Here is a 57,671-nt window from a genome sequence, read left to right as displayed (position 1 = left end):
TGGTTTCTTTTTTGTTTTAATGAGCTCTCGAGATATTATCTTGAATATGTCTGATCCAATTTCAGTTTGTTCAATGATTGTATAAAGTGGTCCTTTTTTTTTAGGTCGAACATCGTATCCTTGATTTAGTAATCGACGACAAAAGTCGGTATGTCTATCAACAAGTCTATCTTTTAATATTAATTCGGGAAGTGAATCATAATCTTCACTTTTCATTGTGTCAAGAACTTCTTGGGATATTATTTCGATTGCGTGTGCACTTTTTCTCAAAATATTATTAAATTCTGAATGATCAAGTTGTGATATTGCTTTGATTTCAACAACGTGTTTTTTGATATTCATGATTTCAAACGCATGGCAAGATCTATCAATTGTGTTTTGTATTGTTTCAAGTTCTTTTGTTGCGTTATACGTTATGTTTGCTTTATCAAATCCTGCTTTGTAAATTGCAACGATTGCACGGCTTAACATTACTCCTGAATCAGAAAGATCTAAATTTATTTCAAGTTCTTTTGGGATCTTTGGTTTGCTTAATATTCTTAGTGACGATCCTTCTTCTTCTAGTTCTAATTCATCTCCTGCGGTAATGTGCTGTTTTTTTACCCATTTTGCGGGTAGGCTGATTGTGAGTGAACTTGGACCATGTTTTACAATTTTTCTCTTCATTTTGATATTTTCTCCAAATATAACCAAATAACCACTAATATGTATATTGGTGACATTAAATATATATAAAACTTTTGCTAGATTTAGTTTAAATTCCGAATTTATCAAAAATCATTCGGTGGGGCGGTACTATGAATAAAAAAGATCTTCAAATTTTGTGTCATTTAAGAAATGATGCGCGAATGCCATTAACTAAAATGAGTAAAAAAACGAGAATTCCAGTTTCAACAATTTTTGATCGTCTTAAAGTGAGTGAAAAAGAATTAATTACTAAACACACAAGTTTAATTGATTTTTCGCAGTTAGGTTATCATGCACGAGTAAACATTGCACTTAAAGTTGATAGGGAGCATAAAATTAGTGTTAAAGATTATTTGCTTGGCCATGAATCAACAAATTCAGTGTATAAAATAAATAATGGTTTTGATTTTATGGTTGAAGGAGTTTTCAAACATATTAATCATATGGAGCAGTTTATTGATGATCTAGAATCTAAGTTTAATATTGAGGAAAAAAAGTTTTTTTTCATAATTGAGGATTTAAAACGCGAGGCATTTATGAGCAATCCTAACTTGTTGCCTCAGTAATATTTTTTTTATTTCAGTTCTATTTGTTTATTGCCGGAATCTTTCCGCGATTTGAAACTTAATACTTAAATTAAGGTTTGGCAGTTTTCATAATTGATAGTTTATGAATTCAGTAGGAATAATTGGATTGGGGAATATTGGTGTTGCGCTTTCGTCAGTTATTATTGGTTCAGAATTAGTTGACAAACTCAAAATCTATTCTCGTAATTATGATGCAGTAAAAAGTTATTCGCTTGACTTGGACGATTTTTCTTCTACGCTGAAACCTGCAACAAACATTGTGGCCTGCAATTCGTTAGAAGAATTATTGGATGTTGATGTTACTGTTATTTGTGTTCGCGCAGATTTTAAAAATGGATCATCAAAAGATTCTCGCATTCAAGGTCTAAAATATAATTTAAATATGATAAAAAATATTGCTAAAGTTTTTAAAAAATATTCTGGAACTGTTTTAATGGTTACAAATCCAGTTGATTTGATGTGCAGGTATTTTTTTGAATCTTCAGGTTTGAATTCTAATCAGATTTATGGAATTGGATCCAATCTTGACACTCAAAGATATCAAACAGTACTTTCTTCAATTTATGGTGTGCCGATTGATCAAATAAGTGGTCAAGTTATTGGAGAGCATGGGGATTCTATGGTTTTGCTTTTTTCATCAACATTGGTTGAGGGAGGTCATAAAAATTATGATAAACTCAAAATAAAAAAAATAGTTTCTAAAAGATCATCTGTGATTTGCCAGGGTGCAGGCAGAACTAGGTATGGGCCGGCAGGAGTGACTCTTAGAACTCTCAAAAGATTGATGGGGATTTATGATGGGGTTGAACAAATTTCTACTTTTCATGAGGGAATTTATGTGGGGTTGCCAATTAGTTTTAGTAATTCAAGTTCCCAAGTTGTATTGCCTAACTTAAGCCAAGAAGAACAAAGTGCATTTGAAATTAGTTGTGCTAAGTTAAGAACTGTTTATGGTGATGTTGCTTGAATGCAAGTAAACAAACAGAAAATTTGTCTAACTTTTTATTTGAAGAAGCCCAAAATAAAATAAAAATTGCAACAAATTTTTTTTTCCCTAAAAGTAGTGTGCAAGTTAAAAGAAATATTGGCAGTGTAACAAATTATGTTTGTGAATTAATTGTTAATGAAACAGAATTATTTGGAAAATATAGTTTTTTGGGTATTTCACAAGCATCGTTATTAAATAATTTAACTTGTGATGAATTAAAAAACTTATTAGAATTACAAAATCAATATTTGGAAAATGGTAAAATTGGGTTATTACATGAGTTTAAAGCTCTTAAATTTTTTCAAAAAAATCTTCCCGCATATTTTTCTGAGCATGTCTTGTATAAAAATGGGGTTTTGTTGTCATCAAAGTTAAGTGGAACTAACTTGCAAGATTTATTTTTTGTAGATTCAATTGATATGGTGCAAGTTTTTAAAAATTTATTTTATGCGTTGCAAAGTATTCATTCTTTATCTCAAAATTATTTAGGGTATGTTTCTAAAACGTTTTCAATTGATACCTCAAGTTCAGATACCTTGGAAAAATTTAAATCAAATTTTTTTAACAAATCTAATTTGATTGCGCGCATTCAATCTTTTTCAATTCCCCCTGATGAAATAAGTTATTTTTTGGATGCTTATTCTAATATGGTGGAAGTGATGCGCCCGTTTATTTTAAAATTTAATAATCTGCCAAGAGATTGTATTATTTATGGGGATTACAAGCCTGAAAATATTATCATCTCATCTAATTTTAGTTCTGAAGATGAGTATAAGGTTGGACTGATCGATCCAGATCTTCATCTGGGGAGACAATCATTGGATATTGCTAGATTAATTAGTAGAACATCTTTTTTTTTTCTTTATTCTGGAGTGTCTGAAGATATAAAACGTAATGTTAGAGAGGGTTTGAATTCTTTTGTTAAATTATATAAATCTAAGTATTCAGTTAATGATGAAGAAATTATTTTAGTTGCGACAATGGATTTGATGAATATAATGAGTACTTATTTAAAATTAAAATCTTCTAAAAATTTTTCAAATAATGTAGTTCACAATTTTCAAAATAGATTTTTTATATTTGCTATTTTTAAAGAACTTTTTGATTTTAAAACTGGTACGCAAAAAGTTATAAATGTGGACAAATTCATAGATTTATTTTATTTTAACCTTGAATCTTCGTAATCTTTTCGAGGTTTTAATAATAACACTTAAATCTATATTTTATTAGTATTTTATTTGGTGATTAGAAATGAATGATTATTATTCGCGTCCATGGTTAGTAAGTCGTAAATACTCTGCGCAAGATACTGTTATCAATTTTGGTAATTTTAAATTGGGTGGTAAAAATCCTCCTGTAATAATTGCGGGACCTTGTGCTGTTGAGGGTAGACAGCAATTAATTGATACTGCAAAATCAGTTAAAGAAGCGGGTGCACACATTCTTAGGGCTGGCGCTTTTAAACCGCGAAGTCATCCATATTCTTTTCAAGGACTTGGTGCTGTTGGATTAGATTATCTTGCAGAGGCAGGAGAGTTAGTTAATATGCCTACTGAGTCAGAAGCAGTTGGTGAAACTTATTTGGAGTTAGTGGCTCAAAAATGTTCTATTATTCATATTGGGACTAGGAATGGCAAATCTTTCGAATTACTTAAAAAAGCAAGTTCTATTGCTCAACAGTATGGCAAGCCAATCCTTTTAAAAAGAGGGGAATCAGCAACAATTTGGGAGTTTTTAGGTGCTGCAGAATATATTGCGTCTCAAGGTTGTTTAGATATTATTCTTTGTTTGAGGGGAATTAGGACGTATGAAAATATTGACAATGGATTAAAAAGATATACTTCGGATATTGATTCAATTCCAATTTTAAAACAACTAACGCATCTTCCCATTATTTTTGATCCATCTCATGCGTCAGGTAATCGAAGTATTGTTCCTGCATTAAGTTATGCGGCTATTTTGGCCGGGGCGGATGGTTTGATGATTGAAACTCATTTAAATCCTGAAAATGCAATGAGTGATGCACCTCAACAAGTAACTCCTGAAACATTAGCAGAAATAATTAAAACTATTGATCAGTTAGTTGGGTGTGTGGGTAAGGGTACTTAAGTTAGAACTATCCAGAAAATTTACAACTTTTTTGGCTAAACCCTTATAAATTTCATTTTTATTATTTTATTTATATGATTACAAAAAAAGAAAGACTTCTTTTAAGTCAATTGAGAAATAATTCTCGATCTAGCCTCTCAAAAATTAGTAAAAATACGGGAATTCCAATCTCTACTTTGTGCGAGACATTGCAAAAGTTGGAAAATAAAATCATTTCAAAACATGTTTCGTTAATGGATTTTAAAGAAGTAGGTTTTGGGCTAAAACAATTATTTGTGTTAAATTCTTCAAATAAGAATAGTTTAAAAGATTTTTTATTAAGGCAATCTTGTGTGAATTCAGTTTGTTCTTTGACTGCAAATCATGATTTTTTTGTGGAGTGTTTGTTTAAAAATCTTAAAGAGGTCTCAATATTTAAAGAAAAATTGGATTTTTTAGATGCGACTATTGAAGAAGAAAATTTTATTTTAGAAGAATTAAAAAAAGAAGAATTTGGTTTATGATTGTGGTTCAAGAATTGCTCTATTTTTTTCATAAGTATCATTAGCAGTTAATATTTTTCCAAATCCGGGTTTTTTTTCGGGATCAATAAATGCCCATTCTTCGAGTGTGTCTAACCTGGTTTCATCAATTCCTCGAGCATATAATTTTCTCATGTGTTTTGGTTTTTGAACTCCGAACCTAAAATATTTTGTTGCTAAGGTTCCAGTTAGGCCTTCATCATGAAGTTTTTGAACAACACTCGGTTGACAACCTAGGCCTGCTTCTGAATATTGATCTATTATTTCAAGTGCAATTATTGGTGCTGGACATTGATTATAGAATGGTAAGAATCCTGTATCTATCCAATGCGTATCTAGGAGGGACAGAGTTGTTACTGCGGTTTCAGGAGTTGTGTTACTTAAAATATGTTGCATGAATGTTCGTTTATCGGGTTTTTTTTCACAATCCGTTCTGTGTTTTGATCTTCGTTTTTCTTTTGCATAAATTTTATTTACTAACGGAACAAATTCAGATCCGTGTGTTTTAATTATTTTCTCAATTTGTGGAACTTTTTTAAATCCGAAATTAAAATATAGTGAGATGTGTATTTCATCGTCTAAATTGCTATGTTCGTCTGCAGTAATTCCCATTCGAGATAATTTAAAAATATCTTCATCAGAATAATCTTGTCGTTTTAATTCAATATAGTGGGTAATATTTCCTCTGACTTGTTCTTTAATTTTTGGCCATTCTTTTGGATTTATGTTTCTTGTTTTGGGATAGTTTGCGATATGATCCATTACGTGATGTTGGGATATTTGCGCATCATCAAATATTCTCCATAATTCGTCAAATTGTTCAATTGTTGTTACTCCATGTCGTTTGGCATAGTCTAAAAAATAAACAGAAGGTCCATCCTGAATTGCAGTTCTTAGTTGGTCTGCAGTTGCATCAGGATATTCTTTTTTTAGTTGGGTAAGGTCGCTACAATTTAATGAAAAATTCCAAGTGTCATCTCTAGTTCTCATTGCTACTTTTAGTATGTCTTCAAGAGGTAGATCTAATTTGTCTTCTGCAAAATCTTGATTTGCATCAGGGCAAGGTTCTTGATAATCACATTCAGCAATATGTCTTAAACAAGTATCTAACTCACGAGGAGATCTTTTTTTTATATCTTCAACTTTAGCTTCGGCTATTGTTTGTTCAACAAATTCAGAAATATTATCTCTCAATGCATATGCGGTTAAACCTATTGCTGCAAGCATTGCAAAAATTGTTATTGTTGTTTGCTTTCGCATCGAGCCTTAAGTATTTTAATGTTTTAAAAAGTTAAGTAAATTAGAAACTATGTGTTTTAATGGTTAGTTTGGAATGTTTTATTTGGAGTAATTAAAATAAGAATGATTCAGATTATGATCTTGCAATATCAACTCCATAAAGACAAAGTCTGGCGTGATTTTGTTCCATAAACGATGTGCCTTTTTTTGTTGCGTGGTATGTTTCATCATCCGCTAAAGTAATATAGCCTGAATCTTTTAACCATCTAATTGCAAGACTAGCACCACTATTGGGATCAGATTTATCATCAGTAATTGCATATAATATTTGAGCTAAACCTTCTGGACCGCCATGAATTTTTTTCGCTAATCTTGGTAATTCATCAAATCTTTCTTGCATTTCTCTTGTGTTTTCATGACGTTTTTTTCCGCGAAAATAAGCATATGCTAAAACTTGATCAAAATGCTGTTGCATTGTTTGATATCTTTCAGGCCCTAGCAGAGCTAGATGTGCTTTAGTCGCTATGAAATCAGGAGTATTAGTGTTATCTGCTAATATTTGTTGAATTAATTCTGCCATTTAATTAGCTTAGTGTGTTTTTTATATGATGTTATATGTGAACTTTTTAGAACTAAATTGGTTGAAGCTAATTGTGTGCAGTTAATATTTTTAGGAAAAAAATTTAATAAAAATAAGAAAAAATATTTAAAAAATTTTTACCTTGTTCCTGCATAAAAAATTTCTTCTATGCTTACATCGCCAGGTTCATAATTTCCACTTCTAGGACTTGGTTTTTTCTCTGGTGGTTTTGGTTGAGGTTTGAATGTTGTTTGTGCAGTTTCATGCTCATTTTTTTGTTCTGTTTTTAAAACTTGCACGGGATTATTGTTGATTCTTGATAATTCTTCTCGCATCACTCTAATTTGTGAGTCTAATTGATCAATTCGATTTTGCATTGATTCAAGTCTTGTTGCGTGAGTATTTACCATTCCAACTGTTGTTTTTAGAATTAAACTATGTTCTTGATTTTGTGGGGGTGCACTTGGTGTTGGTTGGGGTTGAGAAAAACCTTGTTGGGTTGGAGTGGTAGTTTCAGGTGTTAAACTTCCAGGGGTTGAATTGGGAGTACTTGCAGGACTTACATTAATTGTTGTTTCGGATCGTAAGTCTTTTAGATCTCCGCCAGTTCCTTGAGCACTGATTTGTCGTTCAGCCATTGTTACTGCTTCACTCATACTTTTTGCCATTCCATGTCGCAAAAGATCTCGCGCCAAATCATTAATTTGTTTTACTTTATCAATATCCATTAAGATCACCTTTTTTTTGTTATAAATATGAAATCTGAATTAATGTGCTAAATAGTTTAACTTATATTAACTTATAATTCAAGTCTATCTAAGAATTTTGTATAATTTAATTAAATATAAACTTGTCGAAACTCCATATTGGGAGTAACTGATGTTTAATGATTAGTTTTTAAACGATTAATTGAAATTTAGCTAATTGGAGTGTTTTACGTTAATTAATTATGTGGTTATTTGTTAGTTTTTAAAGAATTAGATTGAGGTTAAGTGAATAATAGTCATTTAACTTTGTAAACTGAGCCGCGAACTCCTGTTGAAGATAATACAAATCGTCCTTTTGCTTCATCAACATAATTTACTCCTTTATCATATGCACGGTGCATGTTTAATTTTTTAATAATTCCTGGTATTCCTATGAGTGCGGTTTCATCGAGTAATGCATTTGCATTTAATTCTTTTCTATACCTGACGGAGAGTTCTACATTGTGTGCTGCAAATGATAGCGCACTATCAAATATGATTCCTCTAAATAATGGGTTAGTTACTAATCTTTCATAAAGCATAGGGGATACTTGTCCTCCAAAGCTACCAACAACTAATGCGAAAGGAACTTTTCGTCTATCAAAAAATTTGTAATCTGCAGAATAAAGATTATCTCCTGAGTATATTTTTATTTCTCCAGTTTGAAATGGTTTGTTAACAAAAGGACTTTTTCCAATTAATGTTCCATCCAATTTAGTTTCAATTGAGTCATCAACTTCTTTATCGATTGGGTCAACTTGTGTTAGATATATTTTGTCTCCTTTTTGTAAATATTCAATTTTTACTGGAAATCCTAATTCTGCTTCAACTTGTTTTGCAATTTTTTCTAATTTTGCAAGTTCTGTTTCTGTGTGTGGACTTCTACAACCATTAACAATTGAAGTTCCGTCTTTCCATTTTTTTTGCAAGATCCCGTTTCGTTTTCTACTTTTGTAAACTCCTTTAATTTCAGGAACTACTAAATTTTTTGGGTATCTTCCCTTGAATGTTTTTCGAACTAACTGCGCTTTTCCATCACGCATTTCAACATAGATTGAATTATTTCCTTGCGAAATTGCATCGCCTTGACCAACAGTACATTCAAGGAATGTTCTTTGTTCAAAATCTCCTTTTCTTGAAGAATAAATAAATCCTGATTTATCTGGTTGGATGTATTCGTTTGCGAGGGGAAAATATTTGACTCCTTGCGGTATCATTCCCCAATTTTGTTTGTATAAAAAATCAAATATGTTTAAAAATAATTGTCGTCCAGTTTCTGTTTGAAATATGGCCAGATCTGATTTTCTTTTTTCATCTGAACCATATTCGTGCACGGCATGTTCGTGAGTGGATTGAAGTAAACCTGATGGTCCTCCAAATTCATAAGTGGAATTACTTCTAAGAATAATATCCGCATCTTCTTTTGGAGTTGCAGAAACAATTGCGCCTGCAACAACCATTGCTGCGCGGGATAATTTTTCAGCCCAATTAAAGTCTGCAAGAAATTCCCCTCTTAAACTAACTTTATCCTGTAAATAAATATCAAAGAATGCAGTAATAAACGGCATAATTACATTAACTGGGATTGTGGTTACAACTTCAACATTTTCAAAAATGCCAGATTCATCTTTTTCAATTATTTTTTCGAGTAATTCAAGACCTACTCTTTTTGCACCTCTAGACATTACTGCGGGTTGTAATGGTTCTGCTAATAATTCGCTTGCAGCAGGATATCTTGTTTCAAATCCGTCTAGGTGTGCTTCAATTTTTTGTCGCACCATATCAAAATAAATTTTAAAATTTTCTTGACTTGCTTGGCCTGCCCAAGACCAAATTCTTTTTTTTCTTTCTTTCCAAGTTAACTCATCTAGCATTCCAGGCGTATAAATCTCTCCTTGAACAACTGATTGTAAAAATCCAAATTGATTATCCAGTAGATCTATAAGTCTATAGCCGATTTGTAGTTCTTGATTAAACAGTTTTCTTATTCTGTTAAAATCATCTTGAGTAAATACTTCTCCATCTGTTGGAGGGGTTAATTGTTTTTTAACAAGTGCTGCGCCTTGATCTTTTGCGTAATAATTTTTATAAAACCAATGTAGTGCATATCCGCATTGTTCAAACAAATCTTTATGTTCTTCATCTGTTTTATGAACTAGCATTTGATCATATCCAATGCGTGCAACAGTTGTTTCAAATAATGTGAAAAGTGATTTTAAAACTTCAAATCCTTCGGGTTCTTCTAAAAGTTTTTTATTATATGCAATTGAACTAAGTCTATAAGTTGTATCGCTTTGTAATTTTTTTGGTATGTCATCAAAGTCTTGGTTTCCACTAACATATGCGAGTGGTTTTCCTTGCGCATGTGCAAACACTCCAAAAAAAGTTGAGTTTCCCATATCTTGTGTGAAATCATGTTCGCCATATGCAACATCTTCAGGATAAAATGTTTCATCAATTTCTGCCATGAAGTATGCATATAATTCTGGATGGTTAACAACTCTTAATTCAATTGGGCCTACAGTTGGAACTAGTTTTGATAAGTCTTCTCGTAGTCTTTCAACTTCTTGATTAATATACTGTTCTAAGCTTTGTTTAGGCTGCGAGTCTGTCATATATTGTCCTCAATTCAGTTGTTTTTACGCAATATCCTGGTATGTCTTCTGATAATTGTGTTCTATTTCTAAATGCTTCAAGAAATCTAAACCTGTGTCGTGGTAAGTCTTTTCCTGATGGTTTAACTAAGCTTAAATGTACTGATTCTGCTTTTACTCCAGTTTTATTTCCAAAATAGGTCCTAAATGCTTTTGCAGTTTTGTTTACTGCAGTTACTGGAACAAAAACATGTTCTGAGTTTGAATTTTCTGCTGCACCCACAATTCCTTGCAAAAACAAATTTAAATAAATGTCTTTTGGTAGTGCTTTTAAATCAGCACCTCCTTCTGCAGAGTCAATTAGTAACACATCTTGTTGGTTACGAGTTTTACATCTTGCCATGATTGTTGCACCTATTGGATCTTCCCATACTGACCCGATTGTTCTTGGAACTAAGTGTTGTATTGCAATTGCGGAATCTGCATGATAATATAATGCATTTAGATTTTCTTTTTCTTGTTCTTTTGATAAGAATGCACAACAAGATAATCTGTTTCCATCAAATAAATCCATTAACGTATAAGGTTGCATTCGACACATTATTTCATCATGTGCATGTTTTCCTTCAAACATAGAATTAATTCGTCCAACCATTGATTCTAAAATTATTCTTTCTGTTTCATCTTCATCATCAATATAATCTTCTTTAATCAGGCCTAATATTGATTTTGCAGAAGCTTCTTTTTGAGCTGGTAAAGTTAGCGTTGATTGTAATACTGCTAAGTCTTTTTTAATTTCGTGAAAGAAATATGTTGCGGGAATTTCACATCTAAAAACGTGATGTCTTGCTTGTTCCATAAGGTTGCTATCATATGCATTATATGCTCGCATTAAATTTTCTCTTTTTCGACTAATTAGTCCATATACTAATAATTCTGTGGCATCAACTGGACTAACAGAACTTATGAGTCCTGACACATTTCGCATTCCAATTTCTAATCCTTGTTCAAATCCTGCAAGTCTATTTTGTTTTAATTGTTCTAACATTAAATATTTTTTTACTAAGTCTCTTGCTTCAGTAGTTCTTGCAGCAACAACTATTCTTGAAAATAATTGTTGTTCATACCCTGCTTGTGCCGCTTCTTCTTCATAAAATTTTTGAGCTTTTGCTTCTGCAGTTTCTTTCCAACTATCAAAATTTAAATTAGTTGGTTTTTGAAAAAATAATAATTTTTTTAAATTTTTAATTTTTGTTAAAAATTCTATTTTTTCTTCATTGCTAGAATCATGATTAATTACATGTTCTAAATCGCCTAGTGATTCTTCAAGTTTTGAGGTACAAAGTGCAGGCATGAGTTCGCTTGTTTTTCTAACATCAAGACCAAAATCAATTATTTCGGGAAGTGCGTTTCTATATTTGAAATGTTGACTGGATTGTGATGCTTGGTCGAGCCAATCTTTTGTGTCTTTTCCTTTTAATCCAACTGCTCGTGATACTGCGGTGTAAAATTGTTTTTTATTTTTAAAACTTATTCCTAATTCTTTTACTGTAGAATAATGACCTATTAATTGTTTGATTGTTTCAAAATCTTCTCCAGATTCAATTATTTTTATAACATCTGCTTCTGAACTAAATAAATTATATTTTCCAAATTCATGTTCAAATCCTGCTAATTTTTTTGGATGTTTTACTTTTTGAGTTTCTGCAACATATTGATCTAATTTTCTTTCAAGTCTAAATTCATCTTTGTCAGGTGCTGCTGCAAGTCCTTTAACTAATTTAATTAATAAATCGTATTGATCTTTTTTTGAATAAATTTTTCCAAGCAGTGCAGGTTTTTTACCATCATTTGTGTCTGTGAGATCTCGTAAAAATGCTGCTGCTAATCGTCCATTGCGATCCCCTTCATGAGCTAAATCTATTTGATTAATTTCAAATAATTCTTGATATAATTTTTCAGAATCAGTTTCTCCAATTTCAGAAACTATTAGTGGGTATTGTAAAAAAAAATTAATTGCTGCACTTTGTCGTCCATCTTTACGAGGATCATCTATGGGTACATCATTTTTGTGAAACTCAACAACTTGTTTTAAATTTCGCTCAAATAAATGTGAAAGTCCTGCTTCTTCATATGCACTCCATGCTTTAGTTGCATTATCAAGTCCAGCCATTTGCCATGCGATGTATGAACTAATGTGCGCTATTTTTGACATTGTTTGATAATATATTGTTGCAAGTTCTGGTTTGCCTATTTCTTCAAGTTTTTCCATCTCTCTTTTCAAACTTTGTGATGCAGATGAAGGCGCACTTCCAAATCCTTTAATTTTACTTACGAAATCAAACACTGCTTCAACTTGCGGTCTATAACCTTCTTCAACTAATGGATAACATTCTTGCGTTAAATCTGAAATGGCAACTCGTAAATGTAATGGTTCGATATCTAAATTATTGTAAAGAGTAGTTAATAATTGATCAAGAAATATTTCTTCTCCTTTTTCTTTTAAAAATTTGACTGAATAAAAATAAGTGGAAGCCCACCTTTTTTCAGGAGTTTCTCTATCTGCTTTAACGTAATCAGGTATGAACCATAAATAATGGCTATCATCTCGGGCTTGACATATTCTGCTCATTCGAGTTGATGTTTGAACTAACCTGGAATATTCTGAAAAAAATCCTGTTTCGTTAACCACGTCAAAAGATTCAATAATATTTTCACAGGTAGTATGTAAAGTTTTCAAAGTTTCTGCTTGAATTTTTTCAGATTGGTCGCAAGTATCAACATTAACTTCAACTAATTCCGTTATTGCTTGTCGAACTTCAGAATTATCATAAATTTTAATTGCTGCATTAATTGCACTAGTAAAATCGGTTGTTTCAGAATCTTTTTCGGGTGTTATTAAACCTTTTTCTCTAAATTCTGTTTCAAGTTTTCTAACTCGCATAATGAGTTCTTCTTCATGCTGTTGTTCGGCTGGAATGTTTTTTTGTGGATTTTTCATTTTTTTTGCAAGTTTTTTTTTTTGTGTTTAAACTGATATCAATTTTATTTACGCAACAGTGTGATACATTAAGCTTAATTCTTCGGTGGGTACGCAATATCCATTAATGGATTCAGATACTCTTATTCTATCTCTAAATGCTTCAAGAAATCGTGATTTAGAACCAGTTTCAACTTGACTTGGTTCTTGAACTAAACTTAAATGCATAAGTTCTGCCTTAACTCCTGTTCGTTTGCTAAAATAATTTCTAAATAATTTTGCCATATTATTTACTGCAGTTACTGGAACAAAAACATAGTCTGATTTTGAATCTTGTGCAGCACCTGTAATTCATTGTAAGAATAAATCTAAATATATGTCCTCGGGTAAACTTTGTAATAATTGTCCTCCTTCTGCGGAGTCTACCAGTAAAACACTATGTTGTTCAGGAGTTTTACATCTCGCAAGTATTGTGGCTCCAATTGGAGCGTCCCATTCTGATCCTAACGTTCGAGGAATTAAGTGTTGTATTGCAATTGCAGGTTCAGCATGATAATAAAGACTGTGAGGTTTTGATCCAGTGGTTTTTTCATCAATAAATCCACAACAACTTGTTCTGTGTCCGCCAAATAAATCTAGTAGGGTGTATGGTTGAGTTCTACAAAGAAGTTCGTCATAAGCTTGTGTTTGATCAAACATTGCTTCGATTCTTTGAACCATTGCTTTCAAACATTTTCCTGAAGTTTCATCTTCTCCTTCAATATAAAATTCTTTAATTTCATTCACTATTCGTTTTGCTGCTTCAATTTTTTGTTCAGTTATTTCTGGTGTTTCCGTATCTGCAGTTCTTAAAATAGTTCTTAGATCTTTTTTTATTTCGTGATATAATGCAGTTACTGGGGTGTCACACTTATGAACGTGATCTCGCGAACTTCGTAAAATGTAGCCATCATATAGTTCACTCGCTTGCAATATTTTATCTGATCGTCTACTTATGAGTCCATAAACCATAAGTTCTGTTGCATAAACTGGATCTACATTTTTTGTTAATCCTGAAACATTTCTTATTCCGAATTCTTGTCCTTGAGTAAATCCGTGTAATTGGAGGGTTCCATTTTTTTGTAGTGTTAATAGTTGGCGTGCAACGTTTCTTGCATCAGTTGAGGTTGCAGAATCAAGTAAATATGAAAACAATTGCTGGTCTGGAAGAACAACGCTTACTTCCTCTGCATAATAATCTTTTTCTGCTTGTTCTGCTCGACTTTTCCAGTTTTCAAAATCAAATGTATCAGGGGATAAGAAAAATAAATATTTTTGTTCAGGTCTAATTTTTTCTAAAAAAGCACGTTTTTCTTCAATAGGATTATCTGAATTAATTATGAATTCTAAATCACCAAGTGATCCTGTTAGGCTACGGGACTTTACTGTATGTGATGTTTCAGTTAGTTCTTTGACAAGTTCTAATGACTTTTTTAAATCTAAATCATGAGCTATAATTTGAGGTAATAACGAAATATAATCTTCTCTTTGACTTGACGTAGCAACACTTGAAAGAAAATCTTTTGTTGCGCGAATTCCACCAATTCCAATTTTTCTTGAAAGTGCAGCGTACCATTGTTTTTTATTTTTAAATGTTGCACCTAGCCCGCGAGCAACAGCATAATGACTTAGCATTTCTTTGATTACTTCAGGTCTTTCTCCCGAGTCAATAAATTCTTTTACATCAGTTGAATAATTAAATAATCCATAATTAGCAATTGTTCCAATAAAAGGCAATAATGTTTCGAGGTTTTGGAGTGTTTCAAGACTTTTTACTGCAGTAGATACTTTATGCATGATTCTATATTCGTCTTTTCCTTTTTCTTGAGCTATTCCTTTAACGCTTTCAACTATTGCTTTTAGTTTAGTTGGAGTTTTTTGTAGTTCTCTCCATTTGGCCCCCTCTTTTGAGAGTAAAATTTTCATTGCACTTTCAACTGCGCCACCAATATCTTTTGCACAAACTTGTGAATCAACATCGTGAATTTCTCTTAATATTGTAAATAGTTTTTCAGCATCTGCTTCTCCAATTTTTCCAACAATTTCTGGATATTCTTTAAAATACTCATAAGCAAATGAAGTTTTTCGTGCATATTTGTGTTCTGGAGGTAAATCATGTTCGTGAACTTCAGGAATTCTTTCTAAATTTTCTAAAAATTTAGGTTCAAGTCCACTTGCACAGTATTTTTCATAAATGTCATCTAAATCTGTTTGATCTCTTGCAGGAGCCCAAACCATGTGTGCACTAATTGGTGCAATTTTTGAAAGAACTTTTAAAAATTTTAATTGTAAATGTTCTCGTCCTTTAGGTTTTAATTTTTCATAAGCATAAGAAAAGCTTGTAAGTAAAGCATAAACCGGACTTCCATATGTTGTAATTTTTGAAGCAGTTTCAAAAACTAAATCAACTCCTTCTCTAAATTCTGAAGCTAAGGGATAACAAGAATCAACTGCGGCATGAATTCCTCCCCATAAATGTCCTGGTTCTCCATCAACATTATTAAGAATTGCTGCTCCTAATTGTTCTGCATATGTGTCTTCCCCCTTTTCTCGTAAGAATTTTAATGCGGCAAACGGAGTATATCGTTCAGACGAATCTATTATTCCAACTTCTGTATAATTTAATACTGCCCACCAATCGTGTGAATCTTTTCGTTCACGATCAAATGAGCTTGATCTTTTCGCAGTTGCAATTAATAATCGATAATCATCAAAACATCCTGAGTTATTAACTTCTTGTGCTGTTTGAATAAACTGTTTTGAAAGTGCGTTTGTATGTGCCCAAGTCATTAATCTTGTTTCTGATTGTATTTCGCAAGTCTCAATTTGGTATTCTAATAAATCTAAAATGCCTTCACGAACTATTTCGCTTTTATGTGAACTTATTGCAGATCTTAAATTAGTTCCAATTACTTGTGCATTTAATGCTTGATCAGTTTGATTTTCACAATCTTCATCTGAATCATCATTCGAATCGTCTGCCAAAGAAGTTGTTTTTTTTGCGAGCGTTAGTTCTTCTGCTTGGATTATTTCTTCTAGTGCAACTAATCGAGAACATAATTCTTCAGTTTTTTGAATTGTTGCTTGTGAAAAGTCCATTTTTTAAAATTATGATTTTTATTTTTCAACTTAGGAAATTTAATCTGGGGTTTGATGATTTGAACTAGAAATTACTGCGTGCAATTTTGGTTTTTTCAAAAATCTTTTTTCATAAAATACTGCATCAGATTCAAGCGTGGTGCCTTTAGCTTCTGCGTAGTATCCTCTAACAATGCCTCTTTCTTCAAAACCTAATGATTGATAGAACGCACGATTACGAGTTATGTTCATTGTATGAAGGGTAATTCTTGATGCGCCTTCAAACTGTACTTGTTGTTCTAATAATTCAATTAATGCGCTACCAAAACCCTGTCCGCGATATTTTGGATCGACTGCAATATTTGAAATATAAAAATTAGCTCGTGATCCTCTGCCGCGACTTTCATGATTTATGAATCCGACTGGAACATCCTCAACACAGATGTAAAATCCTGCGAAGTCTGGATAACTCATGACATCTAGCATTTCGTTAGTAGAAAATCTGTATTCTGGTTCAAAACTAGCTTCTTCAATTCGCATTAAATGGGTCAAATCATCATCTGTTTTTCTAACAAGTTTCAAAGAAACTGCTTTTCCTAATTGGACGCTTAATCGAGCTTCTTTTTCCTGTTTGAATGGTTCCGATGCACTTAAAACTGCGTCTAAGCCATAAGTCTGCCATAAAGCTAGAGAGCGTTTTTTTGCCATTATAAAATATTTACTTTTGAAGTCATTTATAAAAGTTTGCAATTTGTGTTCACTTCAAAGTGACAAAAAAAGATATTTTTATAAATTGGAGGTTATTTAGGTATAAAATGGATGCATTTGAAGCTAAAATCAAGAGATTGCATGACGTGTATTTTCCTGTCTGGAATAGTGGTAAAATAGGTAAAATGCCTGAAGGAAAAGAAAAAGATCGAAAAGTTCAGGTAATTTACTTGCAGGTGTTGTATGATTATTATCATGCAGTTGAACGTGATGGTTTTGAACATGATTCGAGATTTATATTGCATACAAATCCATTAAATTATTATTCTATGCCGTGGTGTGGTACTCCTTTGGAATGGAATGAAGCTAGTTTAGGTATTTCTCCGGGTGGTGTAAAAAGATTATTAACTAGTCTTGAACAAAGTTGTGCCGAAGGTGATGTAAAAACGCATTTACGAGATTTGGTAATTGCAATAGGAGTTGAAAGAAAAATGTATGAAGCATTAGAATAATTTTTCATCACAATATTTTTTTTATTTTATTTCCTGATTTTCTTTTTTTATTTTTTTTTAATGCATTCTTGTTATTAATTTTATTTTAAAACTTTTATTCATTCTCCCGCAAACTTTATAAATCAATTTTGATTCAACCACTAAAATAGAGGTGGTAATTATAGATTTTTCAACTTTTGTAAATTTCCTTGTCGCAATTGGTATTGGTGCATTGATTGGTATGCAGCGTGAAGTGGAACTTCAAAAAACTAAAAAAAAGGATTTTGCAGGTTTGAGAACTTTTATTTTTATGACTCTTTTAGGTGCAGTGTCAGGTTTTCTTGCGTCTAATTTATTCGAATCAAAAACAGTTATTCTAGTTATTTTTGGTTGTCTTGCAGTATTAATTGTCGCAGCATATATTGCAACAGTTATGCATTTTAAAGAAGAAGAGATAGGAATTACAACTGAAGTTACTGCCCTCATGTCATTTCTTTTAGGTTTGATGGCAATGTCTGGGTATACAACTTTTGCACTTATAACAACTATTGTTATTGTAGGATTTCTCACTCTAAAACGTCCATTACATGAGTTTGCAGGAAAGATTAGCAGCGACGAGATTTATGCAACATTAAAATTTGCAGTAATAACAATTTTAATTCTTCCCTTCTTACCAAACGTGAACTACACTCCTATGGATATTCCTCTTATTTCAAAAATTATTGAGTCAGCACCATTTTTATCAATTGAAATCGCAAGTCAACTTGATGTTTTTAATCCATTCAAAATTTGGTTGATGGTTGTATTCATTTCGGGAATTAGTTTTGTTGGTTATATTCTTATTAGAGCACTTGGTGCTGGTAAAGGTTTAGGTCTTACTGGATTTTTAGGCGGTCTTGTTTCAAGTACTGCAGTAACATCAAGCATGGCACTCGAAAGCAAAAAAAATTCAAAAATTGTCTCACCTTTTGTTTTGGCAGTTGTTGTTGCTTGTTCGACAATGTTTATTCGAGTTATGGTTGAAGTGTTGGTCGTAAATTCGGCCATGTTAAAATACACTGCAATTCCAATGACTGCCATGGGTCTTGCCGGATTTATTTCTGCATTTATTATTTGGAGAACAATTAGAAAAACTCATGTTAAAAAAATTGAGTTTGATAGTCCTTTCACATTAATTCCTGCATTAAAATTTGCAGTCTTTTTTGCGTTTGTTTTATTCATAGCAAAATTTGGATATATTATGTTTGGTGCCAAAGGAATTTATATTGCTGCACTTTTATCTGGGTTGGCAGATGTTGATGCAATTACTTTATCACTAGCAACTCTAGCTGGAACTGGGGATATTAGTATGCTGGTTGCAACAATGGCAATAACATTAGCAGCAATTACAAATACTATTGTTAAAGGCGGTATTGCTTATTTATTTGGCGGGAAAGAATTCAAAACTCAAATCATGACTGTATTTGGTATTATTCTTGGTTTAGGGCTCCTAAGTGCAATTCTTCTTTTCATTTAATTTTTTTTTAATTATTGAATTCTAACTTTTTTGTCTCAATTTATTCTATATTATAACCGCAATATTTATAAGCCGATATCGATTTTTTAGGGGTTAATCGGTTTATTTTAGTCTTTTGAGCTAAACATAAGCCAAATCTAAAATAAATCAAAATTGGAGTTTTTTTTAAAATGGCTGAAGAAAATAAAATTGCCGAAAGTGGTAAACAAGTAGCATTAGAATATACTGGAACACTAACAGATGGATCTGTATTTGACTCTTCTGAAGGAAAACAACCTTTAAAATTTGTTGTTGGAAAAGGTCAAGTAATTCCAGGTTTTGACAAAGCAGTTGAAGGAATGAAGCTAGATGAAGAAAAAACATTCACGCTTAAACCTGAAGATGCATATGGTAATGTGGATCCTAGATTAGTTCATGAATTTCCTACAGATAAATTACCTGCAGAACCAGCTCCTGAAGTTGGCATGATGCTTATGCTTCAAAGTCCTGATGGAAGACAAATCCCTGCACGTATTGCCGAGATTAAAGACAAATCTGTTATGATTGATCTAAATCCACCTCTTGCAGGAAAAGAACTAACTTTTAAAGTTAAAGTTGTAGAAATTAGTGAACCTGAAGAGTGCAAGGAAAGTGATTGTGGAAGCTGCGGTTGCGGCTGTTAATTAATTATTTAATTTTTTTTTTACTTCTTATTTTTTTTTTAGACGATTCTTACCTAATGGTTGTGCTATAAGTTTTATCTCCAACATACATGAGTCGTTTTAATTCTGTTCTTTCTGGATTTTCTTCTGCTCGAATTATTTTGCCAATAAAAAATGTGTGATCTCCTGTTGGAACTTCTTCAATGACTTCGCATTCAAGCCATGCAGCTGCATCTTTTATGCGACAACAATCAATTGTGCCACAGTCATCTTTTTCAATTACTAATTTAGAAAATTTATCCCCCTCAGATCCACTAATGCTTCCTGCGCCTTTTGCAATTTCTGATTGATCATAACTTAAAAAATTCACGCAAAAAGTTTTACTTGCGCTAATTAATTTGTGGGAAAAATGTATTTTAGAAACTGAGATCCCATATAATTTGTCTTGTCCGGATAGTCTACAATGTGATGCAATGGTCAACATGTTATCATGATTTGATTCTCGGGAGCTTACAACGATTACTTGTCTTGGATTTAGTTGTACCATTTTAATAATCTAAAAAAAAATTTAAAATAAAATTAAAATTTAACGTGATCAATTTCAACATAATCTTTTTTATGTCTTCTTTTGAGTCTTTTTTTCTTAACTCCACGTTCTTCGAATTCTCCGGTAATTCCAATTCCTAAAATCACAAAAATCGCATAGACTGCATAATTTAAATAATAAAAATTAAAGTTAAATGCAACTCGAATTATGTCTAGTAAAATTAATGGCGTTGTTGAAAAAACACATATTTTTAGAATTTCTAAATAAGTAATATCGAATTTTAAAACTCTGGATAAAATGAGTGCAAGTCCTGATGCAATTATGATAATTAATGCATATTTAATAACTAAATATCCATATCCTAAAATAAGAAGGGATGGCATTAATAAAACAGAAATAATAGTTAATAATTGACTTACAAATGATTTGTTATCTACAAGATTTTTGTATTCTCCTAATTTGATTTGTTTAACTTCATTTGAAAACGGAAATTTATAATTTTCTTTATACAAATAAGAACTTGTGATTAAGAATGTTTCACTAGTTAAATTTAATTCTTTTGCACGAGTATCAATTCTAAATAAATGTCTTCCTGCAATTTCTATATTTGCTTCTTCATTCATTTGATGTTCAATATTTAATGATAATTTATCAAATTTAGAAAATTCAGATTCTAATTGTCCAGTTAATGAAACAAATGTTGGAATTAAGAGTAAAACTAAAAGAACAAATCCTAAAAATAAATATGAGAAAAAATATTTTGTTGTTTCTTTATTTGAAGTATCTGATAATTCGTCATATTCTAACGGATTAAATGATTTTGCGATTGTTTTAAAAAAAGGTATTGTTTGTTTCATTATATCCACCCCATTTTTTTTGAAATTAAATACAGTACAATAATTGCTAAAATTATGAATCCTATAAGTGCAAACCAGTGACTTTTTTTGTTAGTTTTTAACTTTTCAGTTATTAGTTCAAATCCCTCACTAACAACTTTATCTCTTCCGGTTGTTTTTGCTATATATAATCTTTTATCTGCAATACTAATTAATTCTTTGTGATTATGTTCTGGATTAGTCGTATCTTCAGGATATGAACTTACACCTAAACTTACTTTGATTCTTACTCGATCATTATTCTTTGTTTTAATATTTTGAAATTCATATTCTTTTTCTTTTATTTTTTTATTTATTCTTTCAGCAACCATTACTGCATCTTTTTTGTGAGTACGTGGCAACAGTACAATAAATTCCTCTCCACCAACTCTGAAAAATAAATCTCCAGTACGTATTTGCTGTTTAACTTTTTCTGAAACTTCTCCAAGTACTAAGTCGCCTGTTTCGTGACCATAATTATCATTAAATAATTTAAAATGATCAATATCAAAACTAATTATGCTAAGAAAATAATTATGAGCGCCACTGCATTTTCGAGCTTCTTCTTTTATTTTTTCCATGAATGCTCGTTTGTTATGTGCTTTAGTTAATGTGTCCACATATGCTTGTTTGGCTTGAGTTACATGTTTTGCAATTTCATCTCCTAATTGTAATTGCTTTGAGTCTAAATTTCTTTGTGCTTTTTCAGTTAGTTTTTCTTTATTTTTTGCAAGAAAAAAAAGATATCTGGCTTTTTCTTGAGGATTAATAAGTCTTGTTAAATCTTTTTGTATATCTTCGCGAGTGATTAATTTTTCTTGAGCAAAGAGTTCATCTGCTCTTTGTTTTGCATTTTTTTTTATTGCTGCAAATTTATTTATCGGATCAATTATTTCTACTTCTTCTACTTTTTGTAATTCATCAATTTTTTCAATTAGTCGTCTTAGTTGGATTGTAAGTTCTGTTAAATTAAGTTCTTCAGTAGGACCTTTCTTAAAAAATGTTTTTATTGCTTCGATTACATGAATTGCATCATAAACAAATTTTTTTAATTCATCTCGAAAGTCAGGTATTTTCTCAATTATTTTTTTAAGGTGGTCTTCGGAATCAATGAAAATCTCTTCTGTTTTCATTATTCTTTTTATTTTTTTTAATGCCCAACCAAGTACTTGTTTGGTTCCACCACTAACTTGCGAATATTGTTCATGAATTTCTCTGATATCTTTTAATTGTAATGGTTTTGTTAACTTTATAACTTTCTCTTGTTTAAGTCGATCACTTTTGGATCGCTCTAAATGATTCACACTTTGAAGAACTAGTTTGAAGTCTTCAATAAAATGTTCTTCTATTTGTGGTAATAATTCTTGTATTTTTTTAGAATCGTGATGCTTGTGAGTTTTTAGATATGCTCCAGTAAGTACATATAATAGAGTAACTTTTTCTTTTAATTTAGTTAATGCGAGAACTCGTTCTGTAAAACTTGTAAGCATCTCTTCTTCGTCTGCACTAATTCTACTAAGAATTTCTAGTAATCGTTTTACTTCTTTTTCGTATGGGTTTGGTTCGAGATGCATATTTATATATTATTAAAATATTTTTATTTAAATATCTTTCTAGTTGTTGGTGTGTTTTTATTTTTTGTTTCTCTAATTTTTCTTTCGGTTATTGTTTTGTTAAATAATTCAGTTATTATTCTGTTCAATAATTAAGTATTAAAGAAGGGGGATTCAATAAATAAGTATTCAAGATTTATGTCTTTAAGGTGTATGTCTTCCGGGACCAATATCATATCCGCTAAAATTTTGTTTTGAGAAATTAATTATTCTACAAACGACACTAACAGTTTCAAAATCAACTGTTGCTCCATTCAATTTAACAGTAACATTTGGGATTTGTAAATATTTTTCTGCAGTCTCATAAACTGCGCCCGCTAGGTTTAATAAATCCACGCTAAACAATAAGCGCCCTTCATGTGCTGGACCGTTATAATTTGGAATTAGCATATCAAATATTTGATCATTTCTTTCTAGGTCAATTTGTTCGCGTAGTAATTCTGCTTCAACATCTTTTTCATCTTCTATGTGCGTTTCAACGCCAGTTGTATACATGGTAACACTGCGAATTCCTGCATAAAATGTTTGACTGCCATAACTTTCATGATCTAATGTGAGTTCTAAGCCTACTTTTCTAAATACGTAGTCTTGTTCAACTTGTTCTGTATCGATATCTAAGGTGATATTTACTGTTGTTACAAGGGCACTATTTGGATTTAACTCTCTTAAATGGTCTTCTAATAGAATTCTTGATTTAGGGTTTAATCCTTGGCTTGAATCATCAGTCATTATGATAAAATACTATGGTTTTTAATGTATTTAAACATTAGTATGGTCAATATTAGAAATAGTTAAAAATGGTTTTTAAATAAATGTCAATAAACGCTTAGATTTATTCAAGCGCATTATCCACCATTAAGCTTAGTTCTCTTAATTTGTCTTCAAGTAGGTCTTTTGCTTCATCTGCAATTTCAAATTCTTCTGCGTAGACTTCTACCCAGTCAATTAAATCTCTTATTGCATCTTGAACTTCTACAACTTTTAGTTCTTTTACCATTTTAACTCCAGTTATTTAATTTGGTCTTAATAAACCTTTGGAATTCAACAAAAAATATTGGCAAATACTTAATAACAAATAAATATCAACCAATTATTAACAAATAAACATTATGTCTTTTTCTTCTAAAACAATTTTTTTTACAGTAAACATATCAAGTATAATTTCTTTTATTTCTTCTATTTTTGGACTTTTTTTAAGTACTGTTAATGCAAATCTTTTTTTTCCAACACGTTTTATTTCTAAAAGTCCTTGGCGAGGATTATCGAAGTTTTGTATCGCGGTAATGCTAATCACAACATCGAATTCACAATCCTTAAATGGAAGTTTTTCAGCACTTCCTAAATCATATGTTCCATTTGTATCTTTTAACCGCGCAATTTCAAGTAATTTTTCGCTAGGATCAATTCCTATGAGTGAATCACATTTATTATTCCAATATCTTGTACTAATTCCACTTCCGCAGCCAACATCAAGTAATTTATCAGTTTTGCAAATATGTAAATCCTTTTCAATCATTTTGAGCTTTTGCATTTGCTCTTCTAAGTGTAGTTCTTCATATCCTGAAGCGATTCCATCATAATAGTTCATAGTCTTTGCCTCAAATATTTGGGTTTGTTTAAATCTTTTTTAATAATTTGATTAAAGCTTTTTAAATATTTTACTAAAACTTAATAAATAATCCTCAATTTTATCAAATTAAAATGGTGGAAGAACAAGTTGTTGAGAAAAAAGATGAAAAAATTATTCAATTAATTAAACAATTTACAAGTCATAATGCTGTTAAATTAGTTCAGAGAGGTAATGCTGCAATTCTTTGCGCATTGTATCTTGTTAAAAAAATTAATTCTAAACCATTTATTCTTATTCCTGATATGGGTGGGTGGATTTCATTCAAATCATATCCTCCGTTATTTAATTTTGAAGTTAGGTTAGTAAAAACCAATAGGGGAATTATTGATTTAATCGATTTAGAAAAAAAAGCAGAAGGTGGTGCGGCATTACTTATGACTAGTTTTGCAGGATATTTTGCAGAGCAACCATTAAAGTATATTGCTAATATTTGTAAAAAAAATAATTGTTTATTAATTGAAGATGCGAGTCCTGCTTTTGGAGATTCAGAACTTTGCAACGGTGAGGTTGCAGATATTATTGTTTGTTCTTTTGGAAAACACAAACCAGTTAACAATGGATATGGTGGTTTTATTTCTGTTAAAGATCAGTCTTTTTTTCAAAATTCTAGTGCTATTTTTTCTACAACAAATTTTAATCCCACATCTTATGATTCTTTGTTAAAAAAAATCAAATATGTTCCTGAAAGATTAAAAAAATTATATGCTTTACAAGAAAAAGTAAAATCCGAACTTGAGGGAAAAAAGTTCAAAGTTCTTCACAGAGATAAAAGGGGGTTAAATGTTGTTGTAAAACCAATGACTTCTGAAGACAAAGAAAAAATTATTGAGTATTGTAAAAAGAAAAAGTATGAATTTGTTCAATGTCCAAAATACATTCGTCTTGAAGAGGATGCGATTAGCATTGAATTAAAACGATTGGATATTTAATAAAGTAACAAAGTTTAACTACTGTTCTGTAAGTTTTGCGAATTCTTTTAGTATTATTTTTTCATTTATATTCTAACCAAAATCATTAAATACTATATTTATTTTCCATTTTAACATAATTAGTTTATTATGAATTATGATAAATTAGTTTATTGCAAATTATGATAATTTCCATATTTTAATTTAATTATTTAAATAGATCATAAAAAAATTTGAGGTGATTAACATCGTTACAATGCCAGAGTCTATGGATGAATTAATTTATTTTACTCAACGAAAAATTGGTGATAAAGGTTACGCTAAAGTGTGGGTTTATCGGGGGGCTTGCCCTGAATGTGGAAAGGGTCAAATGGGGAAACCTAAAGATCCTAAAACTGGAAGAGCAAAAATTCGGGCTAAAGAATATGTTTGTCCTGAATGCAAGCATATTGTAGAAAAAGTTGAGTATGAAGAAACATTAGAGGCAGAGTGTGCTTATACTTGTCCTGAATGTGGTAAAGAAGGCACAGGTGCTATTCCGTTTAAAAGAAAAACTTATCAAGGTATTTCGTCTTTATTATTTGTGTGCGAGCATTGTAGTTCAAAAATTCCCGTTACAAAAAAGATGAAAGAGAAGAAAAAATAATTTTTCTTTCATAAATTTTTTATAACCTTTTTTTATTTTGGTTTTTTTTGTTTTTTTTGCTTGTTTTTTATTTTATTTTTAGTTTTATAGGAAAATTTCTTTTTTTAACTTTTTTGTATTATTTTTATTATTAAATTTGTTATCTTCGCATTATTTATTCTCTTCGCATTATTTATTCTCTTTGCAGTATTTATTCTCTTCACATTGTTAGTATTTGAACCTTTTTTTACATATACTTCCTTAAGAAATATAATAATTTCATTTAAACCTTCAAACTGGATATGTTGCATTTATTAGCTATTTCGAGGTATATTTAAATGAATTCGGATGATGAATTGGGGAATGTTGGTGCTGTGAGTAGAAGAGACGCATTAGGATTGGGTTTGAGATTACTTGCAGGAGCGGTTTTAACATCATATGTTCCTGTTGCAACTGCAGCAGACAAACCAAAAATTGACATTCGTAAAGTTTCTTCAGAGTTTCACTCGCTTCTTTCAACTGCTAAAGAATTGCATGAGTCTGCATCTGATTTGGTTGAGGGGGCCAATAAAAATAAGGGTGAATTAGTTGGGTTAGAATCAAAACTTCAAGAATTAAATCAATGGAGAATTGAACAAATTTCTAAAATTCAAAGAGAGTTTGAAGGAAAACAAGAACACAGACTATTTGCTCGTGATGTTGTTAAATTTAGAGATCCTCCTGTTTTTGCTCATCGTGAGTTACCTCAATATGGTTGGCGACAAAGGCCAGTAACAACTTATGATAAAATAAAAGGAAAACCTGGTGAACAAGAATTAAGAAAATTAAAAATAAATTTTACTGCTAAAGATGATATAAGTTTAGCATTAGAAATTTTTGAAACTAAAGTTGGAACAAACCCTGCAAAGTATTTTTTTCTTGTTACAAAAAGTACTTATCAGATTTATCAAGTACTTGATGCAGGAACTGATTCACAAGAAGTTAGATTTATTGAAGATCAAAATTATGATGGTATTCATTTTGGTAATGGGACTGCGGATACGTTCTTTTTTGAGTATTTAATTGATGGTCGTTTTGGTAGGACAAAAGAAGTTACTACTTTTGTAAAACGGGGCGATCAAAGGAAGAGATATAGTCCAGGTAAACAAAAAACATTTGATGAACTTACCACCTCTGAAAACGTGAATAGTTTATTGTATGCTTGGATTCAAAATATTAAACCTGAAATTTTAGCTGATGTTTCGTCTACAAGAGCTGATGTTAGTCGTCTTGAAACTTTAGTTGAATCACAAATTGCAGAAATTGAATCTAAAAAACAAGAAGTTAGTCAAACTAAAACAAAATATGAACGTGAAATTGGTGCATTTAAAACTAAACTTTACGCAGGAGAATTATTTGGTCCATCTTTTGATGAATCGGTAAAAACAATTACTGACTTAATATCTAAGTCAGAACTTAGTGTTGCTGAATTTCAAGAATTAACTTCATCAGTTCATAATATTGATCAATATCGTGCAATTGTAAGATCTAAAAAAATTGAGTATACTGCTAAAGGAACTCGCAAGTATGATCAAGATGTGGCAATAGTTAATGGAAATCCATTAAGAACATATAACACTGGAAGTGGTGTGTGTGATGAACTTTCTGTTTTGTTTGCAGCATTTCTCGCAGGAGAAGCAAGGTATGATATTTATTTTACTGTGATGAAAGATGATCATAGTGCGCATCAAGTTTCCATTTATCAAGATAAAGAATCAAGATCTGGTGGGTGGGGTTTTCAAAGTAATTTGTATATATCAGAAGCTAGATTTAGAACTAAAGCTCAAGCAGTAAGGCAAGCAATTTTGCATGGCAATTACGATCCTGATAGTAGGCGCACTAGAATTAGTGTTGAGCGAAAGCCAGTTAAGGTGGGAACTGGCAAATGGTTTTATCGCGATAGTGATTCAAGAAGATTAACTGGAGTATAATTTTTTTATTTCTTATTTTATTTTCTTTATATTGTTTATTTTTTTTGATATTGTTTTTTTTGCTTGTTTTTTATTTTATTTTGTTGTTTCTAGTTAATTTTATATATTTGTATTCAACTCTTTTTTGTATGATTAAGGCAATAATATTTGATTTTGATGGAGTTATTATGGATACTCACTCATTTAATTTTAATGCAATTAAAGCTGTGTTTAACAAAAAAAATGCTAAATTTTCAGAAGAAATTTTTTCCAAATATTTTGTTGGTAGATCATTAAATGACGCACTTACTTTGCTATTAAATGATTTGGGCAGATCAAATGAGATTTCTGAATGGATTAAATTAAAAAAAGATCATGATAAATTTTTTGCACAAGAAATTATTGGATATGGTGAGACGTTAGATTTCATCCATAAAAATCATGATAAATTTAGATTTGCGATTGCTACTGGATGTAGATTCATTCATTTAGACCTAACTTTTAAAAAATATGGTTTAAAAGATTTTTTTGAAATCACTTTAACCTCTGAGGATATTTCTAAGGGCAAACCTGATCCTGAAATTTATTTAAGTGCGTTAAAAAAATTAAATGTTATGCCTGAAGAAGCAGTGGTGATTGAAGATTCGCCGGCAGGAATTAGTGCTGCATGTGCTGCAAATATTAAGTGCATTGCACTAACTCAAACTCATTTAGAAAGTGAACTTATGGATGCTGATTTAATAGTTCCAAATCTTTTAGATAAAAGAGTAATTGAATTTTTAAAAAAGAAGTAATAATTATTTGAATAAAATATTTTAATCAAATAAAATAAAAAATTTATATATTTTGATTTTCTTTATGTTCTGCGAGAGTTAGTTCGTCCCATTCTTGATTTGAACGATTTAGTTTTTACTGGTCGCTCTCTTTTTCTTATATTGTGTTGAATCGGTTTTATTTTAAGACTTGTTTTTTCTTGTGCAGTTAATTTTTTAATTGTAGGAAATCCGGGGTGTTTTGGCGGGGTTGCTCTTGGTTGTTCAGGTTTTGATTTACTTGGATGAAATGCAGTTTTAAATACAGAGTTCGCAGGTTGTGTGGGAAATCTTGCTGCATTAGTTATGTTATCTAAATAAGTTGGGGGCATGTTTGGAGTGATCTTTTTTAGTGGTTCAAGTTCGACAAATGAGCTAGCAGGAGCATAATCTGAGTCTAAGCTTGTAATAATTTGTGGGGGGAAAACAAATCTTATTGTAGGGTCTATTTTTGTTTGTTCTTTGGGTTTTGATTGTGTTTGGTGATATTTTTGAGCTGGTGCTATGTCTTGAATTTCTACTTTTGAACTATTTGTGCTTGTAAATCCTACTGCAGCAATTAGTGCAACTGCTGCAGCTCCAAGTAAGTACGCCCGTCTATTAGTTGGTTTTGATTCTAAGTGTGATGGGGTGTTTTGAGCGACTGGATATTTTTTATCTTCTGGATTGATATCTTGATTTAAATCAGATAGATTTGGTTCTGCTTGAGCAATTAATTCTAATGCAGGGGGTTTTTTAAGAACAATCGGTTTGGTATTTGGTTTAGAGTCTGATTGTTTTTTCGTATCAGATTGTTTCTTGGCAGCTAATTGTTTTTTGTCGTCTTGTTTTTTTTCAGAAGAATTATTTGGTTGATCTAATGGTATGCTGAAGTATTGAGTGAGTGCAAAGTAGTCTAGTTCTGCTAACTTGTTTTGATGTGCGTATTGTATTTCACTTTCCGTTGTTTGATTTGTTTGTTTTTCTTCAGCTTGAGTTGGGGTATCTATTGGTGCTGCGGAATATTCACTTTCTAAAAATTGATCTAAACAATCAAAAGCTTTTCTTGCACGTCTATTTTTTTTAAGATAGGCATTAGTTGAATCTAGTCTGTATTGTGTGATTCTATTTTTAATTTCAGAAATAGGATCAATTTCGTCATTTTCTAAAATGTATCGTCTAATATCATCTGCTCTGTTACCTATTCCTTCGCCTTCAAGAAGTTGGTCGATAGATTTATTTGTTACTGCAGTTCTTGCTCTAATTTCCCAATTGGCTCGTCCTATTGCTTGAAGATATGTTTTTCTTTTTTCTTTAGAAACTTTTGAATTGTTTGCTAATTTTTCGGATTTTAGTTCTTGGTATAATTCTTTTAGTTTGTTTCGAAGAGTAGTTAATGAATCTGAACTGTATAATAAACGTTCATCTCTTGATAATACTTTGTTTATATTTTGTATTTGATTATATGCATTTAACATTTTTCTATCTCCGTATAATTATTATTAGCACAGTTTTTTTGTTTTAAATTAGTTTTTTTTACAAAATTTACCTAGCTGAAGCTGTGCGTTAATTATTTTATTATCTCAACACTATTTTTTTTAGTTACAAACGAGAAGTGACAGTATCTAGTATTTAGGGATTATTTATAGGAATTATAGAATTATTCGATTTTTTGAGCTAAATTGGGGGTTGTATGCTAGAAAATTGGATATTTTTAACTAAAATAAAGTGGATCATCAGATCGAATTGTTATTTCTTTTTTCTTAAATTTTTTAGGATCTTTTGTTATTCTGCCTGTTTTTTTTTGAACTGCGTAGTCTTTTGATTGAACTCCTTTGTTAAATTTTTCTTGACTGAATTTTTCTATTTGTTTTTCTTGATCTTTTACATCTTCGCTTACATCTTCTATTTTGTTAAAAGAAAAAACTTTGTTAGAGTTCATGGTTCCGCAGTTTGAGCATATAAAAAAGAATCCAAATTTTCCTATTTTCAAATCTAAATATTCTCCACATAAGCATTTCATAAGATTTAATACTGCATTTTTATGTTTAAGACAAACAGGTATTCCTTCTTTGCTTGTGGTGATTGCTTGTTTGCCGCAGAATGGACATTCATCGACTTTGCTTTGTCCGTATTGTTTTCTCATATACATTTCAATTAGACTGTGAAAAGTTGTGATTTATAAGTGTTATTAAATATGTTGTAGTAGTTAAATTCCTGAATATAAATGTTTATAAATGCATATATTTCAATAATATTATTGAGTTAGATTTTTTATTTAAGGAGGGTGACGTTAATGCCAAAAGAAAAATATTCTCATACAAATTATTTTATGAATTCTCGATTACATGATGTTTTAGACCGGGGAGTGCAAACTCAGAGTCCATTAGATGTACTTACTCAAGATGAATGGCTTACAGTTATTCATCATTTAAATGCGCATGAAGTTGAAGGAGCGAGAACAAAGGGGTACTTGATGGAGTTGTTAGATGGAAATTCTGATAGGTTTTTTCTTTATCAAACTGCAGTTGATTACGTTAGTGAAAACAATGGAGGTCAATTAATTCCTGAATCTGAAAAAGCAATTTTTGGAAAAGCGTGTGAGTTAGTTGCGCGTGTTGATGATGAGTATAAATGGGCTCCAATAAATCAAGGTGATGAATTTGTTGGTTGGGATATCGTTCCTAAAGAATAAACTTTTCTTATTTTTTTCTTATTTTTTTTGTTTCTTTTTTTTTACATTCAATTTTCTGAGTTAATTATTGAAATTTTATAATTCATTCGCAGGCATTTTTTCAATCTCTTCAATTAACTGTTTACAGTTTATTATTGCCTGTTGGGCTATTTCAAAATCCATTTTTCTGCCATAATAAATTAAAGAATTTCGTTTACATCTGCAATCATCAAATAAACGAAACAAATCGGATCTGTTAATTACATCTCTTAAATAGAATCCTAAACAAATGTGATTGATTATTTTATATCCTTTTGAAGTTATTAACGCGTGGAGAATTTCAAGTACTGAAGAATAATATCCTTCAAAGATATAATTTGAATTATTTTCACTTAAAATTGTCTTACGTAAAAAATTAATTCTGCCTTTCGCTGTTTCTAATAAAGATTGAACCTTTTTAATATCGGGTGTTGTTTGAGTTGTGACATTGTTTTCTATGCAGTCTTCCCAATTAAGTTCTGAATTCGTTTTGATTACCTCTGAGATTTAACATAACTAACCAAGTCAAACAATCTAAAATACTTTTACAGGAAATAACCGTAAATTTTTCAGGTTTAATCAAAAAATTTATATAATCTTGATAATAAATATTATCAAATGATAATAAAAAGTATCAAAAATAGGATTAAGGAATATTTTTTTATGAATTCAACCATTAAATTGAGAGTTAGACAAATAGAACGTAAAGTGCAAGTTCCTATTCCTTCTGCAATAAGGTATTCAAAAGAATTAGAAAAAGAGGGGTTATTAAGAAAAAATATTGTGGGTGGTGTAACTTTTTATTCTGCTAATCGAGGATCTAAACTTTTTTTGTTAGAAAAAACTTTTTTTAATATTAAATCTCTGCATGAATCTGGGTTAATAACATATTTAATGAATGAGTTAAGTTATCCTTCGATTATTTTATTTGGATCTTATTCTAGGGGGGAAGACACTGAACGTAGCGATATAGATTTATACCTAGAAACACCGTCAAAAAAGAAACTATGCTTTAAAAAATTTGAAAAAAAGCTTCAAAGAGAAATACAAATATTTCAACATAAAAATATTCATCAAATAACTAATAACCATCTAGCTAATAATATAATCAATGGAATAACTTTGAATGGTTTTGTAGAAGTAGTTAAATAAAAACACATCACTTCAATTTCTTCAACACAATTATATTCCCGCGACCTTTTTTGATCTTTTGAATAATTCCTTTGTGTTCAAGTTCTGAGATCATTAAACTGACCTTTGCTTCGGATAGGGGTATTTCTTTTCTAAGTTCTTTTTGAGTCATTCGTTTATCATTTTTTTTCAAAATCTCGATTACTGATTCTAAATCTTCATCCATTTCATCTTCTTTTTTTATGGAGTCTAATGTGTCTATTGTGATTTCTGGTTGATCAGATTTTAGAAATTTTAAATAAATGTAAACAATAATGATTGCAAATATGAATATTCCTAACAAATATAAGAACCAAATACTAGGACCTGTGGGAACAACATCAATTGTTTGAGTATTATTTTCTTCAGGTTCAGTTATGATTGGATAATCAAGTAATTTGTCATCTTCACTAAAATCTGGGAATAAAAATAAGTCAAATAAGAATGTGCCTTCTTTTACAATTAATAATTTTTCTTCTGCAACATATTTAATTTGATTAGAGTCAATGTATTGTGCAGTTAAGGTATAATTGCCAGGTGCAAGATCAAATTCATATTGGCCTTGTTTTGATACAAATCTTTGTTCGGGGATTGTATCAACTTCTACTACTACATTATTAAGAGAATTAAGATTAACATCATATAAGCTGCCTTTCAAAACAGCCCCATCAACAGGTTCTATTGCTACAAATAATGAAAAGATAATTAGTACTAATAGTAGAATTTTACCCTCTTTTTTAATCATGATCTGTTAAGTAATATTTTTGAGATATTTATAACTATCGATTATTTCAAACAAGTTTTTTGATTAAAACGCATTTTTTTATCTAAAAACCTAGTATTTCTGCTTAGATGTTTGAAAAAGAGCATCTTCAAGCTTCATAAAGTTTTAGTGAGATTCTAAAGTCTCGGGTAAAGCTTTCTTTGAAAGTGTCTTTATAAACAACTTTCGGCACACTACTACATACGACAAACCAAAATCTGGTTTGATTGCGATTATGATTATATATTTAATTGGAGGCTTATTAAAAATGGCTTGGAAAAAATTTATGACTAGTATGATATTATTTGTTTTCCTTGTGGGAACTTTTCCCTTGGCAGCTTTGGCTGAACAAACAAATGATATGACTGCAAAGCCTATGCTTAGTGCAGTAAATGAACAAGGATCTGATAGGGGTGCAAGACTCGTATTAGGTGAAGCAAAATATGATAAATTATCTAGTGAAAAAAGAGAACGATTAAAAGATATTAAGGATTCTAAATTAGAAAAACTTAATGATCTTAGACAAGATCGTTTTGACAAAGTTTCAGAATTTAAGCAAGATAAGATTGAAAAGCTTACTGAACTTAGACAAGATAGACTTGATAAAATTTCTGATCTTAAACAAGATAAGATTGAGAAGCTTACTGAACTTAGAAAAGATAGATTGGATAAAGTTTCAGAATTAAAGTCTGAAAAGATTGAGAAGCTTACTGAACTTAGACAAGATAGACTTGATAAAATTTCTGATCTTAAAACTAGTGAACTTAGAAAGCTTACTGAATTAAGAAATGAAAGGTTAGAAAAAATGACTGAAGATCTTTCAAATGATGAACTTGAAAAACTTTCTAAAATTCGTAGAGAAAAAATGATTGAATTAGCAAATAAAGATAGTGCTAAGATTAAAGCTGAATTAAATAAAATTAAATTAGTTACTATGAAAAAAGCAGATCTTTTCCGTGAGAGAGTTTTATCAAAAGAAGTTGTAGATAGTGCAAGAGAAAGATATGCTGATGCTAAAGAAGAATTTGAAAAAGTTAAAAAAGCTTATGATGAAAAGAAAACTAAATGGTCAGAGTTTCAACAAAACTTAAAAGATTGCGAGGGTGTTGATAGTGCTCGTTGTGATGATTTAAGAGAAGAAGCTTTTGGTCCAGCGAAAGATTATTTAGTTAGTGCTACAAAACAAGCAATTAATTATTTTGAAAAATTAAAAGCTAAAGTTGAGAGTATGGATGATCTTGATGAAGAACGTGCAAGAAGTATGGTTGAAGATATTGATTCAACATTAGGAAAACTTGAAGATCTTCTAAATAGAATAAATGCTGCAAATAGTAGAGACGATCTTAATGTTGTTGCAAAAGAACTTCGTCAACTTTGGAGCAAAGTAAAAAATCAAGGTGTTTCACACGCCACTGAAATTGTTCACTCAAAATTAATTGATTTAATTAAAAGAGCTGAATATACAGGGGATAAAATTGAAGCAAAAATTTCTGAGTTAGATGAACAAAGTGAAGATGTTGAGAAATTAGAAGATTTACTTGAAAGTTATTTTGATTCATTAGATCAAGCAAAAGCATCTTACTATGAAGCAGTTGACTTAAGAGAAAAAGCAAATGATTTACTTAAAAATGGTATTGATAGTCGTGAGACAAAAGAAGAGTTTGATTCTATATTAAGTGAATCAAAATCAAAATTTAAAGAAGCTCGAGATTATCTTACTAGATCACACCGTATCCTGGTTGAGATTGTTAAATTAATTAAATCTTTAGGAGCAGATATTCCTTTAGCTGAAACTGAACAAGAATTAGAATCAGAAATGATTCAAGTTATTGAATCAGAAGTTACTGCGGAAGGCGTTAGTTGTAAAGACTATGATTATGGAATAAACATTTTCAAACCTAGTTTCGTTAGAGGAGACTCAGGAAAAGTTATCGGTACGTTCAAAGATTTTTGTAGTGATAATGAAAATGGAATCGGACATGTAGAACAAGGCGCTTTTGTTCACGAGTATTTATGTGAAAATTCCAAAGTTGTTGGTATGACATATGAATGTGAAAATGGTTGTTATGATGGAGCTTGCGCTTTACCTACAGTTTCTGCGACAGTTACAACTGAGTTTGTTGATTTAGAACTTATCGGATTTGAACCTGAAGTAGAACCTCTACCTTTTGGAAAAGCAGTTCCTGTAAAAATTGGTATAAAAAATAATGGAAATTCCAAAGTTGATGGTAATTATAATATTGAGATTCAATATTGTAAACCTGATATGACTGGTTGCCATATTCCTATGAGTTTACCTGGTAAAGCATTATATCCTGGAGAAGAATATTATCCAATTGCAAAAATTCAACCTGCAGAGTCTGACTTATTTGAAAATAGTTTTATTTTAGCAGTGCTTGTTGATGGTGATGATGAAGTTTTAGAGAGTGATGAATTCAACAACGCTAAACGTGAAATTTTAGATGTTGTTAAAGAAGAAGGATTTGTTGATTTAGAACTTATTGGTTTTGAACCTCAATACGAACCGTTAAAATATGGTCAAGAAGTAGAAGTTAAAATTGCAGTTAAGAACAATGGTAATTTTGGTGTAACTGAAGGATATAATGTTGAGATTCAGTATTGTAAACCTGATATGACAAGTTGTCACATTCCTATGAGTTTACCTGGAAAATCTATTGCTCCTGGTGCAACTGTAACTTACTTTGCAACTATTAAACCTGGTGATAACGATATTGTTGATGGTAGTTTTTTACTCGCAGTTATTGCAGATGGAGATAATGAAGTTTCCGAGAGTAATGAATTAAACAATGCTAAGCGTGAAGTTTTAGATGTTTTATTTCCTACAGCAACAAATCCGGGGACCTCATCAAGTGGTTCAGGATCATCTGGTAGCAGCGAATTTGAAATTTGTGGTGATGGATTTGACAATGATGGTGATGGTTATTTTGATTGTCATGATTCAGATTGTAGTCCAGCTGCAGGTGAAACTTATGTTGCAGGGGCAGTTTGTACTTTAGAAACAGCTAAACCTACTTGTTGCTTAGACCATAATGCTAAAACTGCAGTATTTGCAGAATCATTTCAATTCGACATGTGTGTTGGAGCGGGAAGATATCCTACTGTAAATGATGATGTTTGTGAAGCAATGGCTGATAAAGTTGGTTATACTTATGAAGGTGAACTACACTAAGTCAGAATAAATTTTTTATTTTTTTTATTTATTTAGCATTTAATTAATAATAAATTACAAAATTTTATATACCTCTTTTTATTAAAGAGGATAAATGAGGGGATATTTCATGCAAAAAATATTATTATTTATGTCATTACTGATTTTATCTATGTTTGTGATAGGTTGTGCACCTAATTATCCGTCAGTTCCTCCGGCAAATCCGAATCAAAATTATGCTGAACGACCACCAAGAGAACTGCCGCAAACATCTACTAACACTCCAACAAATAATCCTGTGCCCGCATCAAGTCCGACAGATTCACTTTCTAATGTGGAAGCAAACATTGTTGAAGATGCTGGAGTTGGAGTTGCAAGTGATGTTGATGATTTAGATTCCGAATTTGATCTTGGTGAATTAGAATCATTAGATGAAGATTTGGAAAACTTTCAGATTTAAAATCAATTAAATTTTTTATTTTGTTTTATTTATTTTTTTAATTGTTTTTTTTAATTTCTTTTATTTCTCTTTTTGTATTAGTTTACTAATAATTTCTTTTTGATTTTTTAAAAAATTCCAATCAGGATCATTCAAAAAATTCTCTTTAAATGTTGGAACTTCTATGTTCATAATTTCTTTTGCATATAAGTAAGTATATCCATGTCGAATTTCTTCAAACTTAAACGGTAGTTGAGTTCTAAAAATATCTAAATAACTATCTTCTTTTGCTTCGAGTTCAATAAATAAACCTAATTCATTAACTGAATCAATACAGATAAGTCCATTTTCATTTTTTGCAGACTGACGTGTTTTAGAAATTTTCATCTGTTTCACAAAATTAATTTTGTTAAGAATTTGTTTTAATTTGACAATATTTAATTCGCCAGGTAGGGGGAAGTCACAAACAATATTTGCAAAATTAAATATTTCCATTATTGCTTGTTTGGAAATTGGAATATTAAATTCTTTTTCAAAAACAAACCAGGGATTTTGAGTTTTTTCCGGAATATTAAATAATGCTTTGAATGCTAGTTCTGAATCATTTCTTATTCTTAATCCTTGATTTAATTTAAAATAATAATTATTTTCTAAATCATAATACTCATCAGTGTCTTGTGTGGGTGTTTGAAATTTGACCTTAAATGTTTTCTCTAGTGCTGTTTTTACTTCGGCCATGCTAATTTTATCTAGAATTCTAATTTTAATTTCTTTTTCTTCGCTCATATTAATCCTTTCTAATCATTTCTTTTTGATGTTTATTTATTTATATTCTTTTTGTGTGCCTTGTAGGTATCTTATCCCAAACCTTTTTATATACTAACTTGCATCCCTTTTATTACTTATATATAATAAGGGTGAATGAAATATGTTAGAAACAGACAACAACTTAATTCAAGAAAAATTGAGAAAGTTAGAAGAGTTACGCAGTGCAGGTGTTAATCCGTATCCGTATTCTTTTGACAAAACCCACAACGCATCAGAACTTCATGAACAATATGAAAAATTAGCTGCAGAAGAGCATACAAAAGATACAGTAAAAGTTGCTGGAAGAATTATGCAAATGCGTAAGATGGGTAAGGCAACATTTATGCACCTTTTAGATTCAACTGGAAGAATTCAGATTTATTTAAGAAAAGATGATGTGGGTGAAGAAAATTATAATCTTCTAAAACTTGTTAGTATGGGTGATTTTTTAGGTGTTGGAGGAGAAATTTTTAAAACTCGAACTGGTGAAGTTAGTGTTTATGTTAAAGAATTTAAAATCCTTTGTAAGGGAATAAGACCTTTACCTGAAAAATATCATGGACTAAAAGATACTGAGTTAAGATACCGACAAAGATATCTTGATTTAATTATGAATCCTGAAGTTAAAGAAACGTTTCAAAAACGTAGTTTGATGATTCATTATATTCGAGAATATTTTCATAACTTAAATTATTTTGAGGTAGAAACTCCTGTGTTACAAACTATTTATGGTGGTGCGAATGCAAGGCCGTTTATAACTCATATTAATGCATGGGATATGAAAATGTTTTTATCTATATCTCCTGAACTTCATCTTAAAAGATTAATTGTGGGTGGGTTTGAAAAAGTTTATACTATTTGTAAAAACTTTAGAAATGAAGGTGTTGATAAAACTCACAATCCTGAGTTTACAATGCTTGAGTATTACCAAAGCATGATTGATCGTGATAAAGTTATTGAGATTTATGAAAATTGTGTGGCTCACGTTTGTAAAAAACTTTTCAATACTACTAAAATTAAGCGGGGAGATATTGAACTTGATTTTTCACCTCCTTGGCCTAGAATGTCGATGTCTGATGCTCTAAAAAAGTTTGCAGATCTTGATGTGAACTCTATGAGTAAAGAACAAGTTCAAGATTTAGTAGAAGAAAAATGTCTTGATTATGATGGTGATTTTACGTGGGGGTTGGGTGTTGAGATTTTGTTCGAACATTTATGTGAGGATAAATTAATTCAACCAACTCATATTTTAGATCATCCGTATGAATCAACTCCGTTATGCAAAGCTAATCGTGATGATAATCGTTTTGTTGAGCGTGTAGAAAGTTATTGTATGGGTGCTGAGATGTGTAATGGGTATAGTGAGTTAAATGATCCTATTGAGCAGCGTAGACTTTTAGAAGAACAAGCAAGACAATTAAATGCTGGATCTGATGAAGCACACCCTATGGATGAAGATTTTGTGAATGCGATTGAGTATGGTATGCCTCCAACTGGAGGTCTTGGTTTTGGTGTTGATCGTTTAGCAATAGTTTTATTGGGTGTTGAATCGATCAGAGATGTTATTCTTTTTCCCACAATGAAACCTGTTAAGGAAGAAGAATCTGGTGGTAATACTGACTCAAAAAAATGCGCAGAATCAAACGACGCAAAAACAGAATCAACAGAATAATTTTTTTCATTTTTTTTATTTTTTATTTTTCTTGATCGTTTATTCCTTTTTAAACATTTATAAATGGGATTCTATTATGTGTCATATAGATTCTTTTATGCTCACAAACATTTATAAACTCCCTATTTCTTTTGAGACTTAAAAGGGTGTAAATCTAAGTAGTATATATTAATAAATTTGATATAGGTGATTTTGGTGTTAAGACGAGCTAGCGATAATATTGTTATTAAATATAATAAAAAAACTGTAGTGGGATTAATCGAGCCAGTTTTAGTATTCGGTCCAAAGGGAACAAAAGAAGTAATGGCAAGAATTGATACTGGTGCAACTAAAAGTAGTGTTGATTTTCAACTTGCAGCAGATTTAGAATTGGGTCCGATTTTGAAAACTAAACTTGTTAGAAGTGCATCGGGAACAGGTCTTCGTCCAGTTGTTAAAGGAAAACTCATGCTTGCGGATAAAGAAGTTAATACTGAATTTACTCTGGCAGATAGAAGTAATATGAAGTATCGTATTTTGATTGGTCAAAATATTTTAAAAGAAGGTTTTTTGATTGATCCTGCAAAAGAAGCAGATAAATAATTATTAATTAAATTAACAAATAAATAAAATTTATAAAAATGAAAGCTGCGTTAATAAGTCTAGGAAGTACGAGTAGTAAGTGGACAGCAGAAGCTATGCGAAAATATTTCGATCAAGTTGATGAGCTAGACTTAAAAGCAATTGAAGTTAATTTAGGTAATGCTGCAGCAGAAATTCTTTATGAAGGAAAAAAACTTAGTTTTTATGATTGTGTTTATTTGAAAGGTTCTTTTAGGTATGTTCAAGTTATTCATTCTATTGCATCTGTGTTAAAAAATAAATGTTATATGCCTATGGGACCTAATGCGTTTTCAATTGGGCATGATAAATTAGCAACTCACTTAGTTTTACAAGATAAAAAAATTCCAATGCCTCCGACGTATATTTCTTCAAGTCCTGCTGCGGCAAAACACATTCTTGAAAAAGTTAATTATCCTATTGTTATGAAATTTCCTCAAGGAACTCAGGGTAAGGGAGTGATGTTTGGAGATTCATTTTCTAGTGCATGTTCTATGCTTGATGCTTTGTCAGCACTTAATCAACCAGTTATAATTCAACAATATGTTGAAACTAATGGTGTGGATATTCGTGCAATTGTTGTTGGTAACAAAGTTGTTGCTGCAATGAAACGTAAATCCTCTGATGGGGAAAAAAGAGCAAACATTCATGCAGGTGGAAAAGGCGAAGTTTGCGAACTTGATTTTCATACTAAAAAAATTGCTATTGATACTGCCGAATCAATTGATGCTGATATTTGCGCAGTTGATATTTTAGAAAGTGTTAAGGGACCGTTAGTTATTGAAGTTAATCTTAGTCCCGGTTTACAAGGTATAACTAAAGCTACAGGGGACGATATTGCTGATAAGATTGCTAAGTATTTGTATGATCAAACAAAGATTTTTCGTGACGGAACTATTAGTTTTGAAACAAAAAAAATAATGGATGATCTTGATTTGAATAATTCTTTATCTACGAAGAAAATTTTGACCAATTTAGATTTTCGTCTCAACCGAATTCTTTTACCTGAAATCGTAACGAGTATTACTGGGTTTAATGATAAAGTTGAAGTTGAATTAAGTGCTGATAAACATTCTTTAATTATAACTAAGTCTTCAGTTCCGCCTAAAACTAAATTAAATTCTAAGAATAAAAAGAAATAAAAATTTTAAAAAAAGATTTTTTTTATTTATTTGTAGTTTGTTTAAGTCAATATTGCAATTAATACTGAATTTAAATGATATAACATTCTTTCAACTTCTCCAAGATAAAATAATGCTAGTGTATCTAAGTTTTTTGTTTTAACAATTAATTCTTTTATTTTTCTATACATTACAATCATGTCTTCTCTTGATTCAAAGAGTTTTTCGGTATTTTTTGAAAAAAATCCTTCGTATGTTTTTTGAAAACTATTTTGTAATTCTTCTACTAATTGAATTATTTGAGGATTTACTTTTGCTTTTTTTATTTCATAGTATCTTAAATACATTGCATATATTGAGCGAGTTATTAGTTTGAACGAGTCATATGCTACGTAGTAAGAGTATGTTTTTTTCTGCTCGTATTTTTTCTTTCTTAAGTTTCGTGAACAAAAATAAGAGTATTGAATTATTTTTGAGGTTAATTCTTTTAGCTGGTTTACGTTTTTAAATTCACCTAGGATCATGTCTTCTTTAGCAAGTTCAAGTGTTTCTTTTGTAATTAAAAATATTCTTCTAAATATTGTTTCTTGTTTTTCTATGCTGGGTTCTGTAACGCTTTCAATGGTTATTTTGTTTTCTGTTTTTTCAGTAACTTCAAAACCTAGTAAAAATTTATCAGTAATTTTTTGTACTAATTTAATTTGTTGTTTTGTTTCGGCTTCTAATTCTATAACGTCAAAACCTTGTCTATAGAAGTTTAGTATTTCATTTTTTACTAAAATTTCTTCATTATCTCTAATTTTAAATTTTTTTATTTTTTTTTGTGGTAGTTGTGTTGAACTTATAGTTAGTTCTGCGCCCTCTTGGATTAGATCAATTTCATCACCTGCACTAAGTCCTTGTTCGATTACCCATTTTTTTGGAACATAAAATGTAAATCCGCCTGCGCCTTGTCTGATTAGTTTTCGTTTCATTGTGGTTTTTAGGTTTGATTAACTGGTATTTAAAACTTTCTCTGATTAATATCATATTTTTGTTTCATATCAATAGATATTATTTAGGTGTATTTCTCTTTTTTGGGTCTTTTAATTGATATTGGCCTATTTATGGTCAAATTTAGGGGTTGTAAATTAATTTAAACTGCATTTAGGCGAGTTTGAATATTGTTGATATTATTGATATCAAATAGTTTAAAGTAGCACTAGGTTTCACAACTGAGTAATAATAACGAAAAATCACGTGTTGAGGTGTGATAAATATGACTAAATATATGGGAAATGAATATAATTTTAAAGATGTATTTCAATCAATAAAATCTCTTAAAACTGGGAGTGATATAGATCTATTAAGAGATCATGTAAAAACTAAATATGCTGTATTAAAACAAAATCTTAAAGAACAAAAATCAAGTTTAAGGAAAGATTCTATCAATTATCAAAAATTATCAAAAATTGAAGGCGAGATTCTTTCATCTGTGCGTAGTGTACATGCAAGATTAACTAATAAAAAACGTCAATTAAAAAGTTATGATTCTTTGGCGAGTGAGTTTAATTTAGAATCTGATGATTTTATGAATCCTGAATTTAATTCTGATTATTTGGTTGATTTTAGCAAGGGAATTAGTGCGGTAGAAACTCTGGACGACGTAGCTGATTTAAAACAATCAATTAAGTCTGCGTATAAAACACTTAAATTAGAGTTGCGTGCTAAAAAAATAGTTGCACAAAAAGTTAGTTTAGATTTGGCTGCAAAATATGGCGCGTTAGAGCGAGAACTTTATGGTAATTGCATGAGTGCACATGGCAAACTTAATATGCGAAAACAATTCATTGAATCGTATGACTCATTTAGTGATAGTAAGGATTTGCAAGAAATAATTAATTCTGAAAATTTAGATTTTGGTATTCAGACTTTGGCAAATATGCATTTAGGAGATATTTTATCTGATTCTGATAAATTTTCTGAAACGTATAAATTGTCTGAAATTAAAACTCTTGGAGATTATGTTGGAGGAATTGTTAAGCGAGATTGCAATGCAAAATCAAATAAAAAATCGAGGTTATTAAACTCAAATTCTGTTAATAGATTGTCGCAAAGTGTGGGATTAATTTCAAATTATTTTTCGAATAAAATTTCATCATTAACTTGTGTTTTAGAAAAGTCTGATTTGGGACTTGAAGGAATAACTCAATTAAAAAATCAGATTGCACAGTTACAATCGGGTTATAAAACTTTTACTGCTGCTTGGGCAAATTTAACTGCGAGAATTGTGGAGTCAACAAATATTAAACTGCCATTAAATTTTTTGGATTTTGATTCTGTGGATTCTAAATTTAAAAATCTTGATGCGAAATTGAGTTCAAAATCTGTTGATTTAATAAACGAACAAGCAGACATCGCGCGAGCGCTAAATATTGTTAAGTCATTTAGTGCAGTTCCTGATTATTCCGTTGAGCAAAATGGTAGTTCAAATGATATCGTGCGGCCGTCTCGTTGGAGTAAGGTGGCAACAATTGGATTGGCATTAACTGTGTTTGGATTATTTGGTTCAACAACAAATATGGATTATGAAACTTCTGATAATTCCAAATTAGTTGTAAACTCAGGATGTGTTTGTCCTGAAGTTAAACCACTTGTGGGTGTGGCAGAAAAGTTTCCGTTTGAGTTTGTAGGGGAAACTATTAAACAAGATCAAAACTTATTCGGGGATCCGAATGATGTAGATTTGCCTAGACATTCTAATGCAAAAACTCCTAGTTCAATTATTGATTATGTTAAAAATCCAACACCTAGGAAAATTGATTCAAAGGTTATTTTTAGTGGTTTAAATTTTGCAGATTCAAGTGTTAATTCAGGTGATAAAATAAATTTTTTGGATCAAGAAGTTACTGTGGCAGAGTTTGATAGTTATGGATCAAGAAAAAAAATTGGATTACTTCCAACGGGAAAAGTGACAATTGATGGATATAAGGGTGAATTTGATATTAAAGATTCTCCTTGGAAAAATTTAGGATTTAAGTTGTGAGGTTAAAAAATGGTTGTAAGAATATTAGCTAACATGTATAGGGGCAGGCCAAACATAACTGTTGGTTCGACAGGTTATAAAAATGTAAAACATATTTTGGCAAAAGTTGGTGATAAAACAAAGTTAAAATATGCTTTTAGTGGTGAGGGAGTTAAAAATGGGAAATCAAAAATTCCAATTCATAAAAGACTTTCAGAAATATTAGATACGTATTTTGTTCCGACACTACAAAGGTATTTTGAAGCAGAATACCAAATATATTTTGGCGATAAGAGCGAAAAATGTTATATGGTCATGGCTGCGGGTGAAATTTATTTTAGATCTGGAGATGGCATTGTTAAGTCTGGTAGGGACACTCATAGGTTGGAACTTGAAATTTTACTTGATAAATCTTCAGAAGGTTTGTTGGTTAAAAAATTAGATTCTGATTCTCCAACGCAAACTAATCAAATTAATTGTGGTTGCATCGGTGATTGAGCGTGATGAAATTTTTAGATTTTTTTAATTTTAAAAAAACAGTATTTTCAAATCAAGTAAGTTATGATTCTGTAATTAATTTTTTACAAAAACTTCCTGATAATTATATTGTTTGTGCATATCGGATTTATTCTCAAAATATGGGGGATAAAATTAGGTCATCCAATCCCTTGCGAATTTCTGAAATTGTGGAATTAAATGCAGCTCCTGAACGTGGAAGATATGTTTCTATTGATTGTAAAATGTATTATTCTGCGGGGAAAATTTTTACTGATTTTAATTTGAAAACTAGTTGTGAACCGATTGAATCATTATCGCGGGTTAAATTATATGCCTGTTCTGGGATGAGAATTTATTGTGCTAAACCTGTTTGATTAAATTATATTATTTTTGTTTGACATTTATCGCTTTTTTAGTTATAAATGACAACATTTATAAGTAATTAGGTTCGTATGTTCCATTATGGTATATAATTTGGATGAAAAAGACTTAAAAATACTTGATATTTTAAAACAAGATAGTTCGCTTTCTACAAGGGATATTGCTAGAAAAACTCTTTTGCCTCCAACAACAATTCATAATCGAATTAAAACTTTAAAAAAAGAAGGGGTAATTAAAAAATTCACAGTGGAGCTTGATTATGATTTATTGGATAAATCTCTGGTAGTTTATGTTTTAATTTCTGTTGATGTTTCTTTATTAAAATCTAAATCTAAAACTCAGTATGATATCGTCGATGAAATGAAAAAATTTGAGTTTGTTAGGCGAGTAGATATTGTATCTGGCGGAGTGGATTTAATTGCTATGTTGAGATTAAAAGATATAAAAGAATTGGATTTGTTGTTGCTTGATAAGGTGCAAAGTATTGGGGGTATTAATCATACTAAAACTTTAGTTGTAATTAGGGAAGGAAAATAATTGCTTATTTTTCAAATCACCATTATAAAGTACTAACAAAACCGAAACGCTTTTAAATGATACATTCTTACTCTCGTCTATGGGAGCGCGCGTTGGAGAAGAAACAGCTAAAAGGATTACTACTGTCATGTTTTCTGAATTTGGAGATCGACCTGAAGAATCTTTTCTTAGGGCTGAATTAGAGCGATATATTCCACAATTATCTAGATCATCTGATGCAGAAATTAAACGATGGGTTCAATACCAGTCAATGGTTTATTTGAGTAAATTAAAACCTATTATGGGTGTGCCTATTGCAAGTCTTAATCCTTCATTTATTGGTGATATTTCTCAAATTCTTATGTCTTCAAAAGGTTTAGGCATTTACACTCGAGCAGCAACAAAAGAAAATGGGTATAGGATGCAAGTTCATAATGGCATTCAAGGTGATGGTGTGATTAAAGATACTGTTGCGTTCACTCGCCAGTTTACGTCATATGATCTTTGTATGTTTCCTGAATTAGTTTCGACATTTCGACAATTACCTGTTATGGTTGGTGATGCAGAATTAGTGAGTAGGCATTATGAACATTTAGCAGGATTTAATCGTGTTGACGCAAGACTGCCTGATGCTAGATTTTGGCCCAAAAAAGGAACGAATCAAGTTGACTCAGAATTGTTAAGAGCTTATCTTGCAAATGAACTCACAGGTCATGATTTATTTGAAGATTGTGGTACTTCTCGATATCCTGTTAGTGAATTTGAACTTACGTTGGCATTTCATGGTTTGTTTTCAATTGCGCATCCTGATACTTGGGAACGATCTGTAGAAGAACAAATGGATAGTCTGGTTAATCTTTCAACTCTTCCTGTAAACTATAGGGCTATTGATGGATTGTTAGATAAATTGGAGGGGTTTATTGAAGCTCGAGATTTAAACGCTAGGGTTGCTAAACGAAAACCAGTTAAGACTCACCATCAATTAAGGCGATTTATGGAAGAAGCAGACGAACAAGGTTTAGAGGGTATTGTAGTTGTTCAAAATTCTTATACTCCTCAAGGAACGTCAACGTTTGATGTTGGTAAAAGTTTTAAAATTAAAAAATATGAAACGATTGATGCAGTTCTTCTAGGTTTATACTTGAGTGATAAATCAGAAGGAGCATCTGAAGAAAATATTGAGGGTGCAGTTTTAGGATTATTTGACGAGAGATTAGGTAAATATGTTCCTGCATTTAAAGTTAATTTAGATCCTAGTGGGATTCAAATAAAAAATGAAGACCAACGAACAAGACTGATTGATCTAAGAAAAAATTTAGTTAAAGAGCTGGGTGGCAGACAACCATCAGATCAAAAATTAGTTTCGCTTTATGATGTTTATATGTTTGAAGGTAAATTTCTTGTTCGTAGTTTGTTAGGTGATACGGCAGGACTTGATGATCAAGTTGAACATATGTTGGATAATTTACCAAGAGGAAAAACATTAATTTCTTTATTTGATCAATACAAAACTAGTAGGGAAGATTATGATTCTGGTAAAAAGGGAGTAAAAAAAGCGAGCACTAAAACGGATCAATTTATTTATGCTCATAAAGGGGTTTTTGCAAATATTCTTACGCTTAGAGGTACTAATCGTAGAGGGTATTTGAGATTTAGGAAATATTTTGGTGAAGCCAAAAATATGAAACAAGTCAGTCAAAGACTTAAAAATCCTCAATATGTTGTTGATGTTGACAATTCAGATCCAATTATTTTAGAAGCTAAAGTTTTTGATCTTAAATGCGCGCGAAATCCTTTTCCTGCGGGGTATCATAGTTGGTTTATGAATAGTTTTAATTTAACAAATTGTTTTGCAGAACGAGTTCGGTATGATAAAAATACAACAACTGATTATGTAACTGTTTACGAACTTGCATTACCAAATACGCTTAAAGGTAAAAAAAGAAAATAAATATTTTTTTGTTTTAATTGATTTATTGTTTATTTAATATAAATTTCTCAATACTTCTATCGTAACTTTTTTCAGCATCTTTTGAGAAAAAACAACCTGGCAGTTCACCCATTTTTCTATGGTTTCTTACGCACTCACAACACTTTCCTCGTCTAGAGCAAGAATAAGTGCATTTACAATCCTTTATGTTTTCTGATTGTTTACATTCCATTTTTATGGTGTCCATCTAGTCATTGTTCTAGGGAATGCAATTGCATCTTTTACATTATCGAGTCCGCAGATCCAAGTAATCACTCTTTCAATTCCAACTCCATATCCTGAATGTGGGACTGAACCATATTTTCGCAGGTCTAAATAAAATTTATAATTTTCTAAATCTTCGCCGTCGCGTTCAAGTGCTTTTTTGATTTCTTCCATGTCTGTATCTCGTTGACTTCCACCAACAATTTCTCCATAACCTTCTGGTGCTAGCATATCAAAACATAATGCTTCATCAGGAAAGTCTGGATCTTTTGGTTTGTAAAATGCCATCACTTCTTTAGGATAATGAGTAACTACAACTGGAGTATCAAAATGTTCCATTATTTTTTCTTCTTCAATTGTTCTAAGATCTTTTCCAAATGAAACTTCCATTTCAGATTTCTCTTTTAGTATTTTTAATGCTTCGCGATATTTTATTGTTGGCCATTCTTTATTGGATGCAATATTTAATTTTCCAACATCTCGTTCGAGTATTTTTAGTTCTTCTTGCCTTTCAGCTAAAACTTGTTTTAAACAATATTTTAATTCTTCTTTCGCAAGTTCTGAAATGTCCTGTAAGTTTGCCCATGCAACTTCTGTTTCTGCCATCCAAAATTCTGACAAGTGTCTTGATGTTTTTGATTTTTCTGCTCTGAATGTAGGTCCCATATTGTATATTTTTTCAAGGGAGAATATTCCTGCTTCTGCAAATAATTGCCATGTTTGTGATAGGAATGTTTTTTCTTTGTAAAACTTAACTTCAAATAATGTTGAGCCGCCTTCACATTGACTTGGTTGAAGTATTGGTGCATCAAATCTCCAAAATTTTTTATTTTTGAAAAATTCTTCGCGTGCTTGGATGTAAGTACTTCTTATTTTCATAATTGCAGTCATTTTTCGAGATCTTAACCAAAGATGTCTATTGTCTGCAAGAAATTCGATTGATTGATCTCGGGATATTGGGAATGTATCGCACTCTCCAACAATTTCAAAATCTGATACGTGAAGTTCATATCCTGTTGGCGCTCGTTCTTCTTTTTTGATTTCGCCATAAATTTTCATACTTGTTTCTACTTGGGTTTTTTTTACAGTAAGAAATTTTTCTTCTCCAATAATTTCTTTTTCGATTACGCATTGGATTATGTTGCTTGAATCTCTAAGAACTATGAATTTGAGTTTTGAGCTTTTTCTTTCGCGATGAACCCATCCGCGTATTGCTACTTTGCCGCTTCCTTGTTCCATAGCTTCCTGTATTGATTTGAATTGTTGATTATTTTGTTCCATTTTACTTCTTGAGAAACAGCTTTTGTTTATAAATTTTAATAAAAAAGAAATGATAGTTTAAAAATAAAAAAATTTAGAAATTGGCATCAATAAAGTCTTTATCAGTTACTGATTGGGGTATGACCATTGGATAATGGGATATGCTCTGATTTAAGCTGGGATTTGTGTGTTCTGCTTTTATTGCTGCAAGTCTAGTTAATAATGCATCAATTCCGATATATTGTTTTCCATCTCTATTTCTTAAATCATATTCTGCTCGTACATCTTCGGGTAATTCAACGCCATCTCGAATCATTATTAGTTCTCCTCTTTCAGGATCTTTTTTCTTAAATTCTTTGTAATGCATTAATTGTTTTATTATTTCTGCATATTTCACTGTATCTTCAGGTTTTGAAACTACTCTAAATCTGTGACTTGCAACTTGAGACCATCTTGCTTCTGTTTCGGGAGGTAAATTAGTTTTAGTATATGTGGTTGCATTTTTAAGTGCAGTTTCAAATGGAACTACTACGTCTGCTCGTAAAATTTTATCAAGAGATTGTGCTCGCACATATGTTAGTGCATCGTGTTCTGTTAATGCAACTCCATATGAAACTGGGACTATTATTGGACTTTTCCATTCTTCTTCGTAGTTATGTTTTATTCCTTGTGTAACTCCAGGAGTTTGAACTTTTGTAGTTAATTCTTCTAGTTTTGCAATAACTAATCCAAATTCGATATATTTTCTACGTTCAGTTTTTCCAAGAGTCCTAATTCCTTTAGGTCTGTTTTCATTATCTGATTCTTGTTTTAAGAATGTTAAGTAATTTTCTAATTCTTCAATTACTGTTTTATAGGGTGGTCTTTTAGTTTTTGGTTCACTAGTTACAACAAATGTTATATCTCCAAGCGTAATTGGATCTGTTTGTTTTTCAGTAGGGACATGACTATCATTCCACTCAGTGTGTGCTTTTAGTAAGTCTTGAAAAGGGAGCATAACTCTATCTCTAATTAAGGGTAATAATCTTAACTTCGCATCAAAATAGCTTCTTGCAGATTGTTCATCTGCGCCAGTAAATGCAGGTACTAATTCCACTGTTAGTTGTTCTAATCCTATCTCTTTCATTTTAAGAATGAGTTAATAGTAAGGGGTATTTATTAATTTCCCCTCATATTTATCTTTAAGAATTATCGTCACTGAATGTGTACAACTTACTGGGTCTGTGTGAGCAATTCTCTTGTTTTTTCTCGGTTTCAACTACGATGCCCGAACTAATCATTTTTTTTCGAAAATTTCTATTATCATAATCTTTTCCTTCTATTAATTCATAGACTTCTTGTAAGTTATTGAGTGGGAAATATTGTGGTAAGAATTGTTTTGCAACTACTTCGTCAAGATTTTTTTTCAAAAATTCGGTTGCACATTTAATTATTATTTTGTGATCGAATGCAAGGTCATTTAATTCATTAAAGTCATGCCAGTGTTCGGAACTAATATTTATTTGTTCGGAATTAATTAGTGCGATAAATCCTATTGATATAACTCTGCGACGAGGATCTCTGTTTGGGTTGCTAAATGTTTTAAATTGTATGAAATATATGTCTTCTTTTCCAATTAACTCTGTTAATTTTCGTTTGATTGTGTCTTCTGCATTTTCTTGGGATAATACTAGTCCTCCTGGTAATTCTAATTTATGTTTGAATGGATCTTTTTCTCTTTTATGTAGAAGTATTTTGAGTTTTTTTTGAGAAATAGTAAATATTACTGGATCTGCTGCTATAAATGATTTTTCATAATCTAATTCTTCGATTGAGTTTTGAGTGGTTTTTGATATTTTTGTCATTTTCAGATATTTTTTGTTAGTTTTGACTCGATTTTTGTTATTTAATTCATCAATATTTCTTCTATTTATAAATGTTGCGTATTAAAAACGCTAACTTAACGTAGAAAAGACATAAAGCTTAAATAGTAGTTATGCTTAGCCAGATTTAGGCTTAACGTAAAAAGAACGTAAAGGTCTGAAGGTGGGAAAATGAAACAAACAAAAAATGAAATGGCACAAAATGGGAACTCAATTGAAATTGTTGCGGGAAGAGAAATGGGTGATCTTGCAAAAAACGTATTTGATCAACTTAAAGATCAAGGCAACTTTAATTATTCAAAAGTCGATTGCACAGTTTTCGCAAACAAAGAAATGAAACCAAAACTTCCTGGGGCGACAAGACATAAGGATGTTTACTTATTTCATTCGATGTATCATCCTGACCCTAACTCTAGTTTGGTTGAACTATTGTTAACTGCTGATGCAATTTCAAGAAGTTCTGCGGATTCGATCACATTGGTTTTACCTTATATGTCTTACTTAAGACAAGACAGAAAAGATGAACCTCACGTACCAATCTCGGCAAGACTTGTTGCGGATTTAATTCAGGCAAATCCTAAAGTTGAGCGAGTGTTAACGATGGATCTTCACTCAGATCAAGCACAGGGATTTTATCAAATTCCAGTTGACAACTTGTATGGTTCTTTGGTTCACGCAGAATATTTCAAAGAAAAATTTCAAAGTGATTACGAAAACTTGGTGGTAGTCTCACCTGATCATGGCGGTGTTGTTCGTGCAAGAAGATTTGCGAAATCTCTTGATGAGTCAGTTCCAGTATACATTATTGACAAAAGAAGAACTGGTGCAAATCAATGTGAAGTTATGAATTTCATAGGTGGGGACATAAGTGGCAAGGACATTGTTATTTATGACGACATGATTGATACGGGGGGTTCAATTGTTGCAGCAGCAAATGTTGCAAAAGAAAAAGGTGCGCGTAATGTTTATGCTTGTGTTAGTCATGGTTTGTTCAGTGCAAAAGAGGGCGCGCAAAAATCAACAGAACAAAAGTTTGCTGAGTCGGGTTTGGAAGTTGTTGTTGCGGGAACCATTCCAAGATCAAATGAGTACTTAGAAAAAAACGCATCTTGGTTGACTGTGTTGCCAATTGACAAATTACTTTCTAGGGCAGTTTATGAGAGTTCAAAACCTGGTGGTAGCGTGAGTTCTCTATTTTATTCTGGGGGTGAAAAATAAAATGGAAGCACTACTTAGATTTGTTCAGGGGGAAAATGGAAAACTTGAACTTGGAGGGGAGGGGAAACTTTATTTTGTGAAAAACTTGGATTTCAAAAACACGTCTTTTGTTTTTGATCCTCGTCCTATCGAGTGTGCGGGGGATCTTGAAGTTTTGAAGATCATTGAGACAAATCATTCTTTTGTTTATTATGGATTTTTTAATCCGTTTGTTGGTGATGTAGTTTCGCAAATTCCAAAAAATTTGACAGGTAAAGTCGTTGCTTTTGAAACGAAAATTGAAGATGTTAGATTGGATGGAAACTTGCACAAAACAAAAACTATTTTGTATGGGGAGGTTAGTAAAAATGAGTGAGTATAAATCGTTAGCTAAAAAAAGTGAATCAAATTTTATTGAAACTGTTGATGCGATTGCATTGTATGGTTCCGAGATTATTTTAATTCAAAGAAGAGATTATCCATCAGGCATTGCAATTCCTGGTGGGCACGTTGATCCTGGAGAATCATTAGATGATGCAGTTGTTCGTGAATTAAGAGAAGAAACAAATCTTGGTGTAAAATCGATGAAAAAATTTGGTGTTTATTCAACACCTGGAAGAGATCCTAGGGGGAAGTATAGATCGACTGTTTATGTTTGTAAAACTTATGGGATTCCTGAGGCTGGGTCTGATGCAAAAAGTATTGTGAGAATTAAATTAAAAGATTTGGATAATTACAAAGAATCATTTGCATTTGATCATCACCAAATTTTAAGTGATTACAAATCGAAAAATAATTTATGATTTTTTTTATTTTTTTATTCAACTATTTCTTCTAAACTGGGTGCTCCATTATGTGTTATGTGAAGTTTAAACGTTCCTTGTTGTAATAGTAATTTTAATTGCCTGTATGCTTCTCTTGCATATCGTTCTTGTTCTTTGAGAGGAGTTCCTGTTCCATGTTTTGTGTTGCTATTAAATAATTCTTGAGGTGCTCCTGCAAATTTATCTGTGTAAAGCATAACTCTGTGCCAACCATAACCTGCTTTTTCTAATGTTAATACTGCATCAGTAAATGCTGATTTATCTCGTGCGGGTTTAAGTGAGGGTATTGAATGAATTTCGACTTGATCGGGTTGTAGGGAAACTCGTTCTACTTCAACAAATATTGCGGGTACATAATGATCTCCTGCAACAACGTTTGCTATTCTTCCATCTAAGTGTCTGAGTGTAATTGTTTCGGGTGTGTATAATGTCATGTCATTTATTGCATATTTTTAATTTAAAAAAATTGCGGTGGTGAAATTAATATATTTGGTAATAACTATTTGACATCGCATTAAAAATCTATTTTAATTTATTCGTTAAAGAATGAGAATAATAATTTATTTTGGTATTGTTGATTTACTTCTGGACAAATTTTAATAATTTTCTCTCTTGCTTGTGCAAGTCTAAATTCTTCATCCAGTTTAAAATGTGTTTCGTGAGTTGTGTTAATTCTGTGTAGTGGGATTCCTTTATCTGTCATTGATAAAATCAATTCACTTACTGTTTCTTCTTCAAGTGAGATTTTTGTTGAAATTTCTTTTCTATTCATTGCTTCATCTGAAGTATATAATAGTAAAAATAATTTTTGTTCATCTTGGTTTAATTCGATGTTAAGGTGTGATTGGGATAGGAGGGTCTTTAATATCATGTGTATGTTATCCATTTTTTCCTCAAGTTTAGTGAGGCGTTTGTCTACTTCACAGACATTACCCTCCAGGACTGTAAGTTCTGAAGTATTGTCATTTATTGATTGTATGTGGTCGTCAAATTCTTCTTTTATTTTTGAGAATGAGTGTTTTAGATTGGTTTGTATATTAACTAAGTCTGTAGCTAATTTTATATTATCTTTAGAGTTTCCTCTCTTACCAAACATGTCTATGACCCCCATGGAGATTTGAATTTTTGTCGTTTATATATTTTTGTAGTTTTCATCTTATATCTCTTGAGCGGTATTTTGTGCATGTTTGTTTTGTTGTCTTTGGCAAGTTTCAGATTCGCAAGATTTTGTCGTTCTAAAACTGTTGTTTTTTACAACTACACTCAGTATCTCAAAATCATATTTAAATGTTCCGTTTTTTCCCTCATTTCCGTTACTTCCGCAACTACCAAAACTTCTGTTAACTATTTTCGAGTGGAAGCATTTATGGTGCATCATATCTCGTCGAGAAAATTTTTTAAAATTAAATTTAAAATTGCAATTATTTATTTTTTAAAATATTGTTTTAATTGGTTTTTGATTATTTCCGTTACTATCTTTTTGCATTTGTTCAACCAAAAAGTTAGCATTCTTTTTTTTAGTTGGGTGTTAGTATTTTTTACTGGAGAATCAGCCTATTCTTTGTATTTTCGTATTTCCCGTACTAATTGAAATTTTATTACTACTATGGGGATACTATGAATGCTAACCTTTTTAATTCATTCAAGTTACCTGTTAAGTATTAGAGGAATAAAAATGATTGATGTAATGATGGCTCAAGAACTAAGAACTAGAGATAATAGAAAAGACGATTTAGTAGTTAAAATAGTTTTAGCATTATTTTTTTTAATCATTATTATCCTTATTTTATAATTACTAGCTATTACTACTATTTTGAATGATTAATTAACGTTCTTTTAGTTTTATTTTTCAATTTAGATTTATTTCAAATTCTGATGTGGTCTTTAAATTTATATTTTAACTTAAATTCTCGAAAATCTTATTTATTTAATATAGAAACGTTTTTATATGAAATTCACATCTGTTAAATTAAAATGGCAGACTTAAAAACCCAATTAGCAAATGAACTTTCAAAGCTCATAAGTATTGATTCTCAAAATCCTCCTGGAAATGAAAAAGCAATAATTTCTTATTTGGATAAAGAATTTAAAAAATTAAAAATTAGAAGTAAGATTATTGGAAAAGCAAATCGTCTTAATCTAATTAATAGTATCAAATTAGGATCTGGAAAACGAAAAATTATGTTTATGACTCATGTGGATACAGTTCCTGGTTCTCGTGGATGGACTACTAAATTTTTAAAACCAGTAATAAAAAATAATAAATTGTATGGTCTAGGTTCTGGTGATATGAAGTGTGCTGCCGCAAGTCATATGGTTTTAATAAAAGAAATTATGAAAAATCAAAAAAAATATGCAAGTATTAATGCAACGTTAAGTTTTGCTTTTTGTGCTGATGAAGAAACTGGTGGAAAACTTGGTGCGGAAATGCTTCTAAAAAATCATTCTCAATTATTCAATCAAGATTTAGTGATTGTGGGGGAGCCTACAAATCAAAAATTAATTGTATCTCATAAAGGAGTTATTCAAGCAGAAATTGAGATTTTTGGAAAGTCTGCTCACGCATCAACACCTCACTTAGGAACTAACTCAATTCAGGTGGCTTCAAGATTGATTGGAGAATTATCAAAACTAAAATTAAATTCAAAACCAAACAGATATCTCTCACCTCCATTAACTGTTAATTTTGGAATTATTTCGGGAGGTGATGCACTTAACAAAGTTGCTGACTATTGTAAATTTGGAATTGACATAAGACATATTCCAGAAATTACCTCAAAAAATATTCTTGCAGAAGTTAAATCAATTATTAATAAAATTAAATCGAGTCATTCTAAGTCTAAACTTAGTTGGACTTACAAAATAAAAGTTTTAGAAACAGGAAAAGCTGCGCAATCATCTGTTGCTACAATTAAAAAGGTTGAAAAAATTCTAAAAAGAAAAGCACAAGGTGTGAGTTATTCTACTGACTCTAGATTTTTAAAATGTGATTTTATAATTTATGGTGCGGGTGATGAAAAACTTGCGCATTGTCCTAATGAATATGTTGATTTAAATAAACTAGTTAAAGTTCATAAGGATTACGTTAAGCTTGTAGAAGAATATTAAAAATTTATAAAATAATGAAATAATTTTTTTCTTGATTTCTTTTTTTTGATCATGTCAATTAACTGCGCATTGGTGCGTTTAAATAATCTATGAGCCTATTTTGAGTTTCATACTTTATACGTAATGTTCTAAATGGGTGTCCAAGAATTTTTTCCCCACCAAATATTGCATCAAGTTCTGCATGTTCAAAATACATTTCATGTTTTATAACTTCGCAGTCATTTGTTGGTAATCTGGATGTTTCATAAGTAATTCTATTTGCATAATCTTCTTTATCAAAATAAATACATTTACCAAAATCTTTTTCAAGTACTTTTATTACTTCTTGTGGTGATGCATATGTTGGTTCATGTTTGACTATTGATTTTTTATATTCGACATAAACTTGAGTACTTGCAGGTAATTTACTTAGTTTGAAAATTGCGTCTTCTAGAGTTATTTCTAGCGTTGTATTTTTCGAACTAGTTGGATTTTCTCCTTGAGTATTATCTCTTAGATTGTTTTCTTTTCCAGATTTTACTGCATTAGAATTTGCAGGTTTTGAACTTGTCAGTAGTTCGGTAAGTCTATCATTCATTTTAATCACCCTAAAACACGTCGAGCTTCGTCTTCTGTAACTCGTATTACTTCTTCGGAATTTTGCGCAATTCCCATTATGTAGCTTCCAAATAATCTGTTAGCAACATCTTTTAGTCCTCTTGCACCTCGAAGTCCATATGCATGTTCTGCCATTACTCTTAGTGCGCCATCTTCCATTTCTAAACTTTTTCCCATTGATTCAAAGTATTGTCCATACTCTTCAAGAACGGATCCTTTTTTAGTTAGGATTGTTGCGAGATCATCAATGCTTAGTGCTTCTGTTTTTGCAAGGATTGGTACTCTTCCAAGTATTTCGGGGGATATTCCAACTTCTTGTAAGTCATCTCGAGTAATTTCAATTCCTTCATAACCTGCAGGAATAACAACTCCGTCTTCAGTTTGTTGAGCTAGTAGTCTTCTTTTATAATCATATAATGGTTGGAATGCTCCTGAGAGTATGAATAAATATCCTCCTGTGTGGCGTCCTCCAACTTCTCCATTTTCAAGACAACCGGTAAGTTCACTGTTGACTGGATTTCCTGGATTCAATAGTACTTTATCTACTTCATCAACATATACAATTCCCGTTGTTTGACTTTCACTAAATTGATCAAATACGTCGACAAATCTATCTCCTGAGTATGCTGCAGATACTTTTCCTGCTGCATTTGTTTTTGCCATTGGTAATTGTGCTTTTTTTGCTAGTAGTTCGATCATGTATGTTTTTCCTGATCCTGATGGACCAAGTATTAATACGTTAGATTTTGGCAAAAGTGGATTTCCAGTTTGTAATTTTAAGTGGTATAAGTGAAACGCTTTTGCTAGTTCTTGTTTTCCTTCTGTTTGTCCAACAACATAATTATCTAAATAATTGATAATTGATTCAGGATTCATCCAGTCAATTTCTATTTCGTCTGGTTCTTCGAATTGAATTTCTTTCTCAAATTTATCTACTACTTTTGCTTTATCAATTGTTATTGTTGTTCCGATAAGTTTTTTTCGATCAAATGAATATTCATTTACTAATTGATTTACTACGCTATGAAGTCCTCTTACACCAACACCTGTTTTTGCAAGTTTTGCAATTTCTTGTAGTGCTGAGTCTTCAAATAATAGTGTAATTCCCATTTCTTGGAAGTATTCGGAAGCTTCCTTTGCAGGTGAACTTTCTTTGTTTGAAAGAATTTCATATAATCCTTCAGAATCTATCTCAACAAGTGGTGCTTTATTTGCCAGTCTTCCAACAAGTTCAGGCATAAGGCCATATTCCATTAAGTCTTGATCAACTAATTGTTCAAGCAATGTTTCTGGTTTTACTTGTGCTTGACTTCCTCCAAGTCTTTTTTGAATTA

The 57,671-nt window shown here is 31.1% G+C and carries 57 protein-coding genes (2 of these 57 cut by a window edge); 28 read left to right on the top strand and 29 right to left on the bottom strand.

The features are described 5' to 3' along the window. Positions 1-666, bottom strand: the 5' portion of a protein-coding gene (locus HN587_03280) for an AbrB/MazE/SpoVT family DNA-binding domain-containing protein (GenBank protein MBT7902860.1). Its footprint begins 255 nt before the window's first position; 666 of the gene's 921 nt are visible here — the first part of the coding sequence; its start codon is at positions 664-666; its stop codon lies off the left edge, out of view. A 131-nt stretch (positions 667-797) separates the two neighbouring features. Between HN587_03280 and HN587_03275 the strand changes: the two genes are divergently transcribed. The 5 genes from HN587_03275 (at position 798) to HN587_03255 (ending at position 4,874) form a co-directional block, all read left to right on the top strand. Beyond that, positions 798-1,253, top strand: a complete 456-nt coding sequence (locus HN587_03275) for an Lrp/AsnC family transcriptional regulator (protein MBT7902859.1) — start codon at positions 798-800, stop codon at positions 1,251-1,253. Positions 1,254-1,356: 103 nt separating this feature from the next. Then, positions 1,357-2,241 carry a hypothetical protein gene (locus HN587_03270; protein MBT7902858.1) on the top strand — a complete coding sequence of 295 codons (885 nt, stop codon included), beginning with the start codon at positions 1,357-1,359 and terminating at the stop codon, positions 2,239-2,241. Continuing rightward, complete coding sequence (locus HN587_03265; GenBank protein MBT7902857.1) at positions 2,238-3,446, top strand: hypothetical protein; 1,209 nt, start codon at positions 2,238-2,240, stop codon at positions 3,444-3,446. Before HN587_03270 ends, HN587_03265 begins: the two co-directional genes overlap by 4 nt. A 67-nt stretch (positions 3,447-3,513) precedes the next feature. Continuing rightward, the gene (gene aroF, locus HN587_03260; protein ID MBT7902856.1) at positions 3,514-4,371 is read left to right on the top strand and encodes a 3-deoxy-7-phosphoheptulonate synthase; all 858 of its coding nucleotides are present in this window, start codon (positions 3,514-3,516) and stop codon (positions 4,369-4,371) included. A gap of 74 nt (positions 4,372-4,445) precedes the next feature. Continuing rightward, on the top strand, positions 4,446-4,874 hold the full coding sequence (locus HN587_03255; protein ID MBT7902855.1) for an Lrp/AsnC family transcriptional regulator: 429 nt from the start codon (positions 4,446-4,448) through the stop codon (positions 4,872-4,874). Here HN587_03255 and HN587_03250 read toward each other — a convergent pair. From HN587_03250 to HN587_03215, 8 genes are all read right to left on the bottom strand, one after another. Then, positions 4,869-6,152, bottom strand: a complete 1,284-nt coding sequence (locus HN587_03250; protein ID MBT7902854.1) for a hypothetical protein — start codon at positions 6,150-6,152, stop codon at positions 4,869-4,871. The genes HN587_03255 and HN587_03250 overlap by 6 nt on opposite strands. A gap of 112 nt (positions 6,153-6,264) precedes the next feature. Then, complete coding sequence (locus tag HN587_03245; protein ID MBT7902853.1) at positions 6,265-6,711, bottom strand: hypothetical protein; 447 nt, start codon at positions 6,709-6,711, stop codon at positions 6,265-6,267. Between the two features lie 137 nt (positions 6,712-6,848). Beyond that, complete coding sequence (locus HN587_03240; GenBank protein ID MBT7902852.1) at positions 6,849-7,439, bottom strand: hypothetical protein; 591 nt, start codon at positions 7,437-7,439, stop codon at positions 6,849-6,851. A gap of 275 nt (positions 7,440-7,714) precedes the next feature. Next, complete coding sequence (locus HN587_03235) at positions 7,715-10,072, bottom strand: hypothetical protein (protein ID MBT7902851.1); 2,358 nt, start codon at positions 10,070-10,072, stop codon at positions 7,715-7,717. Next, on the bottom strand, positions 10,053-13,052 hold the full coding sequence (locus HN587_03230; GenBank protein ID MBT7902850.1) for a hypothetical protein: 3,000 nt from the start codon (positions 13,050-13,052) through the stop codon (positions 10,053-10,055). Before HN587_03230 ends, HN587_03235 begins: the two co-directional genes overlap by 20 nt. Positions 13,053-13,100: 48 nt before the next feature. Further along, positions 13,101-13,316: a hypothetical protein gene (locus HN587_03225; GenBank protein ID MBT7902849.1), complete on the bottom strand. Its 216-nt coding sequence runs from the start codon at positions 13,314-13,316 to the stop codon at positions 13,101-13,103. Between the two features lie 66 nt (positions 13,317-13,382). Further along, positions 13,383-16,169 carry a hypothetical protein gene (locus HN587_03220; GenBank protein ID MBT7902848.1) on the bottom strand — a complete coding sequence of 929 codons (2,787 nt, stop codon included), beginning with the start codon at positions 16,167-16,169 and terminating at the stop codon, positions 13,383-13,385. A 39-nt stretch (positions 16,170-16,208) separates the two neighbouring features. After that, positions 16,209-16,856, bottom strand: coding sequence for a GNAT family N-acetyltransferase (locus tag HN587_03215; GenBank protein MBT7902847.1), 648 nt, complete (start codon positions 16,854-16,856; stop codon positions 16,209-16,211). A 107-nt stretch (positions 16,857-16,963) separates the two neighbouring features. Between HN587_03215 and HN587_03210 the strand changes: the two genes are divergently transcribed. The 3 genes from HN587_03210 to HN587_03200 all read left to right on the top strand — a co-directional run bounded on the left by HN587_03210 (position 16,964) and on the right by HN587_03200 (position 19,525). Next, positions 16,964-17,368 (top strand): hypothetical protein, encoded by a 405-nt coding sequence (locus tag HN587_03210; protein ID MBT7902846.1) that lies wholly within the window; start codon positions 16,964-16,966, stop codon positions 17,366-17,368. Positions 17,369-17,519: 151 nt separating this feature from the next. Then, entirely contained in the window at positions 17,520-18,863 is a 1,344-nt protein-coding gene (locus tag HN587_03205) for an MgtC/SapB family protein (protein ID MBT7902845.1), read from the top strand. Between the two features lie 170 nt (positions 18,864-19,033). Further along, positions 19,034-19,525 carry a peptidylprolyl isomerase gene (locus HN587_03200; protein ID MBT7902844.1) on the top strand — a complete coding sequence of 164 codons (492 nt, stop codon included), beginning with the start codon at positions 19,034-19,036 and terminating at the stop codon, positions 19,523-19,525. A 49-nt stretch (positions 19,526-19,574) separates the two neighbouring features. Here the strand turns inward: HN587_03200 and HN587_03195 are convergent, their stop codons facing one another. The 6 genes from HN587_03195 to HN587_03170 all read right to left on the bottom strand — a co-directional run bounded on the left by HN587_03195 (position 19,575) and on the right by HN587_03170 (position 24,127). Beyond that, entirely contained in the window at positions 19,575-20,051 is a 477-nt protein-coding gene (locus tag HN587_03195; protein MBT7902843.1) for a flavin reductase, read from the bottom strand. Between the two features lie 32 nt (positions 20,052-20,083). Then, positions 20,084-20,908: a DUF1189 family protein gene (locus tag HN587_03190; GenBank protein ID MBT7902842.1), complete on the bottom strand. Its 825-nt coding sequence runs from the start codon at positions 20,906-20,908 to the stop codon at positions 20,084-20,086. Further along, positions 20,908-22,500, bottom strand: a complete 1,593-nt coding sequence (locus HN587_03185; GenBank protein MBT7902841.1) for a GGDEF domain-containing protein — start codon at positions 22,498-22,500, stop codon at positions 20,908-20,910. Before HN587_03185 ends, HN587_03190 begins: the two co-directional genes overlap by 1 nt. 183 nt (positions 22,501-22,683) lie before the next feature. Continuing rightward, the gene (locus tag HN587_03180) at positions 22,684-23,268 is read right to left on the bottom strand and encodes a hypothetical protein (protein ID MBT7902840.1); all 585 of its coding nucleotides are present in this window, start codon (positions 23,266-23,268) and stop codon (positions 22,684-22,686) included. Between the two features lie 103 nt (positions 23,269-23,371). Beyond that, the gene (locus tag HN587_03175; GenBank protein ID MBT7902839.1) at positions 23,372-23,536 is read right to left on the bottom strand and encodes a hypothetical protein; all 165 of its coding nucleotides are present in this window, start codon (positions 23,534-23,536) and stop codon (positions 23,372-23,374) included. A gap of 96 nt (positions 23,537-23,632) precedes the next feature. Then, positions 23,633-24,127, bottom strand: a complete 495-nt coding sequence (locus tag HN587_03170; protein ID MBT7902838.1) for a class I SAM-dependent methyltransferase — start codon at positions 24,125-24,127, stop codon at positions 23,633-23,635. A gap of 113 nt (positions 24,128-24,240) precedes the next feature. Here HN587_03170 and HN587_03165 point away from each other — a divergent pair, with 113 nt between their 5' ends. Together HN587_03165 and HN587_03160 are read left to right on the top strand one after the other, a co-directional pair. Continuing rightward, positions 24,241-25,098: a hypothetical protein gene (locus HN587_03165; protein ID MBT7902837.1), complete on the top strand. Its 858-nt coding sequence runs from the start codon at positions 24,241-24,243 to the stop codon at positions 25,096-25,098. A gap of 235 nt (positions 25,099-25,333) precedes the next feature. Further along, positions 25,334-25,723 (top strand): hypothetical protein, encoded by a 390-nt coding sequence (locus HN587_03160; protein ID MBT7902836.1) that lies wholly within the window; start codon positions 25,334-25,336, stop codon positions 25,721-25,723. A 104-nt stretch (positions 25,724-25,827) separates the two neighbouring features. On the opposite strand, the gene HN587_03155 is transcribed toward HN587_03160, so the two are convergent. Continuing rightward, positions 25,828-26,013 (bottom strand): hypothetical protein, encoded by a 186-nt coding sequence (locus HN587_03155; protein MBT7902835.1) that lies wholly within the window; start codon positions 26,011-26,013, stop codon positions 25,828-25,830. A gap of 27 nt (positions 26,014-26,040) precedes the next feature. Between HN587_03155 and HN587_03150 the strand changes: the two genes are divergently transcribed. Beyond that, a complete protein-coding gene (locus HN587_03150; GenBank protein MBT7902834.1) occupies positions 26,041-27,672 on the top strand; it encodes a hypothetical protein in 1,632 nt (543 codons plus the stop codon). A gap of 128 nt (positions 27,673-27,800) precedes the next feature. Continuing rightward, positions 27,801-28,445: an HAD family phosphatase gene (locus HN587_03145; GenBank protein MBT7902833.1), complete on the top strand. Its 645-nt coding sequence runs from the start codon at positions 27,801-27,803 to the stop codon at positions 28,443-28,445. A gap of 62 nt (positions 28,446-28,507) precedes the next feature. Here the strand turns inward: HN587_03145 and HN587_03140 are convergent, their stop codons facing one another. Together HN587_03140 and HN587_03135 are read right to left on the bottom strand one after the other, a co-directional pair. Continuing rightward, entirely contained in the window at positions 28,508-29,920 is a 1,413-nt protein-coding gene (locus HN587_03140) for a hypothetical protein (GenBank protein ID MBT7902832.1), read from the bottom strand. 236 nt (positions 29,921-30,156) lie between these two features. Beyond that, the gene (locus HN587_03135) at positions 30,157-30,594 is read right to left on the bottom strand and encodes a hypothetical protein (GenBank protein MBT7902831.1); all 438 of its coding nucleotides are present in this window, start codon (positions 30,592-30,594) and stop codon (positions 30,157-30,159) included. Between the two features lie 144 nt (positions 30,595-30,738). On the opposite strand from HN587_03135, the gene HN587_03130 reads away from it, so the two are divergent. Next, positions 30,739-31,137 (top strand): hypothetical protein, encoded by a 399-nt coding sequence (locus HN587_03130; protein ID MBT7902830.1) that lies wholly within the window; start codon positions 30,739-30,741, stop codon positions 31,135-31,137. Positions 31,138-31,773: 636 nt separating this feature from the next. After that, positions 31,774-32,307 carry a hypothetical protein gene (locus HN587_03125; protein MBT7902829.1) on the top strand — a complete coding sequence of 178 codons (534 nt, stop codon included), beginning with the start codon at positions 31,774-31,776 and terminating at the stop codon, positions 32,305-32,307. A 7-nt stretch (positions 32,308-32,314) separates the two neighbouring features. On the opposite strand, the gene HN587_03120 is transcribed toward HN587_03125, so the two are convergent. After that, positions 32,315-33,070, bottom strand: coding sequence for a hypothetical protein (locus HN587_03120; GenBank protein ID MBT7902828.1), 756 nt, complete (start codon positions 33,068-33,070; stop codon positions 32,315-32,317). Positions 33,071-33,356: 286 nt separating this feature from the next. Here HN587_03120 and HN587_03115 point away from each other — a divergent pair, with 286 nt between their 5' ends. Beyond that, the gene (locus HN587_03115; GenBank protein MBT7902827.1) at positions 33,357-36,278 is read left to right on the top strand and encodes a hypothetical protein; all 2,922 of its coding nucleotides are present in this window, start codon (positions 33,357-33,359) and stop codon (positions 36,276-36,278) included. 109 nt (positions 36,279-36,387) lie between these two features. Further along, positions 36,388-36,717 (top strand): hypothetical protein, encoded by a 330-nt coding sequence (locus HN587_03110; protein ID MBT7902826.1) that lies wholly within the window; start codon positions 36,388-36,390, stop codon positions 36,715-36,717. Positions 36,718-36,777: 60 nt separating this feature from the next. On the opposite strand, the gene HN587_03105 is transcribed toward HN587_03110, so the two are convergent. Next, positions 36,778-37,482 (bottom strand): CYTH domain-containing protein, encoded by a 705-nt coding sequence (locus HN587_03105; protein ID MBT7902825.1) that lies wholly within the window; start codon positions 37,480-37,482, stop codon positions 36,778-36,780. Positions 37,483-37,624: 142 nt separating this feature from the next. Between HN587_03105 and lysS the strand changes: the two genes are divergently transcribed. The 3 genes from lysS to HN587_03090 all read left to right on the top strand — a co-directional run bounded on the left by lysS (position 37,625) and on the right by HN587_03090 (position 40,917). Next, positions 37,625-39,175 carry a lysine--tRNA ligase gene (gene lysS / locus HN587_03100; protein ID MBT7902824.1) on the top strand — a complete coding sequence of 517 codons (1,551 nt, stop codon included), beginning with the start codon at positions 37,625-37,627 and terminating at the stop codon, positions 39,173-39,175. A gap of 195 nt (positions 39,176-39,370) precedes the next feature. After that, positions 39,371-39,757 (top strand): hypothetical protein, encoded by a 387-nt coding sequence (locus tag HN587_03095; GenBank protein MBT7902823.1) that lies wholly within the window; start codon positions 39,371-39,373, stop codon positions 39,755-39,757. 38 nt (positions 39,758-39,795) lie between these two features. Next, positions 39,796-40,917, top strand: a complete 1,122-nt coding sequence (locus HN587_03090; GenBank protein MBT7902822.1) for a RimK family alpha-L-glutamate ligase — start codon at positions 39,796-39,798, stop codon at positions 40,915-40,917. Positions 40,918-40,958: 41 nt separating this feature from the next. On the opposite strand, the gene HN587_03085 is transcribed toward HN587_03090, so the two are convergent. After that, positions 40,959-41,870: a hypothetical protein gene (locus HN587_03085; GenBank protein MBT7902821.1), complete on the bottom strand. Its 912-nt coding sequence runs from the start codon at positions 41,868-41,870 to the stop codon at positions 40,959-40,961. Between the two features lie 284 nt (positions 41,871-42,154). Here HN587_03085 and HN587_03080 point away from each other — a divergent pair, with 284 nt between their 5' ends. The 5 genes from HN587_03080 to HN587_03060 all read left to right on the top strand — a co-directional run bounded on the left by HN587_03080 (position 42,155) and on the right by HN587_03060 (position 47,246). Beyond that, a complete protein-coding gene (locus HN587_03080) occupies positions 42,155-43,921 on the top strand; it encodes a hypothetical protein (GenBank protein MBT7902820.1) in 1,767 nt (588 codons plus the stop codon). 9 nt (positions 43,922-43,930) lie between these two features. After that, positions 43,931-44,398, top strand: a complete 468-nt coding sequence (locus HN587_03075) for a hypothetical protein (protein MBT7902819.1) — start codon at positions 43,931-43,933, stop codon at positions 44,396-44,398. A gap of 5 nt (positions 44,399-44,403) precedes the next feature. Continuing rightward, positions 44,404-44,772 carry a hypothetical protein gene (locus HN587_03070; GenBank protein MBT7902818.1) on the top strand — a complete coding sequence of 123 codons (369 nt, stop codon included), beginning with the start codon at positions 44,404-44,406 and terminating at the stop codon, positions 44,770-44,772. An 88-nt stretch (positions 44,773-44,860) separates the two neighbouring features. Then, on the top strand, positions 44,861-45,316 hold the full coding sequence (locus HN587_03065; GenBank protein ID MBT7902817.1) for an Lrp/AsnC family transcriptional regulator: 456 nt from the start codon (positions 44,861-44,863) through the stop codon (positions 45,314-45,316). A 79-nt stretch (positions 45,317-45,395) separates the two neighbouring features. Next, positions 45,396-47,246 carry a hypothetical protein gene (locus tag HN587_03060; protein MBT7902816.1) on the top strand — a complete coding sequence of 617 codons (1,851 nt, stop codon included), beginning with the start codon at positions 45,396-45,398 and terminating at the stop codon, positions 47,244-47,246. 22 nt (positions 47,247-47,268) lie between these two features. Here HN587_03060 and HN587_03055 read toward each other — a convergent pair whose 3' ends face one another. The 4 genes from HN587_03055 to HN587_03040 all read right to left on the bottom strand — a co-directional run bounded on the left by HN587_03055 (position 47,269) and on the right by HN587_03040 (position 50,593). After that, on the bottom strand, positions 47,269-47,457 hold the full coding sequence (locus HN587_03055; GenBank protein ID MBT7902815.1) for a hypothetical protein: 189 nt from the start codon (positions 47,455-47,457) through the stop codon (positions 47,269-47,271). A 2-nt stretch (positions 47,458-47,459) separates the two neighbouring features. Then, a complete protein-coding gene (gene asnS / locus HN587_03050) occupies positions 47,460-48,728 on the bottom strand; it encodes an asparagine--tRNA ligase (protein ID MBT7902814.1) in 1,269 nt (422 codons plus the stop codon). Between the two features lie 115 nt (positions 48,729-48,843). Continuing rightward, positions 48,844-49,875 carry a hypothetical protein gene (locus tag HN587_03045; protein MBT7902813.1) on the bottom strand — a complete coding sequence of 344 codons (1,032 nt, stop codon included), beginning with the start codon at positions 49,873-49,875 and terminating at the stop codon, positions 48,844-48,846. A gap of 55 nt (positions 49,876-49,930) precedes the next feature. After that, positions 49,931-50,593 (bottom strand): NUDIX hydrolase, encoded by a 663-nt coding sequence (locus tag HN587_03040; protein MBT7902812.1) that lies wholly within the window; start codon positions 50,591-50,593, stop codon positions 49,931-49,933. 189 nt (positions 50,594-50,782) lie between these two features. Between HN587_03040 and HN587_03035 the strand changes: the two genes are divergently transcribed. From HN587_03035 to HN587_03025, 3 genes are read left to right on the top strand one after another with little or no spacing between them, the layout of a single operon-like run. Then, on the top strand, positions 50,783-51,829 hold the full coding sequence (locus HN587_03035; protein ID MBT7902811.1) for a ribose-phosphate diphosphokinase: 1,047 nt from the start codon (positions 50,783-50,785) through the stop codon (positions 51,827-51,829). A gap of 1 nt (position 51,830) precedes the next feature. Continuing rightward, the gene (locus HN587_03030; protein ID MBT7902810.1) at positions 51,831-52,184 is read left to right on the top strand and encodes a hypothetical protein; all 354 of its coding nucleotides are present in this window, start codon (positions 51,831-51,833) and stop codon (positions 52,182-52,184) included. Further along, on the top strand, positions 52,177-52,611 hold the full coding sequence (locus HN587_03025) for an NUDIX hydrolase (GenBank protein MBT7902809.1): 435 nt from the start codon (positions 52,177-52,179) through the stop codon (positions 52,609-52,611). The genes HN587_03030 and HN587_03025 overlap by 8 nt, the downstream gene beginning before the upstream one ends. Before the next feature lie 14 nt (positions 52,612-52,625). On the opposite strand, the gene HN587_03020 is transcribed toward HN587_03025, so the two are convergent. Both HN587_03020 and HN587_03015 read right to left on the bottom strand, forming a co-directional pair. Beyond that, complete coding sequence (locus HN587_03020; GenBank protein ID MBT7902808.1) at positions 52,626-53,066, bottom strand: hypothetical protein; 441 nt, start codon at positions 53,064-53,066, stop codon at positions 52,626-52,628. Between the two features lie 98 nt (positions 53,067-53,164). Then, a complete protein-coding gene (locus HN587_03015) occupies positions 53,165-53,728 on the bottom strand; it encodes a hypothetical protein (protein ID MBT7902807.1) in 564 nt (187 codons plus the stop codon). Positions 53,729-54,606: 878 nt separating this feature from the next. On the opposite strand from HN587_03015, the gene HN587_03010 reads away from it, so the two are divergent. Continuing rightward, positions 54,607-55,740, top strand: coding sequence for an ArgE/DapE family deacylase (locus tag HN587_03010; protein MBT7902806.1), 1,134 nt, complete (start codon positions 54,607-54,609; stop codon positions 55,738-55,740). A gap of 58 nt (positions 55,741-55,798) precedes the next feature. On the opposite strand, the gene HN587_03005 is transcribed toward HN587_03010, so the two are convergent. Then, the gene (locus tag HN587_03005) at positions 55,799-56,317 is read right to left on the bottom strand and encodes a hypothetical protein (protein ID MBT7902805.1); all 519 of its coding nucleotides are present in this window, start codon (positions 56,315-56,317) and stop codon (positions 55,799-55,801) included. Positions 56,318-56,322: 5 nt separating this feature from the next. Then, positions 56,323-57,671, bottom strand: partial view of an AAA family ATPase gene (locus tag HN587_03000; protein MBT7902804.1) — the 3' portion only. 592 nt of this gene lie beyond the right edge of the window; 1,349 of the gene's 1,941 nt are visible here — the last part of the coding sequence; the start codon falls outside the window, past its right edge — the gene reads right to left on this strand; it ends in the stop codon at positions 56,323-56,325.

The sequence above is a fragment of the Candidatus Woesearchaeota archaeon genome (assembly GCA_018675335.1).
GTDB lineage: Archaea > Nanobdellota > Nanobdellia > Woesearchaeales > UBA11576 > JABJCP01.
This window is presented reverse-complemented; position numbering and strand designations above follow the sequence as displayed.

Excerpts from the sequence above, each read along its gene's own strand:
- HN587_03275 (MBT7902859.1), top strand. The coding sequence starts at position 798 with ATGAATAAAAAAGATCTTCAAATTTTGTGTCATTTAAGAAATGATGCG.
- HN587_03270 (MBT7902858.1), top strand. The coding sequence starts at position 1,357 with ATGAATTCAGTAGGAATAATTGGATTGGGGAATATTGGTGTTGCGCTT.
- aroF (MBT7902856.1), top strand. The coding sequence starts at position 3,514 with ATGAATGATTATTATTCGCGTCCATGGTTAGTAAGTCGTAAATACTCT.
- HN587_03255 (MBT7902855.1), top strand. The coding sequence starts at position 4,446 with ATGATTACAAAAAAAGAAAGACTTCTTTTAAGTCAATTGAGAAATAAT.
- HN587_03250 (MBT7902854.1), bottom strand. The coding sequence starts at position 6,152 with ATGCGAAAGCAAACAACAATAACAATTTTTGCAATGCTTGCAGCAATA.
- HN587_03245 (MBT7902853.1), bottom strand. The coding sequence starts at position 6,711 with ATGGCAGAATTAATTCAACAAATATTAGCAGATAACACTAATACTCCT.
- HN587_03240 (MBT7902852.1), bottom strand. The coding sequence starts at position 7,439 with ATGGATATTGATAAAGTAAAACAAATTAATGATTTGGCGCGAGATCTT.
- HN587_03235 (MBT7902851.1), bottom strand. The coding sequence starts at position 10,072 with ATGACAGACTCGCAGCCTAAACAAAGCTTAGAACAGTATATTAATCAA.
- HN587_03230 (MBT7902850.1), bottom strand. The coding sequence starts at position 13,052 with ATGAAAAATCCACAAAAAAACATTCCAGCCGAACAACAGCATGAAGAA.
- HN587_03225 (MBT7902849.1), bottom strand. The coding sequence starts at position 13,316 with ATGGCAAAATTATTTAGAAATTATTTTAGCAAACGAACAGGAGTTAAG.
- HN587_03220 (MBT7902848.1), bottom strand. The coding sequence starts at position 16,169 with ATGGACTTTTCACAAGCAACAATTCAAAAAACTGAAGAATTATGTTCT.
- HN587_03215 (MBT7902847.1), bottom strand. The coding sequence starts at position 16,856 with ATGGCAAAAAAACGCTCTCTAGCTTTATGGCAGACTTATGGCTTAGAC.
- HN587_03210 (MBT7902846.1), top strand. The coding sequence starts at position 16,964 with ATGGATGCATTTGAAGCTAAAATCAAGAGATTGCATGACGTGTATTTT.
- HN587_03200 (MBT7902844.1), top strand. The coding sequence starts at position 19,034 with ATGGCTGAAGAAAATAAAATTGCCGAAAGTGGTAAACAAGTAGCATTA.
- HN587_03195 (MBT7902843.1), bottom strand. The coding sequence starts at position 20,051 with ATGGTACAACTAAATCCAAGACAAGTAATCGTTGTAAGCTCCCGAGAA.
- HN587_03190 (MBT7902842.1), bottom strand. The coding sequence starts at position 20,908 with ATGAAACAAACAATACCTTTTTTTAAAACAATCGCAAAATCATTTAAT.
- HN587_03185 (MBT7902841.1), bottom strand. The coding sequence starts at position 22,500 with ATGCATCTCGAACCAAACCCATACGAAAAAGAAGTAAAACGATTACTA.
- HN587_03180 (MBT7902840.1), bottom strand. The coding sequence starts at position 23,268 with ATGACTGATGATTCAAGCCAAGGATTAAACCCTAAATCAAGAATTCTA.
- HN587_03175 (MBT7902839.1), bottom strand. The coding sequence starts at position 23,536 with ATGGTAAAAGAACTAAAAGTTGTAGAAGTTCAAGATGCAATAAGAGAT.
- HN587_03170 (MBT7902838.1), bottom strand. The coding sequence starts at position 24,127 with ATGAACTATTATGATGGAATCGCTTCAGGATATGAAGAACTACACTTA.
- HN587_03165 (MBT7902837.1), top strand. The coding sequence starts at position 24,241 with ATGGTGGAAGAACAAGTTGTTGAGAAAAAAGATGAAAAAATTATTCAA.
- HN587_03160 (MBT7902836.1), top strand. The coding sequence starts at position 25,334 with ATGCCAGAGTCTATGGATGAATTAATTTATTTTACTCAACGAAAAATT.
- HN587_03155 (MBT7902835.1), bottom strand. The coding sequence starts at position 26,013 with ATGCAACATATCCAGTTTGAAGGTTTAAATGAAATTATTATATTTCTT.
- HN587_03150 (MBT7902834.1), top strand. The coding sequence starts at position 26,041 with ATGAATTCGGATGATGAATTGGGGAATGTTGGTGCTGTGAGTAGAAGA.
- HN587_03145 (MBT7902833.1), top strand. The coding sequence starts at position 27,801 with ATGATTAAGGCAATAATATTTGATTTTGATGGAGTTATTATGGATACT.
- HN587_03140 (MBT7902832.1), bottom strand. The coding sequence starts at position 29,920 with ATGTTAAATGCATATAATCAAATACAAAATATAAACAAAGTATTATCA.
- HN587_03135 (MBT7902831.1), bottom strand. The coding sequence starts at position 30,594 with ATGTATATGAGAAAACAATACGGACAAAGCAAAGTCGATGAATGTCCA.
- HN587_03130 (MBT7902830.1), top strand. The coding sequence starts at position 30,739 with ATGCCAAAAGAAAAATATTCTCATACAAATTATTTTATGAATTCTCGA.
- HN587_03125 (MBT7902829.1), top strand. The coding sequence starts at position 31,774 with ATGATAATAAAAAGTATCAAAAATAGGATTAAGGAATATTTTTTTATG.
- HN587_03120 (MBT7902828.1), bottom strand. The coding sequence starts at position 33,070 with ATGATTAAAAAAGAGGGTAAAATTCTACTATTAGTACTAATTATCTTT.
- HN587_03115 (MBT7902827.1), top strand. The coding sequence starts at position 33,357 with ATGGCTTGGAAAAAATTTATGACTAGTATGATATTATTTGTTTTCCTT.
- HN587_03110 (MBT7902826.1), top strand. The coding sequence starts at position 36,388 with ATGCAAAAAATATTATTATTTATGTCATTACTGATTTTATCTATGTTT.
- HN587_03105 (MBT7902825.1), bottom strand. The coding sequence starts at position 37,482 with ATGAGCGAAGAAAAAGAAATTAAAATTAGAATTCTAGATAAAATTAGC.
- lysS (MBT7902824.1), top strand. The coding sequence starts at position 37,625 with ATGTTAGAAACAGACAACAACTTAATTCAAGAAAAATTGAGAAAGTTA.
- HN587_03090 (MBT7902822.1), top strand. The coding sequence starts at position 39,796 with ATGAAAGCTGCGTTAATAAGTCTAGGAAGTACGAGTAGTAAGTGGACA.
- HN587_03085 (MBT7902821.1), bottom strand. The coding sequence starts at position 41,870 with ATGAAACGAAAACTAATCAGACAAGGCGCAGGCGGATTTACATTTTAT.
- HN587_03080 (MBT7902820.1), top strand. The coding sequence starts at position 42,155 with ATGACTAAATATATGGGAAATGAATATAATTTTAAAGATGTATTTCAA.
- HN587_03075 (MBT7902819.1), top strand. The coding sequence starts at position 43,931 with ATGGTTGTAAGAATATTAGCTAACATGTATAGGGGCAGGCCAAACATA.
- HN587_03070 (MBT7902818.1), top strand. The coding sequence starts at position 44,404 with ATGAAATTTTTAGATTTTTTTAATTTTAAAAAAACAGTATTTTCAAAT.
- HN587_03065 (MBT7902817.1), top strand. The coding sequence starts at position 44,861 with ATGGTATATAATTTGGATGAAAAAGACTTAAAAATACTTGATATTTTA.
- HN587_03060 (MBT7902816.1), top strand. The coding sequence starts at position 45,396 with ATGGGAGCGCGCGTTGGAGAAGAAACAGCTAAAAGGATTACTACTGTC.
- HN587_03055 (MBT7902815.1), bottom strand. The coding sequence starts at position 47,457 with ATGGAATGTAAACAATCAGAAAACATAAAGGATTGTAAATGCACTTAT.
- asnS (MBT7902814.1), bottom strand. The coding sequence starts at position 48,728 with ATGGAACAAGGAAGCGGCAAAGTAGCAATACGCGGATGGGTTCATCGC.
- HN587_03045 (MBT7902813.1), bottom strand. The coding sequence starts at position 49,875 with ATGAAAGAGATAGGATTAGAACAACTAACAGTGGAATTAGTACCTGCA.
- HN587_03040 (MBT7902812.1), bottom strand. The coding sequence starts at position 50,593 with ATGACAAAAATATCAAAAACCACTCAAAACTCAATCGAAGAATTAGAT.
- HN587_03035 (MBT7902811.1), top strand. The coding sequence starts at position 50,783 with ATGAAACAAACAAAAAATGAAATGGCACAAAATGGGAACTCAATTGAA.
- HN587_03030 (MBT7902810.1), top strand. The coding sequence starts at position 51,831 with ATGGAAGCACTACTTAGATTTGTTCAGGGGGAAAATGGAAAACTTGAA.
- HN587_03025 (MBT7902809.1), top strand. The coding sequence starts at position 52,177 with ATGAGTGAGTATAAATCGTTAGCTAAAAAAAGTGAATCAAATTTTATT.
- HN587_03020 (MBT7902808.1), bottom strand. The coding sequence starts at position 53,066 with ATGACATTATACACACCCGAAACAATTACACTCAGACACTTAGATGGA.
- HN587_03015 (MBT7902807.1), bottom strand. The coding sequence starts at position 53,728 with ATGTTTGGTAAGAGAGGAAACTCTAAAGATAATATAAAATTAGCTACA.
- HN587_03010 (MBT7902806.1), top strand. The coding sequence starts at position 54,607 with ATGGCAGACTTAAAAACCCAATTAGCAAATGAACTTTCAAAGCTCATA.
- HN587_03005 (MBT7902805.1), bottom strand. The coding sequence starts at position 56,317 with ATGAATGATAGACTTACCGAACTACTGACAAGTTCAAAACCTGCAAAT.